Source organism: Paenibacillus sp. Soil724D2 (assembly GCF_001427935.1).
GTDB lineage: Bacteria > Bacillota > Bacilli > Paenibacillales > NBRC-103111 > Paenibacillus_E.
The window spans coordinates 1-57,671 of the sequence record NZ_LMRY01000045.1; the positions used below are offsets into that span (position 1 = coordinate 1).

50 protein-coding genes and 3 pseudogenes (1 of these 53 running past the window's edge) are annotated in these 57,671 nt (G+C 42.6%); 11 read left to right on the plus strand and 42 right to left on the minus strand.

The features are described from left to right. Positions 1-517: 517 nt before the first annotated feature. From ASG85_RS26990 to ASG85_RS27060, 16 genes and pseudogenes are all read right to left on the minus strand, one after another. On the minus strand, positions 518-2,296 hold the full coding sequence (locus ASG85_RS26990; RefSeq protein WP_060648291.1) for a sensor histidine kinase: 1,779 nt from the start codon (positions 2,294-2,296) through the stop codon (positions 518-520). Between the two features lie 13 nt (positions 2,297-2,309). Next, on the minus strand, positions 2,310-3,914 hold the full coding sequence (locus ASG85_RS26995; protein WP_060648292.1) for a response regulator: 1,605 nt from the start codon (positions 3,912-3,914) through the stop codon (positions 2,310-2,312). Between the two features lie 38 nt (positions 3,915-3,952). Then, positions 3,953-4,960: a substrate-binding domain-containing protein gene (locus tag ASG85_RS27000; RefSeq protein ID WP_060648293.1), complete on the minus strand. Its 1,008-nt coding sequence runs from the start codon at positions 4,958-4,960 to the stop codon at positions 3,953-3,955. Between the two features lie 18 nt (positions 4,961-4,978). Beyond that, the gene (locus ASG85_RS38230; RefSeq protein ID WP_156390174.1) at positions 4,979-5,119 is read right to left on the minus strand and encodes a hypothetical protein; all 141 of its coding nucleotides are present in this window, start codon (positions 5,117-5,119) and stop codon (positions 4,979-4,981) included. A gap of 116 nt (positions 5,120-5,235) precedes the next feature. Further along, on the minus strand, positions 5,236-6,741 hold the full coding sequence (locus ASG85_RS27005) for a glycoside hydrolase family 32 protein (RefSeq protein ID WP_414858796.1): 1,506 nt from the start codon (positions 6,739-6,741) through the stop codon (positions 5,236-5,238). 169 nt (positions 6,742-6,910) lie between these two features. Beyond that, positions 6,911-8,386: a glycoside hydrolase family 68 protein gene (locus ASG85_RS27010; RefSeq protein WP_060648294.1), complete on the minus strand. Its 1,476-nt coding sequence runs from the start codon at positions 8,384-8,386 to the stop codon at positions 6,911-6,913. A 214-nt stretch (positions 8,387-8,600) separates the two neighbouring features. After that, on the minus strand, positions 8,601-9,881 hold the full coding sequence (locus tag ASG85_RS27015) for an ABC transporter substrate-binding protein (protein ID WP_060648295.1): 1,281 nt from the start codon (positions 9,879-9,881) through the stop codon (positions 8,601-8,603). Further along, on the minus strand, positions 9,878-11,098 hold the full coding sequence (locus ASG85_RS27020) for a helix-turn-helix domain-containing protein (RefSeq protein WP_060648296.1): 1,221 nt from the start codon (positions 11,096-11,098) through the stop codon (positions 9,878-9,880). Before ASG85_RS27020 ends, ASG85_RS27015 begins: the two co-directional genes overlap by 4 nt. Positions 11,099-11,102: 4 nt before the next feature. Continuing rightward, a complete protein-coding gene (locus ASG85_RS27025) occupies positions 11,103-12,884 on the minus strand; it encodes a sensor histidine kinase (RefSeq protein WP_060648297.1) in 1,782 nt (593 codons plus the stop codon). 185 nt (positions 12,885-13,069) lie between these two features. Continuing rightward, positions 13,070-13,213: pseudogene (locus ASG85_RS37295) on the minus strand (RNA polymerase sigma-54 factor); the annotation flags it as partial. Positions 13,214-13,323: 110 nt separating this feature from the next. Further along, positions 13,324-14,262 carry a homocysteine S-methyltransferase gene (mmuM, locus tag ASG85_RS27030; RefSeq protein WP_060648298.1) on the minus strand — a complete coding sequence of 313 codons (939 nt, stop codon included), beginning with the start codon at positions 14,260-14,262 and terminating at the stop codon, positions 13,324-13,326. Between the two features lie 90 nt (positions 14,263-14,352). After that, a pseudogene (locus ASG85_RS37300) lies at positions 14,353-14,686 on the minus strand (malic enzyme-like NAD(P)-binding protein); the annotation flags it as partial. A 74-nt stretch (positions 14,687-14,760) separates the two neighbouring features. Continuing rightward, positions 14,761-16,176: an amino acid permease gene (locus ASG85_RS27045; RefSeq protein WP_057305678.1), complete on the minus strand. Its 1,416-nt coding sequence runs from the start codon at positions 16,174-16,176 to the stop codon at positions 14,761-14,763. A 60-nt stretch (positions 16,177-16,236) separates the two neighbouring features. Beyond that, the gene (locus ASG85_RS27050; RefSeq protein WP_082562414.1) at positions 16,237-17,682 is read right to left on the minus strand and encodes an aldehyde dehydrogenase family protein; all 1,446 of its coding nucleotides are present in this window, start codon (positions 17,680-17,682) and stop codon (positions 16,237-16,239) included. 39 nt (positions 17,683-17,721) lie between these two features. Continuing rightward, positions 17,722-18,771 (minus strand): homoserine dehydrogenase, encoded by a 1,050-nt coding sequence (locus tag ASG85_RS27055; protein ID WP_060648300.1) that lies wholly within the window; start codon positions 18,769-18,771, stop codon positions 17,722-17,724. Between the two features lie 16 nt (positions 18,772-18,787). Next, positions 18,788-20,008: a cystathionine gamma-synthase family protein gene (locus ASG85_RS27060; RefSeq protein WP_060648301.1), complete on the minus strand. Its 1,221-nt coding sequence runs from the start codon at positions 20,006-20,008 to the stop codon at positions 18,788-18,790. A 375-nt stretch (positions 20,009-20,383) separates the two neighbouring features. Here ASG85_RS27060 and ASG85_RS27065 point away from each other — a divergent pair, with 375 nt between their 5' ends. Continuing rightward, on the plus strand, positions 20,384-21,052 hold the full coding sequence (locus tag ASG85_RS27065; RefSeq protein WP_235550231.1) for a GntR family transcriptional regulator: 669 nt from the start codon (positions 20,384-20,386) through the stop codon (positions 21,050-21,052). A gap of 187 nt (positions 21,053-21,239) precedes the next feature. Here ASG85_RS27065 and ASG85_RS27070 read toward each other — a convergent pair whose 3' ends face one another. Both ASG85_RS27070 and ASG85_RS27075 read right to left on the minus strand, forming a co-directional pair. Beyond that, positions 21,240-22,925 carry a glycoside hydrolase family 2 protein gene (locus tag ASG85_RS27070; RefSeq protein WP_060648302.1) on the minus strand — a complete coding sequence of 562 codons (1,686 nt, stop codon included), beginning with the start codon at positions 22,923-22,925 and terminating at the stop codon, positions 21,240-21,242. Positions 22,926-23,136: 211 nt separating this feature from the next. Continuing rightward, positions 23,137-24,036, minus strand: a complete 900-nt coding sequence (locus tag ASG85_RS27075) for a LysR family transcriptional regulator (RefSeq protein WP_060648303.1) — start codon at positions 24,034-24,036, stop codon at positions 23,137-23,139. 171 nt (positions 24,037-24,207) lie between these two features. On the opposite strand from ASG85_RS27075, the gene ASG85_RS27080 reads away from it, so the two are divergent. Continuing rightward, on the plus strand, positions 24,208-25,134 hold the full coding sequence (locus ASG85_RS27080; protein WP_060648304.1) for a DMT family transporter: 927 nt from the start codon (positions 24,208-24,210) through the stop codon (positions 25,132-25,134). Positions 25,135-25,281: 147 nt separating this feature from the next. On the opposite strand, the gene kynB is transcribed toward ASG85_RS27080, so the two are convergent. From kynB to kynU, 4 genes are all read right to left on the minus strand, one after another. Next, on the minus strand, positions 25,282-25,932 hold the full coding sequence (gene kynB / locus ASG85_RS27085; RefSeq protein ID WP_156396847.1) for an arylformamidase: 651 nt from the start codon (positions 25,930-25,932) through the stop codon (positions 25,282-25,284). 215 nt (positions 25,933-26,147) lie between these two features. Beyond that, positions 26,148-26,996, minus strand: a complete 849-nt coding sequence (kynA, locus tag ASG85_RS27090; RefSeq protein ID WP_060648306.1) for a tryptophan 2,3-dioxygenase — start codon at positions 26,994-26,996, stop codon at positions 26,148-26,150. Between the two features lie 58 nt (positions 26,997-27,054). Further along, positions 27,055-28,434 (minus strand): amino acid permease, encoded by a 1,380-nt coding sequence (locus ASG85_RS27095; protein WP_060648307.1) that lies wholly within the window; start codon positions 28,432-28,434, stop codon positions 27,055-27,057. A 29-nt stretch (positions 28,435-28,463) separates the two neighbouring features. Then, the gene (gene kynU / locus ASG85_RS27100; RefSeq protein ID WP_414858797.1) at positions 28,464-29,705 is read right to left on the minus strand and encodes a kynureninase; all 1,242 of its coding nucleotides are present in this window, start codon (positions 29,703-29,705) and stop codon (positions 28,464-28,466) included. A gap of 211 nt (positions 29,706-29,916) precedes the next feature. Between kynU and ASG85_RS27105 the strand changes: the two genes are divergently transcribed. Continuing rightward, the gene (locus tag ASG85_RS27105) at positions 29,917-30,531 is read left to right on the plus strand and encodes a TetR/AcrR family transcriptional regulator (protein WP_060648309.1); all 615 of its coding nucleotides are present in this window, start codon (positions 29,917-29,919) and stop codon (positions 30,529-30,531) included. Between the two features lie 121 nt (positions 30,532-30,652). On the opposite strand, the gene ASG85_RS27110 is transcribed toward ASG85_RS27105, so the two are convergent. The 7 genes from ASG85_RS27110 to ASG85_RS27140 form a co-directional block, all read right to left on the minus strand. After that, positions 30,653-31,741: a low temperature requirement protein A gene (locus tag ASG85_RS27110; RefSeq protein ID WP_060648310.1), complete on the minus strand. Its 1,089-nt coding sequence runs from the start codon at positions 31,739-31,741 to the stop codon at positions 30,653-30,655. 117 nt (positions 31,742-31,858) lie between these two features. Then, positions 31,859-32,857 (minus strand): type I glyceraldehyde-3-phosphate dehydrogenase, encoded by a 999-nt coding sequence (locus ASG85_RS27115; protein WP_057305690.1) that lies wholly within the window; start codon positions 32,855-32,857, stop codon positions 31,859-31,861. A 49-nt stretch (positions 32,858-32,906) separates the two neighbouring features. Continuing rightward, positions 32,907-33,233 carry a hypothetical protein gene (locus tag ASG85_RS27120; protein ID WP_060648311.1) on the minus strand — a complete coding sequence of 109 codons (327 nt, stop codon included), beginning with the start codon at positions 33,231-33,233 and terminating at the stop codon, positions 32,907-32,909. 20 nt (positions 33,234-33,253) lie between these two features. After that, positions 33,254-33,952, minus strand: a complete 699-nt coding sequence (locus ASG85_RS27125; RefSeq protein WP_060648312.1) for a pirin family protein — start codon at positions 33,950-33,952, stop codon at positions 33,254-33,256. Positions 33,953-34,123: 171 nt separating this feature from the next. After that, the gene (locus ASG85_RS38775; RefSeq protein ID WP_057305693.1) at positions 34,124-34,399 is read right to left on the minus strand and encodes a GNAT family N-acetyltransferase; all 276 of its coding nucleotides are present in this window, start codon (positions 34,397-34,399) and stop codon (positions 34,124-34,126) included. Positions 34,400-34,413: 14 nt separating this feature from the next. Continuing rightward, positions 34,414-34,638, minus strand: a complete 225-nt coding sequence (locus ASG85_RS38780; RefSeq protein ID WP_057305694.1) for a (4Fe-4S)-binding protein — start codon at positions 34,636-34,638, stop codon at positions 34,414-34,416. Continuing rightward, positions 34,635-35,582 carry a ring-cleaving dioxygenase gene (locus ASG85_RS27140; protein WP_060648313.1) on the minus strand — a complete coding sequence of 316 codons (948 nt, stop codon included), beginning with the start codon at positions 35,580-35,582 and terminating at the stop codon, positions 34,635-34,637. The genes ASG85_RS38780 and ASG85_RS27140 overlap by 4 nt, the downstream gene beginning before the upstream one ends. A gap of 634 nt (positions 35,583-36,216) precedes the next feature. On the opposite strand from ASG85_RS27140, the gene ASG85_RS27145 reads away from it, so the two are divergent. Further along, on the plus strand, positions 36,217-36,807 hold the full coding sequence (locus tag ASG85_RS27145; RefSeq protein ID WP_235550246.1) for a hydrolase: 591 nt from the start codon (positions 36,217-36,219) through the stop codon (positions 36,805-36,807). Between the two features lie 135 nt (positions 36,808-36,942). Continuing rightward, positions 36,943-37,086, plus strand: a complete 144-nt coding sequence (locus ASG85_RS38235; protein WP_156390177.1) for a hypothetical protein — start codon at positions 36,943-36,945, stop codon at positions 37,084-37,086. A gap of 505 nt (positions 37,087-37,591) precedes the next feature. On the opposite strand, the gene ASG85_RS27150 is transcribed toward ASG85_RS38235, so the two are convergent. Then, positions 37,592-38,488, minus strand: a complete 897-nt coding sequence (locus ASG85_RS27150; RefSeq protein WP_060648314.1) for a LysR family transcriptional regulator — start codon at positions 38,486-38,488, stop codon at positions 37,592-37,594. A gap of 210 nt (positions 38,489-38,698) precedes the next feature. Here ASG85_RS27150 and ASG85_RS39430 point away from each other — a divergent pair. Continuing rightward, a pseudogene (locus tag ASG85_RS39430) lies at positions 38,699-38,860 on the plus strand (IS110 family transposase); the annotation flags it as partial. Between the two features lie 209 nt (positions 38,861-39,069). Here ASG85_RS39430 and ASG85_RS27155 read toward each other — a convergent pair. The 7 genes from ASG85_RS27155 to ASG85_RS27185 all read right to left on the minus strand — a co-directional run bounded on the left by ASG85_RS27155 (position 39,070) and on the right by ASG85_RS27185 (position 48,050). Further along, positions 39,070-40,635: a response regulator gene (locus ASG85_RS27155; protein WP_060648315.1), complete on the minus strand. Its 1,566-nt coding sequence runs from the start codon at positions 40,633-40,635 to the stop codon at positions 39,070-39,072. A gap of 6 nt (positions 40,636-40,641) precedes the next feature. Beyond that, entirely contained in the window at positions 40,642-42,537 is a 1,896-nt protein-coding gene (locus tag ASG85_RS27160) for a histidine kinase (RefSeq protein WP_235550232.1), read from the minus strand. A gap of 23 nt (positions 42,538-42,560) precedes the next feature. Continuing rightward, the gene (locus ASG85_RS27165; protein ID WP_060648316.1) at positions 42,561-44,240 is read right to left on the minus strand and encodes an extracellular solute-binding protein; all 1,680 of its coding nucleotides are present in this window, start codon (positions 44,238-44,240) and stop codon (positions 42,561-42,563) included. Positions 44,241-44,581: 341 nt separating this feature from the next. Continuing rightward, entirely contained in the window at positions 44,582-45,523 is a 942-nt protein-coding gene (locus tag ASG85_RS27170) for a LysR family transcriptional regulator (protein ID WP_235550233.1), read from the minus strand. A 316-nt stretch (positions 45,524-45,839) separates the two neighbouring features. After that, positions 45,840-46,457 (minus strand): flavin reductase family protein, encoded by a 618-nt coding sequence (locus ASG85_RS27175; protein ID WP_060648317.1) that lies wholly within the window; start codon positions 46,455-46,457, stop codon positions 45,840-45,842. 37 nt (positions 46,458-46,494) lie between these two features. Continuing rightward, positions 46,495-47,106 carry an alpha/beta hydrolase gene (locus tag ASG85_RS27180; protein WP_060648318.1) on the minus strand — a complete coding sequence of 204 codons (612 nt, stop codon included), beginning with the start codon at positions 47,104-47,106 and terminating at the stop codon, positions 46,495-46,497. After that, the gene (locus tag ASG85_RS27185; RefSeq protein ID WP_057305701.1) at positions 47,103-48,050 is read right to left on the minus strand and encodes a ring-cleaving dioxygenase; all 948 of its coding nucleotides are present in this window, start codon (positions 48,048-48,050) and stop codon (positions 47,103-47,105) included. Before ASG85_RS27185 ends, ASG85_RS27180 begins: the two co-directional genes overlap by 4 nt. Positions 48,051-48,344: 294 nt before the next feature. On the opposite strand from ASG85_RS27185, the gene ASG85_RS27190 reads away from it, so the two are divergent. The 3 genes from ASG85_RS27190 (at position 48,345) to katA (ending at position 51,648) form a co-directional block, all read left to right on the plus strand. Further along, positions 48,345-48,755 carry a hypothetical protein gene (locus ASG85_RS27190; protein ID WP_057305702.1) on the plus strand — a complete coding sequence of 137 codons (411 nt, stop codon included), beginning with the start codon at positions 48,345-48,347 and terminating at the stop codon, positions 48,753-48,755. Between the two features lie 133 nt (positions 48,756-48,888). Beyond that, positions 48,889-50,124: an MFS transporter gene (locus ASG85_RS27195; protein ID WP_057305703.1), complete on the plus strand. Its 1,236-nt coding sequence runs from the start codon at positions 48,889-48,891 to the stop codon at positions 50,122-50,124. Positions 50,125-50,190: 66 nt separating this feature from the next. After that, on the plus strand, positions 50,191-51,648 hold the full coding sequence (gene katA, locus ASG85_RS27200) for a catalase KatA (RefSeq protein WP_060648319.1): 1,458 nt from the start codon (positions 50,191-50,193) through the stop codon (positions 51,646-51,648). A gap of 232 nt (positions 51,649-51,880) precedes the next feature. Here the strand turns inward: katA and ASG85_RS27205 are convergent, their stop codons facing one another. The 4 genes from ASG85_RS27205 to ASG85_RS37310 form a co-directional block, all read right to left on the minus strand. After that, positions 51,881-52,318 (minus strand): Dps family protein, encoded by a 438-nt coding sequence (locus ASG85_RS27205; protein WP_057305705.1) that lies wholly within the window; start codon positions 52,316-52,318, stop codon positions 51,881-51,883. An 87-nt stretch (positions 52,319-52,405) separates the two neighbouring features. Beyond that, positions 52,406-52,600 carry a CDGSH iron-sulfur domain-containing protein gene (locus tag ASG85_RS27210; RefSeq protein ID WP_057305706.1) on the minus strand — a complete coding sequence of 65 codons (195 nt, stop codon included), beginning with the start codon at positions 52,598-52,600 and terminating at the stop codon, positions 52,406-52,408. A 40-nt stretch (positions 52,601-52,640) separates the two neighbouring features. After that, the gene (locus ASG85_RS27215) at positions 52,641-54,473 is read right to left on the minus strand and encodes an amidohydrolase (RefSeq protein WP_060648320.1); all 1,833 of its coding nucleotides are present in this window, start codon (positions 54,471-54,473) and stop codon (positions 52,641-52,643) included. A gap of 99 nt (positions 54,474-54,572) precedes the next feature. Further along, a complete protein-coding gene (locus ASG85_RS37310) occupies positions 54,573-54,746 on the minus strand; it encodes a DUF1427 family protein (RefSeq protein WP_082562415.1) in 174 nt (57 codons plus the stop codon). Between the two features lie 395 nt (positions 54,747-55,141). On the opposite strand from ASG85_RS37310, the gene ASG85_RS27220 reads away from it, so the two are divergent. Then, a complete protein-coding gene (locus tag ASG85_RS27220; RefSeq protein ID WP_057305708.1) occupies positions 55,142-55,780 on the plus strand; it encodes a hydrolase in 639 nt (212 codons plus the stop codon). A gap of 78 nt (positions 55,781-55,858) precedes the next feature. Beyond that, a complete protein-coding gene (locus ASG85_RS27225) occupies positions 55,859-56,695 on the plus strand; it encodes an alpha/beta fold hydrolase (protein ID WP_060648321.1) in 837 nt (278 codons plus the stop codon). A 62-nt stretch (positions 56,696-56,757) separates the two neighbouring features. On the opposite strand, the gene ASG85_RS27230 is transcribed toward ASG85_RS27225, so the two are convergent. Further along, positions 56,758-57,671, minus strand: the 3' portion of a protein-coding gene (locus tag ASG85_RS27230) for a hypothetical protein (protein ID WP_060648322.1). The gene runs 55 nt beyond the window's last position; 914 of the gene's 969 nt are visible here — the last part of the coding sequence; its start codon lies off the right edge, out of view; its stop codon occupies positions 56,758-56,760.

A 57,671-nucleotide genomic window follows, 5' to 3' on the forward strand; every position in this document is an offset into this window, starting at 1 on the left:
CTTGCGCACAATTTTTGTGCGCTAGCGCCCGACCACGACGGATCTTCAGACCTTGCGCACAATTTTTGTGCGCTAGCGTCCAGTGKCGACSGATCTGCAGACCTTGCGCACAATTTTTGTGCGCTAGCGCCCGATCKCGACSGATCTGCWGACCTTGCGCACAATTTTTGTGCGCTAGCGTCCGGTGGCGACSGATCTGCAGACCTTGCGCACAATTTTTGTGCGCTAGCRCCCGAYCRCGACGGATCTGCAGACCTTGCGCACAATTTTTGTGCGCTAGCGTCCGGTGTCGACCGATCTGCAGACCTTGCGCACAATTTTTGTGCGCTAGCGCCCGACCACGACGGATCTTCAGACCTTGCGCACAATTTTTGTGCGCTAGCGTCCAGTGTCGACCGATCTGCNGATCTGCAGACCTTGCGCACAATTTTTGTGCGCTAGCGTCCGGTGTCGACCGATCTGCAGACCTTGCGCACAATTTTTGTGCGCTAGCGCCCGATCGCGACGGATCTCACTTCTATTCTATGACTGGCAGCCAAATATTGACGGTAGTTCCTTTCCCTAATTCACTCTCGAAATGCAGCCCATACGGATCGCCAAAATGGAGCTTGATTCTTTGATCCACATTTTGCACGCCGATACCACTACCTTTCGCAGACGTACAATCTTTTTGGTATATGTTATGGATCTCCTCCGGAGACATTCCAATTCCATTATCGATGACCTGAAGAAGAATACGGTCCCCCTTACGTATACCAGTTATTTGAATATGACCTTTCCCCGCATTATTTCTTATTCCGTGATAAATGGCATTTTCTACCAGAGGCTGTAAAATAATCTTGATCAGCTTATAGGAAAGAATACTCTTATCCACATTGATTTCAAAATCCAATTTAGATTTGTACCGCATTTCCTGGATCGTCAAATAGTTTTTGATATGCTCAATTTCGTTAAAAATAGAAAGGAATTCTTGTCCTTTACTAATGCTTAAACGGAATAACTTTGCTAAGGAAGCTGTCATAAGGATAACCTCTTTCGACTTTCCAGTCTCAGCCATCCATATAATTGAATCCAACGTATTATAAAGAAAATGAGGATTAATCTGAGCTTGTAACACCTGCAACTCGCTCTTTCTTTTTAACTCCTGTTCCTTCATATTTTGCAGCATCAGTTCTTTGATCTCTGTCGTCATTCGATTAAATCGATTACTTAAATGCCCGATTTCATTGGAGCTTTGAATATCAACCTGAATGTCGAAATTCCCCTTCTCTACCTCTTTCATCGAACTTTCAAGATGTTTAATGGGCCTTGAAATACGCAAGGATAGAATGATTGAGAGCAGCACTGCGATAATAAGAAATGCAATACCTCCAAAAAAAGTATAAGTTTGCAACTCATTCTTATTGGAGACTAATTCGTCCACATAAGTGACCCCGATAATCTTCCATCCGGTGCTTTGTGATGTTTTAATCGTATACATCCGGCTATTTTTACCTTCTGAAGTGACAAAGCTGCTGCCAGGAGTACGCATAACTTGAGAGATCAATTCAATTTTCTGATTGTTATTAATCATTTGCTGCTCCGGGTGATAAACAATGTTTCCGTTTGCATCCAGAATGAAGACATAACCCCTATTTCCAAGTTTAATCTTGTTACAAATATCGTTGATGACACTATAGTTCAAGTCTACAAGCAGAACGCCAAGCTTTTCATCCCCGACATCACTACTCAGTTCACGACTTAAGGATATCACTGAATTATAGTCGTTAAGAATCATATTTTGTACATGTGTAGAAGAGATAACGACTTTCCCCTTCGCTTCAATTGCCTTCTTATACCAGCTTTGTTCCGTTGGATCCACTTGTGGATTTAGTTTAATCTTTTCATTGTAAGGGATAATCTGCCCATTTGTACCAAATATTAGAATCGATGAAATATCTTTTCTTGTATTCAACACGGTATTCAGTTGGAAGGATATTTTCTGTTTCAAATCTTCCTTGCCGATTGCACCAAGATATACCTGCTTCAAGAGGTACTCTTTGATATCATAATTGGAAAGAACCATTCGTGAAATGTTGTCCATATAATTGATGTAACTATCTATATTCGAGCTTACTTGTCCCATAAGCTGATACGTATAGTCGCGCGAATTTTTTTTAACGGCATCTGTGGAAAGATTATAAGACATCCATGCAATCACCATAATTGTGACCACGATTAAGCATGAGAAAGCGACAGCAATGGTTGACTGGATACTTTTGAAACGGAAAAAGTGTTTGATTCGATTCCTTACCATGTTTAGGCCCCTTTTACACCATTCTGCGATACATAGTCGGGGTCATACCCGTCGCTTTTTTGAAAATCAAATTGAAATAATGGGGGTCCACATAGCCTATTCGGTCCGCGATTTCGTAAGTCTTCAAATCCGTACATTTAAGCAATTCCTTCGCCTTTTCCACACGAATCCGGGTCAGATAACTTATAAAAGTTTCTCCGGTATGGTTTTTAAAAATAAGGCTAAAATAACTTGTGCTTAGAACCAGATACTTACAAACCATATCCATGGACATATTCGCATCCGCATAATTTTCTTTCACATATCCTTCCGCCTTCAAAGCTTGAATCTTGCAAGCATTGTTTCTTGTTTCAAGAATGGAACCCGTGGTATGCAAACAATAATTTTTCAGCCAATCTTCAACTTCATCCAGTGTTTTTAACCCGTAAATATCGGTCAATGGGCTTGAAGACATGCTCTGAAGTGTTTCACGAATCTCAAGTTCATCTAAAAGATCCAAAATCGAGACGATGATTTGCTGTATATGAATATAACAACGATCCATTGGCAGATAGGATTCCTTCAGATTTTCAATGATTTTCTCTACGATCACTTCGATTTCCTGCTGCGTGCCTGACTTTAAGCAAGTGACGAGCTTTCTTTCCCAATGCTTATCGTAAGGAATGCTCTCACTCGATCCCCCTTCAATGTCGCCGATATGTATGATCCGATTCTTTCCAAGAAAAAAACGATAATCAAGAGCAAGTGAAGCCCTTTTATGAGAATAATGAATTTTATTTAGTGATGAGCAAATATCTCCTACACCAATGGACACAGTAAACTTCAGATACTCTCTTACTGATAGGTTGATTTCTTCAAAAATTCCCACTGCCTCTTCACGCAGCGTTTCCACATTCTCGCCAGAAAGTATGACAATTGTTTTTTCATTATTGTTTTGGAACACAATTCCGTTCTTTTTTCTTGAAATAATTTCCCCGGCAATATTACACACGGCAAAATAAAGCAGTTCGCTCTCGCTTTCTGGATAAAATCTTTGAAGTTCCCCATGATCATCTACATCAATGACTGCGACCACATAATGGCTTCCGGGTAAATCAATATCCAAATAGACAAGCTTATCCTCAAGCTTGCTTTCTCGTAGATCTCCGGTAACCAACTGATTCAAGAAGCGCTCTCTTACGAGAGGCAAACTCTCTCTAAGCTGCTGCTTAAGCTTGCTTAAATCCTCCACCTTACGATTCTCATCATCAAGATCCGCCTTTACTTTGGAGAGGATCTGACGTAATTCATCAGCTGTATTCGGCTTTAGGATATAATCATGCACCTTCAACTTCACGGCTTGCTGAGCATATTCAAATTCATCGTAGCCCGTAAGAATAATGATTTTGGTCTGAGGATAATGTTCAAAGAGATAGCGTGACACTTCTAAACCATCCATCAAAGGCATGTTAATATCCGTTAAAACCACATCGGGTTGAAGCTGTTCGAGGGCCTGAAGCACCTCACGGCCATTTTCAAAGTCGCCAACCACCTCAAATCCCAACTCATTCCAGTTTAGACTATCTCGTATTCCTTCTCTTACGTTGTCTTCATCATCCGCAATGATAATCTTATACATACATTTCACCACTAGGCTTTCGAATTTTTCAAAAAATATTACCAACCTTTGTAGGTTTCAACATTATCTTGAGTAATCAAGTCAACTGGAATTTTAATTAACGATTCTACCTTTTCGCCTTTTAGAACTTTAAAGCCTTCATCCATTGCCAATTTAATCATTTCAAATGGATACTGTGCTGAGGTTGCAACAAAGCTTTTCTTTTCTTTAAGCGCATTAATGGCATCTGGCGCTCCATCTACACCAACAATAAACATTTCTTTGTCGCGACCTGCTTGTTCAACAGCAATTTTAGCACCAACTCCAGAAGGATCATTAGTTGCAAATACAACGTCAATCTTTCCTTTTCCTTTGACTTGCAAAATGGTTTCCATCAATGTAACCGATGTTTCACGGTTGCCATACCCATTTTGATTAGCAACTACCCTAATTCCTGGAGTAGCTTTAATTGCTTCTTCAAATCCAGCGATACGTTCTGTTACAGCAGATACAGGAGGACCATCAATGACAACAACATTTCCTTTTCCATTTAAGCGCTTAACAATATATTCCCCAGCTAATTTTCCAGCAAGAAAGTTATCTGAGGTTACAACCGTGTTCACGCCTCCATCTGCACCTACGTCAACTGCAATGACGGGGATTCCCGCCGCTCTAGCTTGACTAACAGCACCTGCTATACCTTTGGAATCTACAGCATTTAGAAGAATCACACTTACTTTTTTTGTAATAAAGTCCTCAATTTGAGCTGTCTGCTTAGCCAAATCACCTTCTGCACTTACTATGATTACATTAGCACCATGCAGCATAGCACCAGCAGTGGCGCCTTTGGACATCGCAACGAAGAATGGATTACTTAAATTTTGTAAAGTAAATCCTACCACTACTTCATTCTCTTTTTTTGCCGTTACTGCTTTTTCTGTTGCCAAAGGTACAACCGTTTCTTCAGATGTTTTTGAAGGTTCCGTTATTTTACTTGAAGAGCACGCGGTAAGTGCAACCAAAGCAAAGGCAATTAATATAAACGATAATACTTTAATACTTTTCATATTAGACTATCCCCTATTTTATGGCTGTAGAAATAAATAACAATCACAACGAGCAAACCAACCAAATAATGATATAATCTTGGATTTTCTGCTGCGCAAGCTGCGTGCAACCGAGTTCGGGCGATAATCAAGCTCTTTCATCGCTCTAATGCTGGTCATTCGCTTTTCCCCATTAGTTTTTGGATTTTGAAATACGTAAACGTTTACGTAATCGATTAATTACATTGTAAGCGCGACCAACCACTAGTGTCAATACCTCCCACGCGGTGCTTTTTTTATTGCCCAAATCCAGAGGATTTGAAATGCTTGATTACAACATTTTTAAAGATCGCGGTGCCGCCTTCTGAAAAAAGGGTCATTCCTTGATCGTTTAATTCCGGGAAAATTTCATTGGAAAAAACGATGGTTCCATCATCCATGAAGACTTCAATACTTGTTTTATCGACAAGAATCTTTAAGTGAACGTGCTTCTTGCTCACATCAAAGGGTGCCCTGCTTTCAACATATTTTCCACTCTTGTCGGGCTGACCTGTAAAAGCTCTATTGACATAAGAGTACCTGCCTTCTGCAAAAACACCTACATCTACATGGCGGTTTTTGTCTGTTGATTCTCGAAGCCTTAATCCTACACTCTTGATCTCTGACCAGGATATATCTGTCTCTAGCTGGTAAGCATCGCCTGTTATATGAAGAGTTTTAGAGCCATTAACCTCTATTTGTTTCAACGAATCCGTTGTATATGTCAATTGATTCAATGCTTCAATGGGTTGTGAAACCAAACGATACATACCGCCATCATGTTTTAAGTTAATTTGACGAACAATCGAATCCATTCCGTTAAAGCCCTCTTGCTGTGTTGGCGTATTATGCGGATAATCCCAATTATTCATCCATGCCAAAGCATACCGATGATTATATTTATCGCTGTTTTTTCCTTCTTCAAACGTGACGGCACCATACCAATCAAAGCCGTAATCTAACCACTGAGGGTCACTTTGATCAGGGAAAAACTCCTTTCCATTAAAATGTCCAGTCCAATAGGCGTAAGTGTTTGGTTTACCTGTCGATTTACCATTTGCACTGACACCAAGAACCCATTTCATTGTTCCGTCATCCGCTCTCACCAGATAAAGATCAGGGCACTCTACAATTCCGATATTTTCAGTTAAAAAGCCGCTAGTATAGTGCCAATCTTTTAAATTCTGCGACTCATAGAAACCAATTTTCGTTCCTTCTGCCAAAGCCATTACCCATTTATTCATCTGATGATCCCAGATGATTTTGGGATCTCTAAAATCTTTTGTGCCCGGATTCGGCATAATGGGGTCTTCACTATAAGAAGTAAATGTTTTTCCTTTGTCCATACTGTACCACAGATATTGTTCCTGCTTCCCGCCTTCTGCAGACGGCTGTGTGACTATCGCCACAAGAGCACCTTTTCCAAAGCCTGCTGAATTGGTGTCATCCACGACGACTGATCCCGACCATGGATCACCATTTTTATTCGTATATTTAGGAATGGCCACCCCTTCATCTTTCCAGTGTACCAAATCCGTTGATGTCGCATGCCGCCATTCGGTTCCATTTCCGTTCGGATAATCATGATTATAGAGATAATAGTAATGGTACTTTCCATCCAAATATATCGGCCGCTGAGGGTCGTTTTTCCATTTGTCGGGCGTAGTGAAATGATAGCTAGCTCGATACGTTGGCGTAACGGAATCGATGGCATCGTTCTTCTTATTGTTATCTGAATAATGGACCACTAATCCTATCGTCATCAAAATAATGAAACCTATCATAACTACACCTATTCGTTTTGCTGTTTTCTTAAGATTTGTTGTATAGTTCAAACTGACACTTCCTCGCTGAACTGCTGTTTATTGCTTTTTGTAAAAAAGAAAATACCGATTTTCATCGGCATTTTCTTATGCTTTATTGAAGATGCTTTTATTTTTCTTTCTTCGTGTCAATCGTTAATTGCCCTTGTGCAAGAATACTATTACCCACAACCGAAGTTTTTGAACCATTAATGTTCAGCAAGAAACTCGGCGCAAAGGTAGATTTGTGGTCTGCAAATAAACCTCTGTTTGTCATGTAGCTTGTGATGACCACATTTTTACCGTCAGCTTGCGGTACTGCAAAGTGAGAATAAGTCCAGGTAAGATCTTTAGGATCAAGATTCATATTTAATACAAGTCCGCTGTCATTTAACGGTTTGTATGTTCCTGTTAAGGAATCGGACACATAGCCTAACATGTAGACATCATTCCCGCCGATTCCATCCATCGTCATTTTGGAACCCCTGGAATCCGTGAACAAATACCATTTGCCATTCATTTTAAAAACGTTAGCACGTTCGATTTCATCTGTTACTGTGTTCGATGCAATTAACGGTTTCATGACTTTTTTCAACGTATAATCGTCGTTCAATTCAATAATACCCAATGCGCCATTCGCTAACTCAGCAGCACGTTTTTTAGGACCTTGCAGCAATTTATTTTTTTCATCCTGGAAGAATGGCGTGTTTCCGCCGTAGAAAGCTTTGTTGAAGAGCGATGCCTCTCCTTGATAACCAACTTCCGTTCCTGTGTTACCTTCGAAAACAAGGTATTTATGACCATTGTCTTCCACATAGTGAGGGTCCCTTAATGTATGATTATCCGAATAGTTCTCCGCTTCGATTCCTTGCATAACATTTTGATAGATTTTGCCGTCTCCGCCATCAAAAATCGATTTGAGATCCTCTACGCCATCAATTTTCAGCGTACTTTGATCTGGATGTGATACATTGACTTGGGCTGTTGTTAAGGTTTGTTTACCATAAAACCCGTGATTGGGGTCCCAACCTTGACGATCCGTATAGAATAAACGGACTTTTCCATCCGATGTTAAGGTTGCGGAGCCTGACCATTCTTCTGCTTGATATTTGAGAAAAGGATCGTTTGGAACGAATTTATCGCTATCCTTAAATACTCTTCCAGCATTTTTCCAGCTATCAATGGAAGTATCGCCTACTTTTTGATAGAACATGTAGACAAATGTGTCCCATCCTCTTTTAGGGTCTCCTGCTAAAGCAAAAACGATATTGTAGCCATTATAATTTGCTACTGTTCCATCAGCGTTTTGCAGCGGCCAGCTATCCCAAACATCGATATCGATCAAGTTGCCCTGCTCATCATAACCTTTTGCCGAAGAAAGATTTTTTATTGTTGATGGATCGAATTTAGGCGCTTGAAACTGTGCACTCTTTTGTTGTTCAGGAATTTTCAGCATGTCAGAGCGTGTAATATGGGAAAAACCGTAATTTTCTTTGTAATCCGTATTGTCTTTTTCTTTCGCAAATGCTTGAGCACCACCTCCTACCAGCATTGCTGTAGTCAAGCTTACTGTTGTTGCTCGTTTAACCAATTTTTTGATGTTCATAACCTTACAACTCCTGTTCTATTGTATGTTTTTTTCTCTCCACAATTTATAGTTTAAGGCAAAGGGAAAGGTAAGAACATGTCGTACATTGATAGATTTACAGGCTTATATTGATTCAACTAGACGAGCTTATCAAGCACAAAATAACCCTTACCGCCTTGATACTAAGCATCAGAGGCGAAAGGGTTATGTATCTAATATGTGTGCCAACCAATTATTTCTGCTCAGCCTTTTTCCAGGATCTTTGGAATTCCTGCAGTAATTGATCGCGGTTAAGCTGTTTGCCTACATAAGCTTGCATGGCATAGCCGAACTCTTCTCTTGCCCTCGAGGGAAATTTAAACCAGTTCCAGGACAATGTTTTCTTCTCCTTTGTGTAACGAATAATATCGGCCGCGAGCGGTCCTGAACGGTCCGTCTCTATATTTTTAAACGCAGAAATAAAATGGAATTGGTCCTTCATAAACGTTTTGCCTTGTTCCGACGAAACCATCCAGTTCAAGAATTTCTTGGCTTCTTTCTTTTTCTCCGGCGAAGATTCTTTATTTACAACCCAATTATTGGATACACCCACCGCCAAGGCATCGTTTCTGGCATCATCATTTATAGGAATGGGTAAGAAACCGATATTCATATTCGGGGTTATTTGATCAATCTTAGATTGAGCCCAATTCCCTTGTTTAAGGATCGCCGCTTGACCGGTTGCAAACAAAGAGACTTCGGTATTATAGTCGGTCGTCAGAAAATCGTTATTTCCGTATTGAACGGTCAAATCCAGCATTCGAGTCAGATCTTCGAACTTTTTATTCCCTTCGATAGTTTGCGTCCCGTCGTTCAAAGCTTGAATAAAAGCGTCCGGGTCGTCCTGCTGGGCAAAAGCAATATTCATCATGAGAATGAAAAACCAACTATCTGAATATCCGACTGCAAAGGGGGTAATACCAGCGGAATGCAGCTTTTCCGCCGCACCCTTTAATTCGGTAAGCGTTTTTGGCAGGGTCTCGATACCGGCCTTTGCGAATAAATCCTTATTATAGATAAAGCCGTAGCCTTCCAAATTTATAGGCATCCCATAAATTTTCCCGTCCATCTTCATCGGCTTAAGCGCCTCATCAACCACATTTTTCACCCATGGCTGATCGGATAAATCCTCCAAATACCTTTTCCAGACTACCGCTTCTTCATAACCGCCGTTAGGAAAGATATCGGGACCTTTATTTGCTGCAAATCTTGCTTTTAATTCGGCAAGGTAGTTTGCCCCTCCGCCAAAGGTTAAAATATTCATCTTAACATTCGGATTTTCTTTCTCGTACTCCTTTACCATCTGCTCGAACTCCGTGGAAATTTCTACTTTGGGATTCAGTACCTCTAAAGTGATTTTCTGATCAGCACTTATTGTATCTATTTCCTTCACCGAACGATTGTCCGCCCCGCAAGCCGAAAGCGATAAGGTAAGCAATCCGGCTAACATGCATTGAAAAACCTTGATTATCATAATACCCCCTCGTTACATTTACAACTTTCATGAAGCAATTCCAATTCCCTTATTTCTCGGTCTCCCTCCTTATTCCGATATTCATGAGGCGTCATGCCAACAATTCGTTTAAATAACTTCGAAAAGTAAGTTTCATCCTGGTACCCGAGCTTTAATGCAATCGAGTACATTTTCTCGTCCGTTTGGCTTAACCACTGTTTAGCTTGTTTTATTCTTAATTGAATAACGTAGTTGGAGAGGGTCATCCCGTTTTCTTGCTTGAATCGTCGCGAGATATGTTCGCGGCTCAGGAAGAATCGGTTTGAAAGTTTGTCCAAACTTAACTCTTGCATATAATGTTCATTTACAAAAGCGACAATGTCATGCATGCGCCTTGCATCATCCAAATCCGTCAAACGGTGTATGGCTCTGAAATTTTGCTCAGCCATTGCCCTTTGCGCAGATTGAAAAGATTGCGGGAGCTCTTTAAGCGATGTCAGTGGGAGGCCGCTAACCAGACGAACGGGAATATCGATATGCTGGGTAATCCATTCCTCTACCGGGAAGAATTGGCCTTGAACAGAAAGTATCACACAGACATTAGGGTCGTTCTGAAGAGCATAGGCATTCCCCCATTCCCGAGTAACCAGCTCATCCGTCAAATGCTGGAGGTAGGGATCCGAATGATGGGTTTGGTAAAAATAAATCAAAGTAAGATCGTAGACTTCCGCTTGCGGAAGAGACAAGGCAATTTCGCCCGGATCAAAATGTTCCCCGTTACATGCCGAGGTAACCCCCTTATTTAAGCGAAGCTTCTTAGCCTCTTCATAGACGCCCGGCTCTACATTGCTGCGTTCTTCCTCTTCTTTTTTCCACGATTCTACCGCTCTCGCAAGTGTTTCATTTAGCATTTCATTTTCGATTGGCTTCAACAAATAATCGAAGCTGCCGTGCTTAATCGCTTTACGCATGAAAGAATAGTCGTCAAACCCTGTAATCAAAATCACTTTTCCCGGATAGGAATTGGCATCCAACCACTCGATCAACTCTATCCCGTTCTTTTTGGGCATTTTCACGTCTGTCATGATGATTTCCGGACTTTCTAAATCAATTAACGCTTTTGCCTCTTCACCATTTCTGGCTTCCAAAATATCGGTAATCCCATGTTTCTGCCACTGTCCCATAAAACGAATAATTTTCCTTACATTAGATTCATCATCCACGATTAGAGCTTTCATTACGTCAATCCTCCTTGAGGTAGAGTGGAATCACCAGCTTCACTGAAAATCCTTGTCCCTGCATAGAATCAAGTAGGATCCCCGCTGTCGGATCATAATTAAGAACCAAGCGGTCATGAATATTTTTCAAGCCGATATGCTGGGGCGAGTAGTTTTCTTCGTATACCGGCGCGTAGATTTTATTTTTTAATGCCGTAAGCTCATCATCCGTCATACTCGGGCCGTTATTTTCCACAACCAGCTTCAAATATTCTTCTCGTACTTCACCGTAAATACGCAAGTGAGCATGCTCGAACCCCTCTTCATAACAATGTTTAAAGAAGTTTTCAACGAGCGGCTGCAAAATCATACTCGGAACTGAAATACCAAGAATGTCCTTGGGTATGTCGATGGAATAGCTAAAATCGGTTTGAAAACGCTCCTCTTGAAGGTTCAAATACGCTCTTACATAATCTACTTCACTCCGAACAGTAGCCTTTTGATCCACACGAATAGTGTATCGCATCATTTTGGATAAGGAGACTACCAATTGGTATACTTTCGGAGATTCGGTGAATAGGGCAACCGCACCAATGGATTGAAGGGAGTTGTATAAAAAGTGAGGATTAATCTGTGACTTTAGCGCTCTGTGCTGATTCTTTCTGTTCTCAATCTCCAGCTTGTACTCACGGTCGATGTGACGATTGATCCGGTTCATCATTTCCTTGATATGCCTCTCCAGATTACCGATTTCATCTTCCCTCTTATCGTCAAACGGAGCATTCATGTTCCCGCCTTCAATGCTCAGTACTTTCCGGCTAAGCAGCTTGATCGGACGAGTAATCTTGTAGGATATGATGGCTGTCATGATTAAGCCCAGAACTCCCACGATGACACCGACGATGATGTTCGTGTACGCGGTTTTCCTCACGTCATTAAATAAGAATTTGCTTGAGGTTATCTTAACAAAGTGCCATTGATTTAACGGTTCCGACAACGTTTTGGAAAAGATAATATCGCCATTCGAAAACTGTGCGCCTGCTGCCGACTGATTGATTTTCTTTTGTAATTCTGCCGGAACAGCCTTCCCTATCATGGCTGCATCACTAGCATAGACGACATAACCGTCCGAATCGGAAAGCAAGACAGATTCTTTATTTTTTTGAATGAAATGATTAGAGATGCGAGCAAATTTGTCCAAATCGATGTCTATCGTGATAATACCGAGAAATTCTTTCGAAAGGGCATCCAAGATTTTGTGATGAATCGTCAATACCATCGTTTTGTCCGATGGGGGCATAATGGCTGTATGGTTATAATTTTCAATCGGATGTGGCGGTTCGATTAGAAAGTTCGAATCAGAGTTTATTAGCTTCTGAATAGAGGCTTGTTTCAATAAATCCGGCTGCCGCTTACGGGAACTTATCATCGCATTATAAACCGTAAACGAGTTTTTTCCTTCCTCGATGTATAACCGAACCTGCCTAATTTCGTTTCTCATCAGATAAAAGGTAGTCATGCCTTTATAGATTTCAAGCTGGTTGAAATAAAGGGAACTATCGAAGCCTTTTTCGAAAATCATGAACAAGTCAGGATTTCGGTATAAAATATACGGAAGATTAACGATGTCATCAAAGTATTGCTCCAGGTCTTCGGACGCCTGCCCAATTTGCTCGCGGCTGTTCTCAAGCTCATGCCGTTCCACATTTTCTTTCGTTTGCCGATAAATCAACAGCATGGACAGAAAATACGGAAGGATAATAAAAACCAGCAGCATGATTAATAAACGGCTTTGAATGCTTTTCACAAAAAATACTCCTTTTATTAAAAATCACCTTGCTATTATTGTAACCTCTTAACAATGTGATTTGTTTCGCCAATATCTGTAAAAGGGATCCTACAACTGTTATAAGATTCGGTCTTTGATGAAAGAATCAGTCCGTAGAAATCTTTCAAGCTATACTGAACCTCTGAAAGACAGACATTTCATTGTTACGAGCGAAGCCTCGACGAAAGTATTTTCATCTCCTCCCGATACTTCATAACCGTACGCCGCGAAATTTGAATACCTTCCTTATTCAGCAAATCCGTCAGTTGTTGGTCTGATAAAGGCTGCGTCTTCACCTCTTGATGCACATACGCCTACTCCGCAATCAATAAAAAGAAAGAAAAACCTGCACATGCCGAGAACAGCAGAGCGCAGGTTTTCAACTTTTTCAAAGCTAATTCTTCGGAATGTGAGACCTCTATCCTTCTCTAACCCAAGCAACTATGGATTTGATATCGTCAGGGTTTGTTCGACAGCAACCGCCTATTAGCCGGGCACCAAGTTCATGCCAGCCCCGGGCGCTGCAGCCAAAAGTATCCTCTGAGGCAGCTCCCTTCCAACCTCGTGTACCTGCATCATATTGCTCGCCTGAATTTGGATAAACGATAATTGGCTTCGCTGTTTGTCTATGGATTTCACCGATCAGTGATGATACATACGAGGGAGGCGTGCAATTAACACCGACAGCCGCCACTTGATCGTGATGGTCCAGCCACGCAGCACAATCGGCTATTCGATCCCCATTGCTTATTTGCAGTTCGTTCTTTGCACTGAAACACACCCATGCGTAAACCCCAGGGAATTCTTCTAGCAATCTGACAAGTGCTCTTGCTTCCATTAAACAAGGTATGGTTTCGCATGCAAGGATATCTGCACCGGCATCTACCAGCGCCTTCATACGAGGTCGATGAAAATCAATGAGCTCGTTTTCAGTCAGCTTGTAGTCTCCACGGTATTCTGACCCGTCTGCTAGATAAGCACCGTAGGGACCAACTGAGGCGGCTACGATCGGCCTTGGTCTTTTGGTTTTATCCACCATGTTATCCCAAAACTGATCCCTTGCTTTTACCGCAATTTGAACAGATTTCTGTATAAGGCCAATGGCATCAGTTTCGCTTAAACCTCGTCTGACAAACCCCTCAACGGTTGCCTGGTAGCTTGCCGTAATCGCACAATCCGCACCTGCAGCAAAATAGTCTGTATGAACCTGACCAATCAGATCGGGGTTTTCCAGCAGCATTTTTGCAGACCATAGGGGGTCGTTAATATCACAGCCACGGCGTTCCAACTCTGTTGATAAGGCACCGTCCAAAATCATCGCAGGAAAATCTTTAAGAATGTTTTCTATAAGATTCATTAATAATCAGCAAGATGTGTCCGACTTTTCTTTATCATCTTGCCTTCCTCCTTAAAAAATTGCTTGATAATGTTGTTCCGGCGCTTCATGGATCCCAGCTGCGCCGATCCCGCATATAACCACTTTGCAGTTCTCTAATCGTTTATTCACTAGCTTCAACGCATTCATGAGCCCGGCAATCAAGACGACAGCCGTACCGTGCTGATCGTCATGGAACACGGGGATATCCAATTCATCCATTAATCTGCGTTCGATCTCGAAACAGCGCGGCGACGAAATGTCCTCTAGATTGATGCCTCCGACCTATATTCCCTAACCCGAGCACGGCAGAACCATCTGACAATACGTTAACCGTGTTTCGTTTAATCGTAAGCGTATGGGCTTTCCAAGGGTCTTCATGAATCGCCATACATACGCGCGCTATCCGATGCAGCTGCAACCATGTATTTCTCTCCTTTGACTGTCCTCTTTAAATGCGAGTGTTCTTCAATCCGTTGTCTATTCAATAGGCTGAATCCGTTGCTCTATCACCTTGCTCTTGCTCCTATTTTTCAGATAATAATACAAGTAACATAAAGCGACAAATGGAATGCCATAATAAAGAGCTGCTCGTTGACTAGGGTCAAAATACAGCCCGATACAAGAGATCAAACACAGGATGAAGGCTGCAATCGGCACGATCGGATATAGCGGCGTCTTGAATTTCAATTCTCCGAGTTGCCCGCCCTCTTTCAGATATTGTCTTCTAAACATGAACTGCGACGCTGCGATAGCCATCCAAACAGCTACTACGGCAAATCCGGAAATCGCAATGAGAATTAAATAAACGGTATCGGCCGCAATCACACTGGAGAAAAGAGACACGCAAGCAACCAACATACTTAGGATTAGCGCATTTAGCGGTACCCCTCTAGCTGTCACTTTCCCCAATGCCGGACTGATCATTTTTTCTTGGGAGAGTGCCCATAACATTCGAGTGGAAGCATACAGACCAGAATTTCCTACGGATAATAACGCGGTAAGAATAACAAAATTCATAATATCGGCAGCGTAAGGAATACCTATTTTGTCAAAAACAAGAACAAAAGGACTTTCAATGACTCCCGCTTCTCTCCAAGGGATAAGACCAGCCAGAACGAATATCGCCCCGATGTAAAACAGCATGGTCCGCCATATCACGTTTTTAACGGATTTGGGAATGTCTCGAACTGGGTTCTCGCTTTCCCCTGCGGTCACACCGATTAATTCCGTGCCGGAGAAGGCGAAGTTTACCGAAATCATTACGAACAACACGGGAAGAAACCCGTTAGGAAACAGACCGTCTTGGTTGAAAATATTGGATAACATGGGTACTGATTCGGTTCCTTGCATGTGAATAAAGCCGAACATGGCAGCCCCACCCAAAATAATGAACAAGATAATAATAATAACTTTCACACCAGCAAACCAAAATTCAGATTCCGCAAAAAAACGGGCAGAAAGGGCATTTAATAGAAAAAGCAAAACGGCAAAAACTGCACTCCATATCCAAACAGAAACATCCGGAAACCAACGCTGCATCAAAAGTCCTGCCGCCGTAAATTCAGATCCAACTGTTACAACCCAAGTTAGCCAATAAAGCCATCCAACGGTAAATCCGGTCGCCGGTCCGATATATTTCGTTGCATACGACTGAAACGAACCTGTCACAGGCATTGCTACGCTCAACTCACCTAAACAAAGCATGACAAGATACATAATCAGTCCACCAATTAAATAGGCTAACATAGCACCTCCGGGACCCGCCTGGTTTAATGTATAACCAGTACTTAGAAAAACCCCAGTACCAATGACCCCTCCCAGTGATATCATAAATAAATGTCTGCTCTTCATCGAGCGTTTCAATTCAGATCGTTGGTTGTCGGCATTACTCATTCTGATCTCTCCTTAAGAGAAGGAATTTTGGCGGAAATAACCGGGAGACCGGATTCCCATTTAATTGGATAGCTTTACACATACCACTTTCGGTTCGGTCATTTCATGAACGGTAAATTTAACGCCCTCCCTTCCCAATCCCGATCCTTTCACACCGCCAAAAGGCATAGCATCAATGCGATAGTCGGAACTATCATTGATCATGACGCCTCCTACATCCAATTGACGAACCGCGATAAAAGCCTTCTCCAAATCCTTTGTAAATATACCTGCCTGCAAGCCGAAATCCACACTGTTTGCCTGCTGAATAGCGCTTTCAAGATCAGACACAGGGTAAATAGTGACAACGGGCCCGAAGACTTCTTCTTTTGCTAATTTGCAATCTGTCGGAACGCTCTCCATGGCGGTAGGATAGTAGAAGGCACCTTCGCGAATGCCGCCGCACAGTAATTTACCGCCTTTTTCCAAAGCTTCATTGACCCAGCTTTCGATCCTTTTGGCTTCCTTTTCATTAATAAGCGGTCCCATGTCCGTGTGCTCTGAAAGCTTATCTCCGATGCGATATTGTTTGGTTTGCGACACGAATTCCGAGACGAATTGCTCATAGACGCCTTCCTGTACGTAAATCCGTTGTACACCAAGACAGTTTTGACCTGCTGCCCAGAATGCTCCGGATACAGTAGAGGCGACAGCATTGGGTAAATCTGCGTCATTCAATACAATGGCAGGAGAGTTGGAGCCAAGTTCCATGCTCATTTTTTTCAGCCCTGCTTTTTGCATAATGGATTTGCCTGTTTCAAGTCCGCCCGTAAAGGAAATCATCCGTACATCCGGATGTGTCACCAATACATCGCCGATTTCTCGGCTTTCTCCCGTAATCACGGACAATATTTTGGGAGGAAGCCCCGCATTAACAAGTGCTTCTGCCAGCATAAATGCGCTTAAGGGAGTCGCAAGGGAAGGTTTGACTATAATGGCATTGCCCGCTGCAATGGCTGGCCCCACCTTATGTGCAACCAAATTCAGCGGATCATTAAAAGGGGTGATTGCCCCGATTACGCCAATAGGGAATCGATAATAATATCCGATACGGTTTTCGCTTCCAGGCATTTGGTCGAACGGAATGGTTTCTCCATGGATTCGTCTTGCTTCCTCGGCACTGATGCGTAGCGTTTCCATACAGCGCCTGACTTCTTTTCTCGCTTCGCGAATCGTCTTGCTGCCTTCCCGGGCGATCGTAACTGCATACTCTTCCGTATGCTCTTCAATCCAAGCCGCCGCCCGATTTAAAATAGCGATTCGTTCATAAACAGGCATGGCCGCTGCAATACGAAAACCCTCTTTTGCCTGTTCAATCGCATAATGCATATCTTCCGCGGATGCAGAAGGAACCGTTGCGATCAGACTATTATCCTGCGGATCGAACACATCGATGGTTTTTTCCCGAAATACCCATTCACCGGCCAAAAGCATTTGTTTTCTCTTTGTCAATGTTTCCATAAGCATCCCAGTCACCTCTAATGGTTTATTTGTAAAACGTTCCTCTTAAAGCTGGCTACGGCTTATATTGATCAAATCAATTAAGATAGAAAAACCTGTTTCCTTTCGCCCCGCTCCCGCTCCAATAAGTGTAATCGGACCGGCTAAATCGCAATTGTACGTAATGGCATTGATCGCTCCTCCAACAGCTGCCAAGGGATCCGTTAATGGCAGAGCCTCGGGACTTACTTTCGCAATCACCCTATCGCCATCTCGCTTGCAGGTTGCAATAAGTTTCCAGCGTTTTCCTTCCTCCCTGGCCCTTTGAATGTCATCTGGCGTCAGATGGCTTATTCCTTCACAAGTCACGTCTTCTCTCTTAAGCGGAGCATTCATTACGATATTAGCGAGAATCGTAATTTTGTACTGGGCGTCATAACCTTCTACATCGTTAGTCGGGTCTGCCTCCGCATAGCCTAATGCTTGGGCCGCAGCAAGTGCTTCCCGATAGCTCATACCTTCTTCCATCTTCGTCAGCATATAGTTGGTCGTCCCGTTCAATATTCCCTTGATTTCGTAGATCGTATTGCCTGCGAGTGAAACAATCGGCATACGTAAGGCAGGCGTTCCACTCATGACTGTTCCTTCATATCCCCAACGGACGCCATTCTTTTGAGCCAATGCGGCTAACTCCTGATAGGCCAAGGCTACCGGTCCTTTATTGCTCATCACCACATTTTTTCCACTCTCGAATGCGGCCTTACAGTGATCAATCGCCGGTTGACCCGTTTTGACATCCGTGAAGGTTAATTCTACAACGGTATCCGCATTGGTTTCCTGTATCGTCTGAAAACTATCCAGTCCCCGAATCAGGCCAGGTTCATCGGGATATCCATCGAGCTTTCCTGTTTCTTTAACAACACGAAGAACTTGTGAAAGATTCAATCCGTTCGGATGATAAAGGGAACCCTTCATGAGATCCGAAACAGCTACGACTTTTGCGTTTAAGCCAATCTCCTGCGATAAGGTATGCCCTTTGTCCAGAAGAATTTCCGCCAAACCCTGGCCGACTACGCCAAAGCCAAGCAATGCGATCTTATGCTCATTATGCTCCATAGTTCACCTCGTTGAATTAGTTGATTTTCTCACATACAGGAAGCTTTGATTGTAAATAGGCCAAGGCTTGCCGCAAGTCCTCAATCAAATCTTCCGTGTCTTCAATCCCTACCGAGATCCGAAGAAGACCTTCCGAAATCCCCAGCGACTTCCTTTCTTCCAACGTGCACTCCACATGGCTGGTCGTTCTGGCGGGTCCATATATGGTTTCAACAGCACCCAGATTTCCCGCTCTATTGGCATATTTAAGCTTGGGAAGCAAAATCTTGATGGCCTCCATTTCATCTTTTAAGACAACACTCAGAATACCGCCAAATCCTCTCATTTGCTCTTTAGCAATCTCATGTCCTGTATGCGTTTCCAAACCAGGGTAATAAACGGCCTCTACAAGACTTTGTGTCTGCATAAATTTAGCGATCTCCATAGCGCTTCTCGCTTGCTGCTGAACCCTAAGCTTCAAAGTTTTCATTCCTCTTAGAATGAGATAAGCCGACCATGGATCCATCGTAGCCCCATTAATCTCGCGATAATGGTACACTTGATCCATCAGTATCTTTGCCCCGCAGACCACTCCCCCCAGCACATCCGCATGCCCACTTAAAAACTTCGTAGCGCTGTGAATAACGATATCTGCCCCCAGCTTCAGCGGATTTTGATTAATTGGCGTTGCGAACGTGTTATCTACCAACACCAAGGCACCTGCTGCTTTTGCCGCCTTAGCCAATCGTTTGATATCCGTAATCTTCAGCGTAGGATTTGTGGGTGTTTCCAAATACAAGACCTTGCAGCCTTTAGCTATTTCACGTTCAATTTCAGCATGATCGCCAGTTGTACATAATGTAACATCTACATGAATGTTAGGTAGGAATTCAGTGAAGATTTTATTCGTCCCGCCGTAAGTGTCTTTAACCGATACAACCCTGTCCCCAGGTCTTAAGAATGTATAAAGTGAACTGCTGATTGCTGCCATCCCCGATGAAAAACCAACAGCTGCTTCTGCACTTTCGAGAATCCTAACCTTCTCTTCCAATGCCCTAACAGTAGGATTCGTCATCCTGTTATAGATGTAGCCCGGTCGATTGCCCAAAGCAGTTTCATACCATTCATCCACGTCGTCATAATCGTAAGCAACACTCATCACCACAGGTACTTGGGTTGCCCCGAAAGCCCTGAATTCTTTTTCCCCTGCCCAGACTACTTTTGTGCCGATCTCTACATGATCGATTTCTTGGTTCATGTTCTCTCACCTTTCGTTTGACTTCCATGCCGCAAAAAAATGAAAGTACGAAATCAAACTTTTTTGATTATATTGTATATTTAATATTGTATACATAATACTTCGTATTTTAACTACTCAAATTACTACTTTACACCTCTCTTTCAAAAGCATGCATAAACAACTTAACTTTATCGGTTTTAATTTTCACAAAATGTATTTTGTATATTGTATACAATTTATACTACCATTGCAGAATTGTTTTTTCAATATGAATTTTAGCCCTTTCAACCTATTTGCTCACATGAGGATGACATAGATGGGATTACTTGTATAAAAAGATGTTCAATGATAAAATCAAAATACCTATTATATAATATATTGTATTTTCTGATCGTGATTCAGGAGGTAAGTACTATTAATAAAAATAAATATCAGTCGTTAAAAGACCACGTCTATACTTACATCGCCGAGCGCATTCAAAATGGAACTCTTCTACCCAATCAAAAGTTAAGCGAGCTCTCCATCTGCGAAAAACTTGAAGTTAGCAGGACTCCAGTACGAGAAGCACTCATACAGTTGGCCTCCGAAAACTATTTAGAATACTTGCCACGTCGAGGATTTGTTGTAAAAGAACTGGATACCAAGAAGAAACTTGACGTTTTTCAAATCATTGGCACATTGGACGCATTGGCAGCCACATTATCCATCGATCATATCTCCGATGAGGAGATATCAAGAATGGAAGAGATCGCCGATAAAATCGAAACATCAATTAAAGAAGAAAGCTACACTGATTATCAATTCTACCAGACCGAATTTCATAACGTATACCTTCATAAATGCAACAACAGCACTTTAATTGACATGCTTAAAACACTGCAAAACAGTTTTGTTAGACAAACGTATTTAAGCGACGACAAACCAAAACTGTTCTCGGTACTGGGGCAAATGAATAGGGAACATAGACAAATGATCCAATTATTCAAAGAAAAAAATAAAGCAGTTATGGAAGATTTCGTGAAAAATGTTCATTGGCAAATTAGTTACACGGATATGATCTAGATAAATGCTTTTGAATAAAATAAGCCTACTCAGCTGTCAAAGACAATGCTGAATAGGCTTATTTGGCATACAGCTCAGGATAATGTTCTGCTTGCGGCCGCACATTACACCTTTTCGCACCAGACTTTCTAATGTAAATAAGGCATTCAGTTAGTCTCTATTAAGAGTCACTGAATGCCGTTTCATTTTATTCCCGGAAATACTTCTTCACTATTTCAAACGCCAACTTCGGCCGGCGGTATCTGTCCACGATGCCTTTACTGTTTTGTGTCCCTGCTCGAGATAAGAGCCATCCTGTATCCTCTACCACTTTACAATCGCAAAATTGCCATATGAACATACCGGATATATAAGGTTTAGACGTATATGCCGCCAAATTTTGCTCAATGATCTCAGCCTGTCTTTCCTCCGTACCGCGTACTTTGTTGGGATCACGCAGCCCGTAGTATCCATCACCGCCGAATTCACTCATAATCATGGGTTTGCCGAGTCCACCGAGCTCATCCGCCCATTTCCTGGCTTTGTCGCTAAGTTCACCCGGATCCTCATTCGTATACCATCCTGGATAGAGGTTAAATGAGACGATATCTGCCAGATCGAAGCATAGTTCTTGCTCGCGATGATGGGTAGCATAGGTTAACGGGCGGGATCGATCCATTCCTCTGATTTGTTCCAGCTGTTGACGGTATAACTCTTTCCCTTCTATCGTGTTACTGGCACATTCATTCAGAATTCCCCACATAATAATACTTGGATGATTAAAATGATTTTCAACCATTTCTTGATTGCATACCATACATTGCTCCTGACATTGGGGATCCAGCATATGATCGAGTTGAAATCCTCTGGCATGATTTTCTTCCCATACGAAGACTCCGCGCTCGTCACACAAATCCAGAAAGCGTTCGTCATTCGGATAATGACTTGTCCGTACGGCATTGGATCCCGCTTCCAGCATGAGCTCCATATCCTGTACCATGAGCTGGTACGGGAAAGCAGCGCCAACCATAGGATGATCCTCATGACGATTGAACCCTTTTAGAATAATATCCTCCCCGTTTACTTGAATTTTACCGTTGAAGGTCGTGACTTCGCGGAAACCGATCCGTTCAATTAAATCATCAGAAGGCTTCTTATTCCCATCTCTAAATAGTTGTACATTGACCAAATACATATTTGGTGTCTTGTTGGACCAAATCTTTACGTTCGGAAATGCGCTTGAGACACGGAAAACGGATGTTTCACCCGATGCGATTATTTGTTTCTTCCATTGCAGCGCGAATTCCCCGAGCGTACCTTTGAGCTCAACCTCAGTAGGATTGCGACTGGCATTCGTCACATATACACTGGCTTCCCCATGCCACTGCCCATCTTTCCATGAGGGTGTGAATTGAATACGGTTAATGTAGACATCAGAAATACACTCGATTCCAACTGGCCGGATGATACCGCCATACGTATAATAATCATTCGCAAAATGAAGTTTGGATTCTTTCGTAAAAGAATTATCAACGACGACCACGATTTCATGGCTGCCAGGAGCAGCATCCGTGATAACTTTGGTTGTGAAAGGAGTATAAGCGTTATAATGAAACCCAACCTCCTCTCCGTCAAAATAGATAACTGCTGTGTGACTCACACCCTTGAAAAGCAACCTGACCGATGTTGTTTCGTGTAAGGTGATTATCTTCCGATAGACACCTTTCCCCCGGTAGGTCAACAATTCAGGATGCATCTCCCAACAACCCGGAACAGGTAGCCGGTAATGATAGTCCCTTGGAATACCTTCGTTTTGTTCAATCGGTTGAAAATCCCAATCGCCTTCCAATTCTTGCACCTGACGGATTTGATTTGTCGGGAAAAGTCGTAACATATTAGCGCAGCTCCTTCTATTTGATTATTTGATATAGTCAACTATAGAATAAATGCTTTAGCGGTAGTCCCTGAACTCTTGAGGTGTACAACCGAATGCCTTTTGAAAATGTAAGCGAAATAAGCAGCCCTCTGGTACCTGAGCATTTCCTATGCGGACATCGAGAACAAAATCAGAAATGGTCTTACAATAGCCTAGAGGAGAGAAAAGCTTAAATTTCAATCAAGGGCTCATGTTCAGCTTGAAAAGGGAACACTTTCTGAGCTGCCTCGATAAACAATTTTACCGCAATGGTGCAGTCCTCTACGGGTCCGGTGGCTATGTGAATATCCCGGTAGGCCTGGGGAGACAGACGCTTTAGCGTGAGGCCTTGAGGACGGTCCAAAAGGGACAGCTCAGACATTACCGCCAAACCCTCGCCTGCAAGAACCATTTGAAGCGCGGTTCTGTAGTTGTAGAGAATGTACTTCACCTTTGGTGTCTCCCCCGCACTTTCAAACCAACTCAGGACAGGCGGTTCATAACCCGCTTTACAGATTAGCATCGGTTCCTCCCGCAAATCTTCAGGGCGGATTATATTCTTCCCATTTAGCCGGTGATCGCCTCTCATGACCGCATAAATACCTTCCCGGTAAAGAGGGAAAGAATCGGTGGTTTTATCCGAGGGGATGAGCAATCCAACATCGATTTGCCGGTTATCTAGCCATTCCTGCACATCCGCAATGGTACCTTCCACGATGCTAAACTCCAGCTTTGGATAATGCTGTTTGATTTGGCTAATCAGTTTCGGAACAAAATAAGACGCCGCTACCGGGAAGGCGCCGATGCGGACGCAGCCGGTTTCCAGTCCTTTTTCCTTGGCGATTTCCTGGTCGACTTTGTCATATCCTTGAAGAATCTCCCGGAAAATCCGAACAGTTCGCTCTCCGACTGGCGTGAGCGCAACGCCGTGACGCCGATCTCGGATAATTAATGTTACCCCGAGCTCACGTTCCAGGGAAGTGACCGCACGGCTGACGGCCGGCTGCGTCATATTCATTTTTTCCCCGGCAGTCGTAAAGTTTCGGGTTTCCGAAATAGCGACGATCAACTGTAACAGAGATTTGTTCATATCAATTTTGTTATCTCCTTCATGACTTATATTCATTTCATTTATGATAAACCTTATTGTATCATGATAATAGAACAAGAGAAAGAACATGTTGTTGAGAGACTTACCAGGCCTTAAACACGCTGCTGCAGTGAGCTGTGACCTGGAATACAATGGGATAGGAGTCTGATTATGAAAACAAGAGCCTGGATTTTTCTAGTATTGGCGAATCTGTTTTGGGCTGGTAATCTGATATTCGGCAAATCGGTTACGTCCGATTTCCATCCAATCTGGGCCTCTTTCTTGCGTTGGGCGATTGCGGCCGTGGTGCTGATTCCGATTGCGCAGCTGGTGGAGAAACCGAACTGGCTGAAGATTTGGAAAAACAACTGGGGCATTCTGTTATTCTTCTCGCTGGTAGGCGTCGTGTCTTACACGCTTCTTACCTACACGGCACTCCAGCACACCTCATCTACAAACGGCAGTCTGATCAACAGTTTGACTCCGGCGGTCATGATCGTGTTATCCTTGCTGTTCCTGAAGGACAAAATTACCGTTTGGCAGGGAGTGGGGCTGGTGTTATCTTTCCTAGGTGTACTCACGGTATTGACGAAAGGGCATCTGCTTGGTGTATTTAGCACACATTATAACCAAGGAGACGGCATCCTGCTGGTAGCGGTATTTCTATGGGCCATCTATTCGATAATCAGCAAAAGAGTGCAGCATCTTCCTCCGATTACATTTGTTGCATTTACAGCTTCTATTGGCGTCGTTTGCATGCTCCCGCTGCTGTTTATTCAGCCTTTACATAAAGAGCACATCACCGCTTTCGGCATTACAGGTATCATCTATTTGGGTTTGTTCCCTTCCATCGGGTCATTCCTCTTCTGGAACCAGGGCATTAAAGAGCTTGGACCGAGCAAAGCCAGCATCACAATGAATTTGATGCCGATTTTCACCGCTATCATATCTGTGATGGTTGGTCAGGAATTGCTGGTCTCCCAAATCGTAGGTGGCGTTATCGTCATTGTGGGCATGCTGTTGTCGGCTAACCTGATGGATCGGGCGAGAGGAGCAAAAACCAAAACGATAACCAAACGGCGCACAGGCATGGCTTAAGGAATTTCACTTTCTTCCCGATAACGTAACACGGCTACCGATCCATGCCGGTAGCCGTGTTATAGTTTTTTATTCAACTATCGTTTCTCGTTCGCATAACTAGTTTCGCAGCATAATCAAACCAGAAAATTTGCAGATATCAGTTTTCTATTTACGCCGATTCAATTCATTTGAAGGGAGTTTCTTCAACACGGCACGTACCGGACTTCCATCGGCTTCAACTAATGGTAATGGGAGGGCTATCAATTCATAATCCCCTGGTAAAACATTATCTAAGACAAGCCCTTCCAAGATGTGAATGCCATGACTGGCAAGTTCATGATGGGCTAATAGTTCTTTACTATCTAATGGATCTACGGACGGCAAATCAAGACCAATTAGACGAACACCGAGTTCTGCAAGATGAGCCGCTAATTCTGGTAGGAGGTGAGGAATTGTTTGTGGGAACACGCACCGATCCTTCCATGCATCTGTACGAATTAACAGACGGGTAATCCCGTTTAGATCTATACCGGATATTTCACCCACTCCGATAGATGTATAGTTTGGCAAATAAACGACACGGGCAGGTCCAATATATAAATCAAGATCCAGTTCAATTACTCTTTCTCCCTCATTATCAAAATGAAAAGGTGCATCTATATGAGTACCAGTATGTACACTCATGTTAATTTGACCTACATTGACAGATCCACTCTCTTCTTTACTCCAATTCACTTTGTATGAGAAGGGTGTGTCTCCTGGCCAGACTGCAACCTTTTTGTCTAGCGGCTGTGAAATATCAATCCATGTCCCCAAGCATATTACCTCCATTTCTTCCGATTTCTTCTTATAGAGGTTGTTTAAAAAGTCCACTTTGATAACGAAGTCATTCTAGAAGTAAAATCGGCATCGAATCTTGAACGAATCCGGGAAGTCCGGTACTCACGTAGCAAATCTCTACGCTCCGTTCCTCCTTCTCCGGAAATCGTCCAACCTTCTCGGTTCTGAAAGCGGACTTTTTAAACACGAACTCATAGCTTCGCTCTTAAACTCCATAGCTCCGGGAAGAAGTGTTGATCCAGAGCTCTTTTTAAATAAGTAACACCTGATGAGCCGCCTGTTCCTTGTTTATGACCAATAATTCTTTCCACGGTAGTCATATGATTAAAACGCCATAATTGCTGTTGACTTCCAATGTCCACTAGTTTCTCTGCCAGCTCATATAAATCCCAATATTGCTCGACATTGCGGTAAACGGTCAGCCACGCCTCTTCTACACTGGCATTTGGTTGATAGTTTTGCGACCAATCCCTGTTAAGTGCTTCTTGATCAATAGGTAATCCACGCAATGCAAGCGCATTGATAGCCGCGTCATAAATACTTGGCTCATGAAGAGATTGCTGCATTTGCTCGTATAGATCGCTCTGATGTTGAAATACGGATAACGTATGGACATTCTTGTTGCCTAGCGCAAATTCAATCAAACGATTCTGATGAGACTGGAACCCGGAAGATTGGCCCAGTTTATCTCTAAATTCCATGTATTCGGCCGGCGTCAACGTAGAGAGGACACTCCATGACTGTATCAATTGGTGCTGAATTCTCGAAACGCGGGACAACATTTTAAATGATGGTTCCAAATCGTTATTGCGTATACTCTGGGTTGCCGCTTTCACCTCATGTAAAATGAGCTTCATCCATAACTCACTTGCCTGGTGGATAATGATAAAAAGCATTTCATCATGGTGATCCGAACATCTATGTTGACTAGATAAAATCTTATCCAGATGGAGATAATCTCCGTAAGACATCGCTTTGCTAAAATCTGTTTGAATTTCTTTTTCGAGCCCCATACTTTTGTTTTGTTCATTATTATTCATTCTGTAACGCCCCTCTCTTCGTAAGAGAAATCCAACAGTTTGCTGCACGGCATGATGATTACTTGTTCCTTTTTTTCCAAACGAAATAAGCAGCAGACAGAAACAGTAACCATGGAATCCCAAATTGAAGCATAATTTTAAAACCTGTAAACCATGTAGAAATCATTAAACTAAGTAGAAGAACCGCTCCCAGAATCGTTAAATAGGGAAAACCAAGCATTCTCACCGGCAAATGGCGACCACCCATTTTCTCCCACTTTCTTCTGAAAAATAAATGAGAAATGAACACCATAAGCCAAGTGAATATAGCTCCGAACATGGAAATTCCCATCATCAATGCATAGGATGAATCTGGGAGTATTGCATTAATTGCTGCGGCAATAAAAATCCCAAGTGTAGAAACAGCAAGAGCGCTGACTGGAACCCCTTTATTATTAATTTTCCCCAAAAAGGCAGGGGCATGATTACCGCGTGATAATGAGAACATCATACGTGTTGAAGCATACAGTTGACTGTTCATTGCCGATAAAGCAGCCGTTAAAATGATAAAATTCATGATTCCAGATGCTCCTGGAACATTCAAGATTTCCATTACTTTTACGAATGGACTTTTATCGATCCCCGCTGATTTCCAAGGAACAATCATTAGCATGATACCAATTGTCAAAACATAGAAGGTAGACAAACGGAACACGGTTGATTTCAATGCTTTAGGTACGGCTACATCGGGGTCTTTTGACTCTCCAGCTGTAACCGCTATCATTTCTGTTCCCAAAAAGCTGAATAAAGAAATAAAGATAGCTACCCACATGCCCCACCAGCCAAAGGGTAAAAAACCTCCATCATTCACTAAGTTTCCGGGTCCGATATTTGACTGTCCGGATGTTCCAAATAGGATATAAGATCCAAGAAGAATAAAGCCGACAATTGCACTTATTTTTATCATAGAGAACCAATACTCAACAGTACCAAATATATGAACACTCTTGGCATTTATATATATTAGCAAAGTGGCAAACAATAAAATCCATACGAGTTCCGGCACAGTCGGAAACCAGTATTTCATATAAACAGCTATTGCACTTACTTCTACCCCAATAGCAAGAACATTGGCAATCCAATATGAATAACGAACAAGAAATCCTGCCATGGGATTGATGTATTTTTCAGAAATCGTTCCAAAAGATCCCGAAGTAGGATGAGCGACCGTCATTTCCGCTAAACATCCCATTAACAACAATACGATAAATGCGCCTATTCCATAACTCAACAATACACTTGGACCTGCTGTTTTGATGGCTAGCCCGCTGCCTAGGAACAATCCCGTCCCGATGGCACAACCCATGGCAATCATCATAAGCTGGTTTGTTTTTAAATCACGCTTTAGCCCACTCTCTATTTCATCTCCATTATTCGATTGCGTATCTTTATCTGTCATATTTCATCCCCCTTTTTCGTCAAAGGCATTTATGCAACAACTTCACGTTCATTATGAAATAGTTTGTATTGTTCTTCTGCCATGATTTTTTTGAGAATTTGTATGACTTCCCAAACTTCTGCGTAAGAAGTATACAGCGCAACCGGAGCAAGACGAATGATGTTTGGCGCTCGGAAATCCGGTATCACGCCATTTTTTTTCAAAGCCTTACAAATGCGCGCAGCTTCTCCGTGCTCAAGGCTCACATGACCTCCGCGACGTACGTCTTCTCTGGGACTTCCAATGGCGAACCCATAATCTGCTAACTCATGTTCAATTAAGTTCATTAAATATTGATTGATTTGAAGAGACTTTTGGCGAATATTCGCAATACCGGCTTCTGCAATAATTTCTAAAGATCCTAGTAAAGGTGCAAGACTTAATACGTGGGGCGTTCCAATTTGGTAGGCTCCCGCTGATTCAGCTGGTGTTAATGTATGTTCCATGTCGAATTGTTTATCTTTTCTGGACCCGAACCATCCAGCCAATCCAGGGTTAGTTCCAAAATGTTTACGATTTACGAATAAACCGCCAACACAGCCAGGTCCGCCGTTTAAATGTTTGTAATTGCACCAATACGCGAAGTCAACATCCCATTCGCTAAACGAATGCGGGATCGCCCCGATCGAATGACATCCGTCAAATCCGATTAAAATGCCTCTTCTATGAGCTTCTGCCGTTAATCGCTTCATATCCAAGATTTGACCGCTGCGATACAGAACGGTAGGCAAGATGATCAGAGCAATATCATCGGTCATAGCCTCGATCATATCCTCTTCTTCTAAAAATCGGCCATCCCGGCTTTTCACACGGATGAGATGGGTATCTGGATCGTATCCATGGGTGCGAAGTTGGCTTTGAAGAGCATAAATATCAGATGGAAACGTTAGTTCATCTGCCAAAATTTTGGTACGTGTCCCTTGAGGCTTATAAAAAGTAGCAACAAGTTGATGTAAATTTATAGTCGTGGAACCGGTTACAATAACTTCATTAGGAAAAGCTCCTACTAACGGTGCACTCATCTCGCCTAATTTCTCCGATAAGGTAAACCATGGATGATTCCCTTGTGTCCATCCATCGATGCCATGTTCTTTCCAATCGGCTAAAGACTCCAAAAGTGTTCGTTCAGCTCTTCTCGAAAGCAGCCCCAATGAATTCCCATCCATATAGATGGAATCAGGCTGTAAATAAAATTCTTCCCGAAAACGCGAAAGGTTATCCTCTATGTCCAATTGTTTTGCGAAATCTAATGTAGGTTGAAAGAAATTTGAAAGCACCGTATCATCCCCTTCTTTATTTAAAATCACTTTTCTAGGGACATCATATCAATGAATATGACATGGTGTCAATATTATTATCCAGACGATTCAATCTAAACAAATCTTTCCTTTTCAGAGAAATCCTTATATCCTAGAAGATAATTATTAAAAGGGGGGAATTGGAATGAGCAATGATAAAATAGGGGATAAACGACATTTACGCTCAGCAGTGACACGACAAAAGTTATTGGAAGCTGCAAGGGAAGTTTTTCTAGACGATGGTTTTCAAAAAGCGACGATTTCTCAAATGATCAAAAAAGCAAACATTGGGTACGGAACAGCCTATGTTCATTTTGAAGGAAAAGAGGATCTTCTTTGCGTATTAATGGAGAATGTCATGGCTCAGTTTTATGAAATTGCCGAGATCTCCTTCTTCCCGAAATCGAAAGACGAAGCAGAGCAAATCATAAAAAAACAAACCCATGATTTTTTAAAAATGGCAGAGGCAGAACGTAATATGATGCAAATCTTCGAGCAGGCTATTGGGGTATCCTCTGTTATTTCGGATAAGTGGAAGGCAATTCGTGAAAAGTTTATTCATCGAATATCTACGGATATTGCCTATTCACAGCAAAATGGGCTAGCCAGAGCTGAATTAAACTATGAAATTGTTGCACGAGGTTGGTTTTTCACGAATGAAATGTATCTTTGGGAAATTGTTCGAAACGAACATCATCGTTCTGTAGAAGAGATTGCTAATACAATCACATCTCTTTACACGACAGGTCTTTATCTATGACTATATTTTTATAGGTGAAACTCAGAGAAGGCAGATGAATGGTTACATTCGACCTGCCTTCTCCTCATCATATGCTTGGCTTCGATTCCGCGCTTGTGTGTTCTTCAGTTTTAAAAGATTGTTAAGTCGTTAATTTGGCGTACACGATAAAAAATACCATCATTTCTCCGATGATTGCATAATTAGGTACATGAAAAGCCAAGTCCAACGCCATAAAACATCCAATTATTCCTAATAAAATCCCCAAATGATAGTGCTTCAAGGGTAGGTGTTTATGTCTATATCGATAGAAAACAAGATATGTAGAGAAAAAATAAAGCAGTACGGATCCAAAAATAAAACCCAACATGAAAAAATAATTGAGTTGTTCCTTAAATAACAATTGGATCGAAGCAGCTATCGAACTCATGGATAAATAAATGAATAGATGGCCATAAATAATCGTTTGACCGGCAGTTTGTATTTCTTTGCTCACTTTCCGTTCAATATGATCAAAATATTGCCACCACAAAGCAATAACTAATATACATGTAAATGAGGCAAACAAAATGGATGGCAATGTCCAATCACTTGACTGCAAAACAGCAAGTATACTGATCACTGATTCACCAAGAAGAATAAGTGTAAACAATGCAAAGCGTTCCAATAAGTGATGGGTATGTATGGGGGTTTTTATTAGGTACCGTCGGCCGATTAACGGCAGCAAAATATCTACAGCAATTCCCGCATATAGAATCGCGTATCGGATCCATGAATCAAAGAATAGCGAACAGGAAGATATCAATATTCCGATCCAAAAGCGAGTCCCCAAGTATTTAGCGGTCTTTTGTTGATGTGTGCCTGTTGCTTTGTGTACCGTAAGATATTGAATAGCTGTCAGTGCTCTCGAACCAATATAGCCTACAAAGAAGGGAATATAGAAGTGATCAAAATTAACTGATAGGCTTGCAGTCATAATTAAAACAAAAAATAGTTGTAGGAACATGAATATCCTATGAGTAACGATATCTTGACCAAAACGATTATTAAAGAGTGTTTGTCCCACCCACGCCCACCAGATTGGAATGAAAATTAAAACAAATTTGGTTAAGTATTCAATGGAAATGCTCCCATGATCGACATGCAGCAAGACGTGGTTCGCTTTTGATACGGCTGCTACAAAAAGCAGATCGTAAAAAAGCTCCAACCAGGTTACTTTTTTCTCAACCATAACTTCAAAACCCCCTTTATTTGACTTCATATTCACTAATAAATGAGGTAAAGGACTATCGGTAATGTTCGATAGCCCTAAATATATAAAAAATTAAATTTCAATATATTTGCAATTTTACTTATTTACTAGATAAGCCGCTACTTCAGCTAATCGTGAAGCGTAACCCCATTCGTTATCGTACCATGTTGCAATGGACAGCAGTTCGCCCTGTACTTGAGTCAATGGAAGGTCAATGATAGAGGAATGGGAATCGCCTACGATACGAGAAGAGGCCCATTCGCCTTCTAAAATATCCAAGACTCCCTTCAACTGACCATCTGTAGCGGCACTACGGAAAATATCATTTACCTGCTGCACCGTACATGGTTTTTCCGTAACAAGGTTTAATTCAGCAATACTTCCGGTACGAGTTGGAATTCGGTATGCCTTACCTGTAATCTGTAAATCGTTCCATATGAATTTAAGGGCTTTTGCGGCTCCAGATGAAGAAGGAATGATATTTTCCGCAGCGGCCCACGAATCCCGTCGATCCTTCATAGGCTGATCCGTTAGCGATTGCGTGTTTGTATAGGAATGGACGGTCGAGAATAGACCATACTTGATCCCGAAGTTTTCTCTTACGATTTTGACGACAGGAGCTAATGCATTCGTCGTACAACTAGCCATACTAATGATTTTGTGCTTCTCCGGATCGAAACTATCCAGATTTATTCCTTTAAGCAATACAGCATCACAATCTTCAAGGCTCTTGCTAGGTCCGCTAACCAGTACTCGATTTGCACCACGATCCAAATGAATTTGAGCAATAGCGCGGGTAACGGCTCGGCCTGTACAGTCGATTACCAGATCCACATCCAAGGCCTTCCAATCCGGAACTTCTTTAGACGAATTGATAAACTGAATTTCCCGTCCGCCGATAACCATTAGACCATCCCGTCCGGAGACAGCTTCGGGCCAGCGTTTATAGTTAGTATCCACTTCGAAAAGAGCGGCAAGTGTCGCTTCATCTTTAATATCTGAAATGGAAACCGGAACGAAAAGTTGATCCTGCAAAGCGACTCTTAATAATTGCCTTCCAATACGCCCAAATCCGAATATTCCTATTTTGCCCATAGTTAACCTCCATAGAATGATGAATAAAGTTTTCTTAGCCATCGATGATTTAAATGCCAAATTCATCCGGGATATATTCGATCCGAGACTCGGCGAAAATAGTAATCTGCTTGAGCTGATCGTCGTACGTGACAGGACCTTCTTTCACATAAAACCAAATTTTTTTCGCAGGTTGATCATCATATTCCCGAAATAGAAACACATTCAATTCCTGTTTCCAACGGAGAATCTCGTGAATATCCACGTCCTGTGTAATGATTAAAGTAATTCTCCACCCCTGACCCATACGTGTCACCGAATATTCCATGGGTTGTTGTTCGGTATGAATAAATGTTCTACCTCCAACCGAATGCCTAACCACAAGTACCTCTTTCATACAAACCCTCCTATTCGTTCTTATGGAAGGTCAATCAGCATTAGAAATGCATCTTCCTCCGCCATGATGCCGAGCTGAGCCAAAGATTCGATTCGAGCCGTATCTCCTTCACCTAACCGAGTATCATTTACAGTGAGTCGTCCCTCAATGACGAAAATAAATATCCGGCGTCCCTCTTCCTGCCGAAAGGTAATCTTTTTATCTCTATCCAACCTGCATAAATAGAGAGTTAGGTCTTGATGGATTTTAACAATCTGCTCTGATCCCTGCGGATCAACGATCGGGAGCAAGGCATTCTTTAACTTCTCTGAATTGTACCTGCGAGTTTCATAGGAAGGATCTAATCCCCGTTCCTTTGGCATGAACCACAATTGAAGAATTCTCATCGGCTCATCCTGCGAAGCGTTGTATTCAGCATGAACAACTCCGGATCCCGCGCTCATTCGCTGCACTTCCCCAGCTTTCGTTACTTCCGTGTTGCCCAAATTGTCCTCATGACGGACGGATCCTGAAAGTACGATTGTTACGATCTCCATATCACTATGCGGGTGGGCACCAAATCCTTTGCTAGGATCTACGTCATCGTCATTGCATACTCGCAAAACCCCAAATTCGGTGTTATTGGGATCATAGTAATTGCCGAACGAGAAGCTTAAACGGCTGCGCAGCCATCCATGATCTACGCTAAACCGGGAGTCTGCCGGGAATACCTGGATCATTTTAGAACTCTCCTTATCAGTTATTTAAATTGATTAAGACTAACAAACTCACGAACAGGTTTGCGATAACCTTGAGGCCGCTGTTTGGACGTATCTCCCTTACCTATTGCAACCAATAAGATAGGCACAATCGTCAAATGAACTCACTCCTCTCGCGAAAAAGCATCAAAATTATTTTAATAATACGTCATCATAATCTTGATGTTGGTCAAACTGACTTTTGGTGAAAGGACATAGTGGCATAATCTTTAACCTTTCCTTCCGAGCAAACTCGACTACGCGCCTAACTAATTCTTGTCCTACCCCTTGTCCTCGCAGATGATCGGAAACAAACGTGTGATCTACGATTATAATTCCATTCCCAGATGGAACATAATGTATTTCTGCATCCCTCTTATCCTGATCTCCTACATAAAAACTGTTCGTATCTTTATTAATTTCAATCATTATTGTTACCCCATTCATGCTTGATGATCTTTTCTTATATATTGCAAAGCACCGCTTGGGCATTTATCGATAAGATCTGCGATTTTGTCAGCCGTTTCTCCATCTGCTTGAATCCATGGTTTCTTTTTAACGTTGAACACTCCTGGTAACCCTCTCACGCAATTTGCCGAATGACCGCATTTTCCAGAGTGAAATAAAACATCAATATCTTTCCCTTTATATATTTTGAATTCTTTCATTTATCTGACTCCATCACACGTACTTGAATAGGTGATAAACCTTTTTCGATTTCTGCACGTTCAGCTTCAAACCATTCCGGAAGCATCAGTTTTTCACCTAATACATCTGATTGCTCATCAACTGCAAAACCTGGCGGATCCGTGGCGATTTCAAACAGGATGCCCCCTTCTTCACGAAAATAAATCGCATTGAAATATTGTCGGTCGATAATGTCAGTGGGATGGAAGCCATGTTGCTCTACATGAGTTCTCCATGAATCATGATCTTCATCATCCTTTGCGCGCCATGCAATATGATGAACAGTACCAGCTCCACTTCTGCCCCACTCCATCGCCGCAACGTTTACATCAATAATATTGCCAATAGTCCCCGTCGATTTATAGCGCATAAAGTCTCCTTCTTGTTCCACCTTTTGAAGACCCAAGACCTGCTCTAGTACATTCATCGTTTTTTCGGGAGCAGTACTATACAGGACAGCACCGCCAAAACCTTTGATAGCTTTATCTATTGAAACACCGCCGAAAGACCACTGACTCAAATCTCCTTCCTCGCGCTCTACAATCTCTAGCTGCAAACCATCCTGATCTGAAAATGTTAAGTAATTCTCATCAAACCTCGTCTTCATAGAATAAAGAACATTAAAGTTTTCTAAGCGCTCTTTCCAAAAATCGAGTGCACCTATAGGAACGACATATGTGGTTACACCGACCTGACCTCCACCAATACGCCCTTTTTGACCTAATTCAAATGGAAAAAATGTAATTATAGTACCTGGACTACCTGCTCCATTACCGAAATACAAATGGTAAACTTCCGGAGCGTCAAAGTTGATCGTTTTTTTCACAAGTCTCAGACCTAGTACCCCTGCATAAAAGTCCACATTTTTTTGAGCATTCTTTACAAAAGCCGTTATATGGTGAATTCCCTCTGTTTGTTTTTCCATTTTGCAAACACTCCTCGCATGATCTTTAACTGTTTATGTCTATCATATTGAAATTATTATTCATGAACAATTCCATTATTTCTATATCATGTATAGACATTAGCTATATCTTCAAGGGCGAAGCTATTCGGGAGTATTTAAGTTATGTAGAGGAACGATACTATAATTTTAATCTATAGAACGTATAGAAAAAAGAGAATTGATTGATATATTACGTTTCAATACTATAGAAACATGCAACGGACTTCATAACTAGTTGTTTCAGATGCTGTCGTAACTAATAAAATGAAAGGCGGGATTCTCGTATTCAATGCACCCAATTGTAGCAGATGCTGCGGGTGGAACCTCTGAGGCACGAAGGGGCAGCATGTTTACAAAATGTAAACAAGTCGATAAGGTGTCTAATATTTCAAAAAAAAAGGAGCTAACAACCATGAAAAAATTACTTACAAGCCGCACAGTAACAACGCTAGCACTTTTAACTGCTGTCGTATCGACAAGCGCATTCGGATCTATGATTGTTGCAAAGGCAGAAACGCCTGCTGCGACTGCCGCTAGCAAAGACAAACCTGCCATTCAGGCAAAGGCGGTTCCGTCTCCAAGATTGCTGACACCAACGAACCATACGCTGCTAATGATCGACCACCAGCCGCAAATGGCATTTGGTACATCGTCGATTAACATCCAGGATTTGCGTAATAATGTAACTGGACTTGCTAAAGCAGCTAAGGCTTTCAATGTTCCGACCGTTTTGACAACGGTAGCTTCAAAGTCGTTCAGCGGACCGATTTTCCCGGAAATCCAAGCGGTATTCCCTGATCAGCAGCCAATCGACCGTACAACGATGGATGCCTGGGAGGATCAACGTGTTGTAGATAAAGTGAACAGCTATGGTAATAAAAAGCTAGTCATTTCTGGTCTATGGACAGAGGTTTGCGACTTATCAGCTGCGCTTTCCGCGGTCGATCAAGGATATGAAGTATACATCGTTACCGATACTTCAGGCGGTGTATCAAAAGAGGCTCACGACATGGCCATTCAGCGCATGATTCAAGCTGGTGTGACACCAATTACTTGGGAACAGTACCTGCTTGAATTGCAACGTGATTGGGCACGTTCCGAAACGTACAAAGCGACAACAGATATTGCTAAAGAACACGGCGGCGCATATGGATTAGGTATTATTTACTCACAAGAAATGTTTGGCGGTAAAGAGGGACATTAATCGATAAGCAAGCAAAATTCACGAAGTAAAATATTACTTCGTGAATTTTTTCATCAATCAAATTGAATCGTTCCTATAAGTATTAAATTCAAGATACTAGAAGATATGAAGCCATAGGAAGGAAGTGGATGAAAAGTGATACCAATTCTGGTAAACGAATGGCTGGACGAATACAATGACTATATGCTGCTCTATAAAATGTTCGGTGATCAAATATATTTTGATGAAGCAAAAGAAATATTGGAGAGCATGAAAAAGTATGTTTGTGCTAGTGCTTGAAAGCATCTCGTTAAAGAACTTTACAGAAGTTTGATATTACCAGTTGCCATAGGATGCCATGGCTCATGGTGGTCAACTCTCCTACATTCCGCTGCCTTAGAAACCGAGTTTCTGCCTTCGCTTTCTCGAGTTCTGAGGAGAACTCAGGTCCTTTACCACAGCTGTATGTTTACCAACAGGCTGCTTTAACCAATGTAGTTCCCCTTCACGATACCATTTCTTCCAAACCTTAAGCTGTGTTGAACTCCGTTGAATTCCGTATCCCCCCTACCTCCATCACTTCACTTACAGGACACCCGCCAACTTCATTTCAATGGCCTTCATCTTCACTTCCATTGGATAGCTACTCTAGTTGCCAACGCAAAAGCACCTCCAAGTTGTCCTCCACATCTTACGACATGGATGCATTCTCTTGAAAGGTGTTTTGATTTGTCTCACTTTATGGGTCAGTCCCTATCGCAAAATATGGGCTGGAGGGCAAATCGAATGAGCGTTTTCATAATTCCTATTTGTGATGGCCATAGTCTGCCCACTTTTTCGATTGTTCTAGAAAAAAGTTGATACATGTTTGAACCGAAGGATTGTTGTAATGATGTTTTTTAAAAATAAGCTTGATCTCACGAACAGGCGTTGGATCTACAAGACGAATCATTTTCAATTTCTGACCAAAAAAGCTTTCAATTAAAGAAGCAGGTAAAATAGCTACCCCCATCTTATGCAGTACCATAAAAAGAAGAATTTCCGCAGAAGTTGACTCAAACTTTGATTGCAAAGATTTGGTGATCTTATCGCTGAATGTATGAAGTTGCTCGATTACACTTATATCCCTAACAAATAAGGCAGATTCTAAATCTTCTAGCTCCTGAAAAGAAATAACGGTTCGATCTGCCCATGGATGATCCTCATAAACGACCAATGCTTGTTCTTCTTTATATAGGTGCATCATATGAATTTCTTTGTTTGGTTCATGATTGTCGGTAATTCCAATATCGATACTACTATTCAATAATTGCTGTGATGTATTCTCTTGACTGGAAAATTTTAATGTGATATCAGGAAACTGTTCATGGAATTTCAAAAACCGGGGTTTTAAACAAAAAAAGTCCATAGACGAGATGCCTATCAAAAGTTTATTTGTTCGAGCATTGCGTAACTCGTAAGTTTCTTTCTTCGATTCTTCAATGAGCCTCATCACGAAAAGAGCTTTTTGGTAAAGTATTTCCCCGGCAGCTGTAATCTTTACCCCTCTACCAACTCTCTCAAACAAAGGGGTTCCAACTTCTCCCTCTAAAAATCGGATCTGTTGACTTAAAGTAGGTTGAGAAATCATTAAAACTTCTGCAGCCTTAGTATAACTTCCTTCTTTGCAAATTTGAATGAAATATTCTAATTGCCTGAACATGAAAATCTCACTCCTGTTTTCACAATAAAGTTGTAACACACTTAAGCATTTGCTGGTTTGTTTTTATCATTCGGTTTCTTTAACATGGCGATTGCCCAGACACCGATTGCTGGACTTTGTAAACATTATATCAAGGAACCTGTCATGTAATATATCCGCTAGATTTCAGGTAAAGGTTGCTAGATTTTAGGGTTGGTGCGTTGGGAACACTATGTGTGTTGTGAGTTGTACTACAAAGAGGAATTTAAAGACCATAAACAACGAGGGGTTCAACTGCTGAATCTTAGGCATCTAACGCGTCAATTTGACTCGCTTAAGCAAATGTATGTACAGGTGAAACTTCAGTTCCAAGCCGTATTAGATCAAGTTTATATAGGTATGAATGAATTTTATCGCTAAACTACGCTCTTCACTATTCACCACTATTCTCCTCGAATCAGAACTTTCCTGCCCGTTTGTTGAGAAAAGGCAGCTGACCGTTCTGGCCAGCTGCCTTAAGCTTCGCTTGAGTTATCGTTTTCTGTCGTTACCGATTTTAGGTGTAGTCGCATGATTTGAGGGTTCTGAAGTTCAGTGCAATTTTAACCCATTTTGATTTCAAACAGCCTTCGCTGGCTTCGGTATTCCAACGCTGTGATGCCTTCGGTATCCTTGAATATTCTCGTAAAATGCTTCACATTTTCGAATCCAACCTGATCACTGATTTCGTACACCTTCAAATCGGAGTGCACCAGCAGCTCCTTCGCCTTGTCCAGCCTTAACCGGCGAACATAGTTCGAGAAACTCTCACCGTAGTATTCTTGGAAGGCTTGGCTGAAATACGAGTAATTGAGTGAGAAGTGGTTGGACACGACCGCCATGTTCAAATCGTCGGCATAATGCGTCTGCAAGTAGGCGAGAACTTTTTGCATCGTATTTGGCTCCGTAGGCGCTTGCTCTCTCCGATCTTGGATGAACCGATCCAATCTATCGAGAAGCTGCTCAACAACTGCATAATAATGTTCAAATCGATCGAAATTCCCGATATGGCCAACAGAGGCGTACTGACTTAATAGGCCAAGCACTCTATTTCCGTATATTCGGAACACCTTGTCGAACAGCTCTTCATTGAGCAGCTGGCTAATCCGCTCCAGGTAGCCGATTTCACAGCAGCTAATGATACGAGCATCTAGAATTTGATCGAGAAGCTGTTTCATTTCGTCCCCGCGTCCCATTCCCATCAGATTCGATAAACGTTGAATCAACTCAACAGGAACGACATGCCGCTCATTGCGCTCACTTACGCTGGTGTAGTCCAGCACATCGAGTTCTGGAAGCACAATACTGTATTTCAAGGTTTGCTTCGCTTGACTGTATGCCCACCTAATGTGCTCTATCCCTTGAACAGATTCGCTAATCGCGATTCGCAGCTGCGTCTCGTATATACTCAACTTCCACCGTTCCGCCAACTGGTAGAAGATAACCGGATCGCGTGCGATCATAATCGTTCCGCCTTTTCCATCACGCGTGAGCATCCAATCCATATGCCCTTGTAACAGCTCAGCGATTTGATTCCTGAAAGAAGCAGCATCCGTACTGCTAGGCTGTGATCCTTCACCGCGTCGCGTGAGCAAGCCCAGCGTATATCCTGCATCCAACCAGCTAAAGCCGGCCTGCTCCAGCTTGTTTTGTGTTATCGCATCACACACATCCTTCTGGGTCAAATGCTGGGTAACTAGCTCGGCAGCAACAAGGCTGGCATCTACGCCTGCCTTGTCTGCTCGCTCTTCTCTCATCCTTATCTCCCTAATTAATCGCTCCAGGACGGCAAACAAGTCCTCCCGTATCACAGGCTTCACGAGATAATCCTTCACAGCATAGCGAATCGCTTTCTGCGCATATACGAACTGATTATAGCCAGACAGCAGTACAATCTCGGGCCTTTCGGGATGCTCTTGCAGTTGCTCGAGCAGTTCAATCCCATCCATAATTGGCATTCGGATATCTGTGAACATAATATCCGCAGGCTCCTGGCTAAGCAGCTCCAGCGCCTCTTGACCATTCTCGGCAAATCGGTAGTTGAACAGATTAGGAAACTGCCTCTCAATCACCGATTGCAAGCCTCTCTGAATGATCTTCTCGTCGTCGACGATTAGCAAGCTAATCATAGATCTCTAATCCCCTTCCATGACCCGATATGGCAAAGTCATGATTATGCGTGTATAGCTTCCTTCCTGACTCTCGATCTGAATCCCATATTCCGTCCCATAGCTCATCACTAAGCGTTGGTCCACATTACGCAGACCAATTCCATTGCTGTCCTGGTTATTTTTGCGAACGACTAATTGCCGAACATCCTGGTATGCGGACTCCTCCATTCGTAGCATTCGATTCAATAAGCCCAGCTTCTCTTCCGGTATGCCGCAGCCGCTGTCAGTGATCTCTATGACACAAGCTTGATCACGCCAGACGGCAGAGATCGTAATGACAAGATTTCCGTCGCTGGAATGCATCCGGCTCATCCCATGCTTGATTGCATTCTCGACTGAGGGCTGCAGTGACATTTTGAGCGATTCCTGCTTGAGGCATTCCGGTGCAATCGACAATCGGAGATCAAGTCTTCCATCATAACGGATGTTCATGACGGATACATAATGCTGGACCTGCTTAATTTCATCACTTAGCATCACGTGATCCTGCTTCCATTCCATTGAATACCGCATCATACCGCCTAGCGAGGTCATTATGTCCGATATAAGGTACTGCCCTTCAATCTCCGCCAGCATCTTGACGTTCTCCAGCGTATTGTAGAGGAAGTGGGAATCGATCTGGTTCTTCAGCGCCCGGAGCTCGGCTTCTTTGCCTGCCGCCTGCCTAGCTGCTTGCTCTTGAATGAGCTCGTTAATCTTCAGAATGAGCCTATGGTAATGCAGGCCCAGCTCTCCTACCTCATCGGTACCAGTTATCGGCGGCAGCTCGACGTTGAAGTTACCGCTTCTTACCTGTTGCATCGATTCTCTTAACGCCTTAAGCCTGCGCAAAATTATCGCCTGCATCGAGTAAGATAGCAGTACGAGAAAGGCCACTAGTAACGAAATGAGTACAATATAACGAACTCTCGAATGGTTAATGCCTTCCATCGTGTCCGCAAGACTAACCATATTGACCAGATGTACGTCGATCGATGGAATGTAGCTCTGAAATGCTAAGTAGGACTGCCCATTAACCTTAAACTGTACCGTCTCGAAATTTGTATTCCTCGTCAGCTTCACGTTGTTCATCAATTGCTCCGAACTGTGCTGTTCGAACACAGGTGAAGCCTTCAAGCTGAATACCTGTCCGCTCCTTGCTACTATGATCAGCTGGGAGTTCTTGTCCTGCACGCTACTGAACGTTCGAGAGAAGAAATCCGACAACTTCATCGATATTTCTAGAATCCCGTTATGTTTATTATCGGCATATTTAAATTCCTGCAAGTACGTCATGAAGGGCTCATTCTGCGATGGTTCGGATGGCATTCCGGTGAGGGCAACGTTCTCCTGTATCTCCCACCATGGCAAACCGCTCTGCTTTATCACCTCATCATGCCAAGGCTTGTCCTGAATACGTGATTCCTTTAGAATGACTGGCCAAATCTCATTCACATAAGGGTTGTCCGTGAACAATCGGACATTCGCAATTCGTGGATTGTTGAACAAGAAATATTGAAAGTTGTTGACAACATCAAGCTTAATACGAATAACACGCGCTGTATCCTGAATTTGTTTAATTTGCAGATAATTGTTCATTTCCCGGTTGGATAACGCAAGCTGATCGGTCCATCCCATCAGCTCCACGTTATTCTCAATGTTTATCTTCTCAACCGCCAGCACATTCTCGTTTTTCTTCGTCAATTCTTCCATTGCCTTGGTAGACTCTTCATTGAGCGTATACCAGGAGAATAGAACAACCGGTATGAAGATAACGAACACAAATGACAGAATCAGTTTGACTTGAAGCGAAAGGTTAAACGTAAATGCACGTATCCCCAATAACCTACGGATTGCCGCGAATCCCATCTCCTGTTTCACATCCTGCTGCTTCCTCTATCGAACTATTGATTAAGCGACGACTTCAGCTTCTGTACATTTCGTTCATAGGCTGCTTGGCGGCTAGCTACGAGAGCTTCATACTCTGGATCCTCGGTAATGCTTTTCATAAATTCGGTGAACAGTTGATCGAATTCAGCATCCGACTTGGACATCAGCAGCTTTGGCAGGGTCTCGGCCCAGAGCCGCACGTTTTGGTCTTCCGCAATACCTTCCTTCGTCGTCGGGTCCGGATCCAAATTATCGAACTCGGCCATGCTGATCGTCTTGCCCCTCGTCCAATCGGCAATTTGTTTGGCAGGCTCAGCATCCATTCCCGTCATCCATGCTAGATTCATGTTCGTATCCATTAACATCCAGTACATATAAGAACCGCCATATTTGCTATCGAACGCTTTACGGTCGGTGTTGAGCAGATGCATGACCTCCGGCAGGAACTGATCTTTGCCGTCTATCGTATCGTAGGTAATGCCCTTCTCTCCTAAGTACAGATCCTTGTTTCCCTCTTCGCTGAGCAAATAGCTAAGGAAGGCAATTGCCCGTTTCTTATCCTTGACATTCTTCGAGATGAGCGTCACCGTCCAACCGGAGACGCCATTTCCTGCAAGTGTTGGCGCATCATTCGCATCATTCGCCGGACCATCAATCGCGATATACACCTTATTCGGGTCCTTCTGATACAACGCTTGATTAATCTCTGTAAAATCAGACCACTGATACAGCATGGCAAAATAGCGCCCTTGCGATATTTTTTCATCCTTCTCCAATCGTTTTTCATCAATATAGACATCTGTCGGCATCAGCCCGTCCTCATTCGCTTGGCGGAACACCTTCAACCATTTCAGATAGGTTGGATCGCTTCGGCGGTCGTACAGTTTTCCGTTTTTCTGCTGCGGAATGGCTAGAAAATTCTGAAGATACGTATCCAGCGAAAAGTTGCCGGTTTCCGTAAATTCATGCAGGCCGATCGGAATGAGCGGCTGGCCATCCACTTCCGGAAACTTCTCCTTCGCAGCCTTCAGCGCGCCTAGAAACCCTTCCGGCGTGCTCATATCCGGCTTCCCAAGTGCTTCATACATGTCTTTCCGAACAACAAAGGTCTGATTAGACGTAATAAGCTTACCATATTTTCGATAATCCGCAGGGGATGATGATGCATTCGGGTAGCCATACACATTGCCGTCAGCCTGTGTATACCAGCTAAGCTTCGCGGGGTCTGCGACTTTAATAAAATAAGGATCATACTGATCCGCTAGCTTATTCAATGGAAGCACCATATCTCCCTTAATCATCTTCAACACGGCATCCTCGTACCAGCCTAGCGTGATGAAGTCAGGGAGCGTCTTTGCTGCCATCATCGTGTTGAGCTTCTCGCTGGCGTCGCCAGCAGGCGTGATAAAGTTCAAGCTGACGCCCGTCTTCTTCGTTATATAATCGGAAACGACGTTTCCTCCCCACTTGCTGGTGAACCAATCGAAATTGATATACCAGTCAAACGTAATCGGTGTCGTGTCCAGCTTCCAGGCAGGCTCATCCGGAGAAGGCTTCGTTGGAGAAGCATCTGCTTTCATAAGATTGGCGTTGGAGTTCGTATGATCCTCAGCAGTATTCCCATAACAAGCTGTTAACGTCAAACACGTCATCATAGCTAGCAAAAGTATTACTGAATTACGCATTTTACCCATTCATAATGCTCCTTCGTCTGTGTAGGTTGGCGAACTTAATGTCCTATATATAGGAAAGTGGTGATCTTGCCATACGCAAACAGGCTTTCAGCCGTGCAGAACCCTCCTGATAGTATAAAGGTTACTGCAAGAAAAATAAAGAGCTTACATTTTAAGTAGGGTTACGATATTTCAGGTTTCTTAAGCCGCCAACGCTAAGCGAGCACGACAAGGAAATATTCCTTCGTCTTGCTCGCGTTCGTTAGCTATGATGTTCTAGTTATGATTTATTACGCGATAGATCATCGCAGCTGCTATAGGGCAAAATAAGAATGTCTAATTCTTGTCCTACTTCTTCATTATTACAGCACTGCTTGGACATATGAATTCATCTCTTGAATGAATTTGCCTACAGCGGACCTCATAGTAACGGAATTAAGATATACAAGAGATATATCCCAACATGGAACTTTGCCTTCTAATTTTACAATACGCAAAGAATCGTCCCTTAGACTTTCGAGCAAAGATGTTGGTATAAGAGCTGCTCCAAGTCCATGACGAACCCCATGAATCAATACTGAAATGGAGGACGTTTCTATTATCGACTTCAAGGTAAACCCATAAGAGGAACAATACATTTCAATTAATGAATTGTTTTGTTCTCGAAACATGATCGAATTCATTTGCTTCAAGGATCGAAAAGGAATCGAAGATTTATCGGCCAAAGGATGTTCTGAATGAATCAATAGCGCCATTTCTTGTCTATACAAATGAGTCGAAATAACCGAAGCATTAGAAATCGGATTTGCAGTGATTCCAATGTCTACCCTTTGCTCCAAAACTTTATTCTCGGCATCCTCTGCAGCGATAATCTTCAATAAAATATTCGGGTACTTTTCGCGAAATCTCATGAGATAAGGAGCAAGATATCCAAGCTCAGCAGGACAACATCCAATAGAAATTGTTTCTCTAGATATATTGTTTCGGCCGTATATTTCATTTCGTGCCTCTTCAAGAAGATTCATAATAGCGTTGCCCTTATTCAAGAGAATTTTCCCCGCTTCCGTTACTTCAACTCCTCTACTTACCCGATCGAACAATGGAATATTATACTCATCTTCCAAAACCCGAATTTGCTGACTTAGTGTAGGCTGAGTCACACCTAATTCTTCTTTAGCTTTGGTGAAACTTCCCGATTTGCATATTTGAATAAAATATTCAAGCTGGCGAAGCTCTATATAGATCACCCCGATCATTCCAGAATAGGAAAGTACTGATGTATGAAACCGCCCCCAAGTGCCCATCCCTGTTCTCAAGGTACACTTGCGTATTTTGCATCCAAAATTCCCGTATCGGGTGATTGCTGGACTTTGTAAACATTATATCAAGGAACCTGTCATGTAATATATCCGCTAGATTTCAGGTGAAGGTTGCTAGATTTTAGGGTTGGTGCGTTGGGAACACTATGTGTGTAGTCTGAAAATATGAAGAGCCCGCTTCTCGATAGGAAGCAGGCTCTTCTTTTACTAGGTTTTTTATAAAATCGGATTACTTCTGAAACATCGCTCGCGCAAACGCTGCTTCGAACAATGCTGTTACTTCAAAACGACGCTATTGGGCCTACTGAGGCTGAGGCCGCTTTATTGAAAATCGTTCTCCGAGCTTCGAATAGAAATCTCCTGCGAGCCGACTTACTGGCTGAAGTTTATTAGGATCAATCCGGCCTTCCTGATATAAAGATTCATGAATATGGAAGTGAACGATGCGCCCGATCAATAGATCGCAACCTGGCATTGCTGTATTCCCTCCAAGAGGTATCGCCTGCTCGAGGACACACTCCATTCTAATCTTGGCTTCAGCTACACCTGGAACATCAATTGCTGTACTAGGAACAGGAGTTAATCGGGCCCATTCGACTTCACTTTCGTGTGACGGCAGGTTGACCGCCGTTTGATTGACGGCCTCAATATTGGACTCATCTGAGATGTGAACGACAAACGCTCCCTTTTCTATCGCATTTCTTGAGGTGTCTTTCTGTTTGCCCTGTTGCCGTTGTACGGAAATCGAGAGCATGGGAGGATTCGATGTAACGATATTAAAATAGCTGAAAGGGGCAGCATTCAGTATACCGTCTGTCGATAGAGTCGTCACAAACGCAATCGGCCGAGGAAGAATGCTCCCGCTTAGCAGCTTATAATTGTCCCGTTCCGTTTGATTGTTGGGATTGATCGATATCAATGTTACCCTTCTTCCACATATAAAGTATGAGAACAGGTTAGGAATAGAAATGCTTTTTGAACCATTGAGCTGCCGCTTTGGCTTCTTGGTGCGTTAGCTGATGACCCGCATGTTCCCAGTGTATTTCAACGGAAGAGCCTGCACCTTCCAAAAGCGACTGCAGTTCTCTGGTTTCTTGTTGAGAAGAGATCGGATCATTCGTTCCGGCACCAATAAATATAGGGATTTGAGCTAATTCGGGAAGTATTATACCCCGACGAGGAACCATAGGATGGAATAGAATCGCACCTCTTAATGCATTCTTACAATGAAACAAGAGGCTCCCTGCAATGTTCGCACCGTTAGAATACCCTACGGCCACGACATTCTGGCGGTCGAATTCATATTGGTTCGCTACTTGATCAATGAATCCGTTCAACTCTTCCGTTCGAAACAAAAGGTCCTCCTCGTCAAACACACCCTCAGCCAATCTCCTGAAAAATCGAGCCATGCCATTCTCCTGAACGTTGCCTCTGATACTTAGAGCATTGGAGTCCGGGGCGATCCTTTGAGCAATCGGCAATAAATCGTATTCCGTCCCGCCCGTGCCATGTAATAAAAGAAGCGTCGGCAGCTTCGGACTTGAGCCTTTTCGAAAAATATATTTCATGGCTTGAACGACTCCAATTCACGCACTTGAATGGGAGGCAAGTTCTTTTCAATTTCACCACGATTACTTTCGAACCATTCTGGCAGCATTAAGGCCTCACCTAAGTGATCTTGAGGTTCATCCTTAGCAAAACCTGGCGGGTCTGTCGCGATTTCAAACAAGATGCCACCTTCTTCCCTAAAATAAATGGCATGGAAATACTGCCGATCAATGATCGGTGTAGGGTGGAAGCCGCTATTCTCAACATGGCTTCTCCATGCTTCGTGGTCTTCATAATCCTTTGCGCGCCATGCAATATGATGAACCGTACCAGCTCCACTTATGCCCCACTCCATTGCCGCAATGTTTACGTCAATAACATTACCAACACTCCCTGTCGATCTATAGCGAATAAAATCCCCTTCTTGGTTCACCTTTTGAAGACCCAAGACTTGCTCTAGGACATTCATCGTTTTTAAGGGTGCGGTACTATACAGGACAGCGCCGCCAAAACCTTTGATAGCTTTATCAATTGAAACACCACCGAACGACCACTGACTCAAATCCCCTTCCTCGCGCTCCACAATTTCTAGCTGTAAGCCATCTGGATCTGAAAATGTTAAGTAATTCTCATCAAACCTCGTCTTCAAAGAATAAGGAACATGAAAGCTTTCAAGGCGCTCTTTCCAAAAATCGAGTGCACCTAAAGGAATGACATATGTTGTTACACCTACCTGCCCTCCGCCAATACGCCCTTTATGACCTTCATAGGGAAAGAATGTAATTATAGTGCCTGGACTACCTGCTTCATTACCGAAATATAAATGGTAAACTTCCGGAGCGTCAAAGTTGATCGTTTTTTTTACAAGTCGCAGACCTAGTACCCCTGCATAAAAGTCCACATTTTTTTGGGCATTCTTTACAAAAGCCGTTATATGGTGGATCCCATCTGTATGTTTTTCCATTTTGTAAACACTCCTCGCATGATCTTTTAATTGTTTATGTTTTATCATATTGAAATTATTATTCATGAACAATTCCATTATTTCTATATCATGTATAGTCATTAGCTATATCTTCAAGGGCGAAGCTAATATAAGCAATATCTATATGAGATATAGTCAGATTCATATTGATAGTTGCCTATCAGTGCTTATAAGATAAAGTTGAATAAACTTCCAATTGAAAGAAGTTTAAGTTTTAGGATAATTCCCGGCCGGATGAATTGTTCTTTATCACATTAACAAGGGGGAAATTCTATGGGAGTACGTTTTTTAAAAATGGCAGTCGTTTATATTTTGATTGGTATTTGCATCGGTATTTACATGGGTACAACACTTAACTTTGCATTAACAAGCGTACACGCTCATGCAAATCTTTTCGGGTGGGCAACATTGGCTCTTTGCGGATTTACCTATCTTCGATTTCCCAAAGCAGCAGAATCGCCTCTAGCGAAGTGGCACTTCTGGTTGCAAGGTATCGGCCTGCCCATCATGCTTATTACCCTCACTTTAATGGCTCATGGCTACGCTCCAGATTGGATTACCACGTTAAAGCGTATCGGTGAAGCAGTAGCTGGAACCGGTATCTTGATATTTGCGGTCAATGTTTTTACTAACGTAAAAGCAATGGACATTCATAATAACCATACGCATGATGTTTCCATGTAATACTCAGATATGTTCTTAAGCGGTGGTATGCCTGCTGGAATCCTCAAAGGGGATGATGCTCAAAAAGTAGCCGTTTGGTTAGCTGAACATAAATAATCCGATTAAAAAATCTGAAGAACAAGGGGGTAGGATCTTGGTTAATGAACCGTTGTCCAACTCGTCAAATTTCTCATTCATTACCGTCGTCCTTTTCTGGTGTAGTTTAGTTGTAGTATCTTGTGTGTATTTAACGATCCCGTTAATAACGGTTTTTGCAGACGTATTCAAGGTGTCGTCTTCTCAAGCTGCTTGGGCTGGCAGTGCCTTTTCGTTTGCTTTTGCAGGTGGAGGTCTGTTCTTTGGCGTTTTATCCGATCGTTTTGGGCGAAAAAAAATGATGTTGTCAGGGTTACTATTGCTAACTGTAATAACTCCTCTAATCGGAAGTGTCAGCAGCTTTTCTTGGCTTGTTGCCCTCAGAGCCATCCAGGGTTTAGCAGCATCCATGTTCCCTCCGTCTGTCTTGGCCTACGCCATGGAAATGTTTCCGATAAAAAGAAGAATAACCATTATTGGGTTCATCAGTACGGCATTTTTAATGGCAAGTATCGTTGGACAAATATATAGCAGCTATATTGTTTTATTCTTTAATTGGTCTTATATTTTCTATATTCTTTTTGCGGTGTATTTAATATCCTTTATCTTGATTACCTTTTTTGTTCCAAACGATAAAACACAACAACCAGATGGCAGCTTTCTTTCTGCCTTTTTGCGAATAGGCTATATATTTAAAAGGAAGAGTTTACCTCTTTGCTACATCATTTCTGCTACGCTCTTTATTTCGCTTGTTGGTTTTTTCACGACACTTGGAAGTTATTTAAACAGTTCGCTCTTCGGATTAAGTCACCAAGATATTCTATGGGTCCGTGCGGTTGGTATTATCGGAATGCTTGTAGCACCGTTTGATGGAAAATTGGTTGCGAAAATGGGAGTCAAAAACGTTTTATGGTGTGGATTGATCTTTGGTGGAATCGGCTTGGGATTGTTAGGCCTCTGGCCTAACCTCATTTTTTTAGTTTCGATGAGCGTCGTGTTTATTATTGGAATTTCTATGGCTCTTCCCGCATTGATCTCACTAATTGGTCAAATTGCTGGGGAGATCCGGGCGATCGCGGTTTCGTTCCACATGTTTATGGTGTTCATAGGTGCATCACTTGGGCCGATTCTTTCGATTTATCTAATCAATCACGGAGGCTATTTACTCTCTTTTGAGGTATTAGCTGGATTGTTAGGTTTGAGCTTGATTGTCCCCTTGTTTATTCGTTTAGAAGAACCACGCAGTTACTCAGCATCATCCCAAAACGAGACCTACGCGAAATCAGCGAAATGATTCGGGATCGCATCCGGTTCACCAAGGCTCATCGTTGTACTCATTTATTACTTTGGAGGTTTGTACATGGAAGCTCAAAATGGCCATTTAACAACAAGTTGGGGCGCTCCTGTTGGAGATAACCAGAACTCCTTGACTGCCGGCTCACGCGGTCCAACCCTTATTCAAGACGTCCACCTTCTGGAAAAGCTTGCCCATTTCAACCGGGAACGCGTCCCCGAACGTGTTGTGCATGCCAAAGGTGCCGGCGCACACGGATATTTTGAAGTAACCAACGATGTTTCCACCTATACAAAGGCCCGCTTTTTGTCTGAGGTTGGCAAACGTACACCGATTTTTATACGCTTCTCCACGGTAGCAGGTGAACTGGGATCGGCAGATACCGTACGTGACCCACGTGGCTTTGCTGTAAAGTTTTATACGGAAGAAGGAAACTATGATTTGGTGGGCAATAACACGCCAGTCTTCTTCATTCGGGATGCCATTAAATTTCCAGATTTCATTCATACCCAGAAACGCCACCCTCAAACTCATCTAAAAAACCCCAATGCTGTTTGGGATTTCTGGTCCTTGTCTCCCGAATCCTTGCATCAAGTCACTATCTTGATGTCCGATCGTGGTATTCCTGCGACTCTCCGTCATATGCATGGCTTCGGAAGCCATGCGTTTAAGTGGGTCAATGCAGACGGACAAGGCATTTGGGTCAAATATCACTTTAAAACGGAACAAGGCGTGAAGAACCTGAATGTCGAGCTGGCCGCCAAGCTGGCCGGTGAAAACCCAGATTATCATATCGAAGATTTATTTAACGCCATTGACAAAGGTGACTTCCCCGCATGGAAGTTGTATGTACAAATGATGCCGATGGAAGATGCCAAGACCTATCGTTTTGATCCTTTCGATGTAACGAAAGTGTGGTCGCAGAAAGATTACCCTCTTATCGAGGTTGGACGCATGGTCCTCAACCGAAACCCGGACAATTATTTTGCCGAAGTAGAGCAAGCAACCTTCTCACCCGGAGCGTTCGTATCCGGTATTGAGGCTTCTCCGGATAAAATGCTTCAAGGCCGTTTATTCGCCTATGCCGATGCTCATCGCTATCGGGTCGGCACGAACCATCATACACTGCCTATCAATAAACCTATCGTAGAAGTGAATAACAACCAGCGAGACGGACAGATGCGTTCCGATCGTAATGGGGGAAGCTCGATATACTATGAACCAAACAGTTATGGCGGAGCTGCCGAATCGGAAACATACAAGACAGCCCCGTTTGAGATAACCGGTTCAGCCGATAGCGTCCCATATGACCAGGATGATCATTACACGCAAGCCGGCGACCTGTATCGATTGCTTAGTGTAGAAGAACGCGGGCGATTAGTATATAACATAGTAAATGCTATGAAGCCGGTGGAGAAAGATGAAATCAAACTCCGCCAAATCTCTCACTTCTTTCAAGCAGATCCCGAATGGGGGCAAGCGATCGCCAAGGGGCTTGGTTTGAGAGTTCCACAACTGACTTAATACAATCCGTCAAAAAAAGAGCAGTTCACACAGCAAATGATAGCTGGAGAACTGCTCTTTTTTTTGCTGAAGGAATTCTCAATTACACTAGCCAGCTCATCACCTCAATGACAATAGTTCAAACTTATACTTTCTCACATTATAAAAAGAAGACCTTCAAGAAAGGTAGCTTTTTAAGGCTGCTCTCTTTTCAGGTCTTCCAGTAATCCATTATTCTTTGGAAAAATAATAATTATCCTAAGTACGATTTCAACATCCATACATGCTTTTCCAGGGAGCTATGAATGGCCAAAAGCATATCCCCAGTTGTCTCATCGCCTTCACGGTCTGCAATACTCATACCCTCTTTAAGCTCACCCACAATGATCCCAAAATCAGCAACAAGCGTGCGGACCATCTCATTTGCATTTTCATTGCCTGCTGCATCTTTTAATGTAGTTTTTTCGATAATTTCATGAAGTGTAGCTACCGGACTACCGCCTAATGCCAGCAGACGCTCGGCAAGATTGTCCACATGAAGTGCAGCTTCCGTATAAAGTTCTTCGAACTTCAAATGCAAAGTGAAGAACTGCGCCCCTTTAACATACCAGTGATAGTTATGAAGTTTGGTGAACAACAGACTCCAGTTAGCGATCTGGGTGTTAAGCACTTCCGTTAGTTTTTCTGTCATCAAAAAGCTCCTTTCGAATTTAGCAGCATTTCCAACTATAAGCCTAGGCTATACGAAATATAGACAGATCGATATTGATCTTTTAATCTAAGCTCGAGGAGCGCTTTCAAACTTACCTTTATGAGTCAAATCGCAGAACGGTTTTTGACTGGATAAACCACACCGGCAAAGAATAAAACTTTCCTTGGTCTCAAAACGGTTGCCCACCGCATCCACCATTTCTACTTTGCCTGTAATACGCAATGGCCCATTATCGTTTACTTTGATCGTAACTTCAGACATGATGATCTCGCCCCTATTGGATTATTTTGGTGAAACAAACTTAGAAAACGAAGCAATCCAGGTCACAAAAGCCACTGCCATGGTGATGGTTGCATCCATGATGATGGTGCGCCTTTTGTGGTGCCTTAACTCCCGCTCCGCCTCCTCCGTAATTTGATCCATTGTAGTAGCCTCCAAAGATATTATGCGGAGACCAGTCTGGACTTGCTTGGGGTGCTGGCGGCGACAAAGACTGAAATTCGTTCGTACCATAGACAATCTTGCCTCCTACAACAGTGAAGACAGCTTCAATTTTTTTAATAGCTTCTTCGGAGACAAGAAAGAAGTTGTCAGAAAGAATTGAAAAATCGGCATATTGACCTTCTTTAATTTGCCCTTTCACATCTTCCTCTTTTGAGAACCATGCATTTCCTGCCGTATACATGCGAAGCGCTTCATGCCTCTCTACACGATTGGAAGCAGGGTACAAGACTAGCCCACCAAGTGTCTTGCCCGTTACTAACCAGTATAAGGCAACCCAAGGATTATAACTGGCTACTCTGGTTGCATCTGTCCCTACCCCAACACGTAATCCGGCTTTAATCATCTTGGTGATCGGAGGCGCATTTTCTGCTGCTTCGGCCCCGTATCGATCGACGAAATATTCACCTTGAAAAGCCATTCGGCTTTGAACAGCGATCGAACCGCCTAATGCGACGACGCGCTCCAAATCCTTCTCCTGAATCGTTTCCGCATGGTCCAGAATCCAGCGCAAGTCTTTGAACGGAACCTCTTTATTCACGCGCTCAAATACATCGAGAAAACGTGTAATGGATTCTCCATATGTAGCATGAAGACGAAATGGCCAACGTTGTTGAACAAGGTGCTGGGTAACTCCAAAGAGATCATCTTCAAGTACAGCTGGAAGTTCGGGACGAGGTTCAACAAAATCTTCAAAGTCTGCTGCGCTATAAACAAGCATTTCACCTGCTCCGTTATGACGATAGTAGGAGCTACCTGTATACGGCTGCGTTGTAGCGGTCCATGCTTTAAAATCACTTAGTTCATTCTTGGGATGCTGGGTGAATAAATTATACGCCGTGCGAACCGTAATTTCTCCACGTTTATCAAGCTCATCAAATACCTGATAATCGTCAGGGTAGTTTTGAAAGCCCCCACCAGCGTCAATAACACTTGTGACTCCGAATCGATTCAATTCCCTCATAAACAATCGGGTTGAATTGATTTGATCCTCGTATGAAAGCTTCGGTCCTTTCGCTAATGTCGCATACAAAATAGTAGCATTAGGTCTAGCGATGAGCATTCCTGTCGGATTTCCCTGGCTATCCCGTTGGATTTCTCCACCTGGCGGATTGGGCGTATCTTTCGTATATCCGATGACTCGCAAGGCTGCTTTATTCAAAAAAGCCTGACGGTAAAGATTGAGAATAAATACCGGTGTATGCGGAGCAATTCGATTAATTTCATCCAAAGTTGGCATTCGGCGTTCCGCGAATTGGAATTCTGTCCAACCGCCAACAACACGAACCCAGTGAGGTGCTGGCGTACGATCCACCTGCTTTTTCAGCATCCGCAAGGCATCCGCAACGGATGGCACGCCATCCCATCGAAGCTCGAGATTATAATTGAGACCGCCTCGAATGAGATGAATATGAGAATCGTTCAAACCTGGTATCAACATTCGCTGATTTGCGTCCACAACCTGCGTGGTAGGCCCAACATATTTCATGACTTCGGCATCGTCCCCCACCGCCAGAAATTGGCCGCCTTTAACTGCAACTGCTGTGGCTGATGGATTAGCGTCGTCCATCGTCACGATACGGGCATTATGAATGACTAGATTTGCTTCAACAATCGTTGGTTTCTCAGACATGATTTTGTTCTCCTTTGTTATTTATTAGGAACTAAGTTTACTTCAACAATCGTCGGCTTCTCAGACATGATTTTGTTCTCCTTTGTCATTTAAGAGGTGTTATTTGCGGCTTAACCAAAGTTGTATCCAAGGCATCAAACGTTGTCCTAAAAACATTCCTAAGAGACCAAGTAATCCCAAAAAAGGCGGCGCCGGAGAAGGGATCTTCAGCGATTGAAAAACAACGCCAATGATGATACCTGTAGCTAAAGCGAGAAGCATTGAACCCCACATACTAACTTTCCTCCTTCAATCCAGTCATTAATGATGTTCTTTGTTCGTAGATAGGAAAGTATAAGTTTTATACTTTTGCTTCGCATCTACCTTGACAAACGCGCTCGTCCTAGAAGGACGACGGAGTCGTTTATCCTTGAATCATTTACCTTCTATTTAAGTTTATAAGTCAGGATTCTTTCTATCAATAAGGCTTTCTCTATACCAGTCATAGGAATCACTTATACATTATTTTTATTTTTTCTTTATAATCTATAGTTTTTGCCTATGGGCTTTATAGAAAAATGAAGATTGTTCATCCGTTTACATTTCAATAGACTTGTTATATGCAGCAGGTTCAGGTTCTCATATTTGTGGATCTGTTGTAATCATAAATAGAAAGTAGGGATTTTTACATGTTTAATGACAAGTCCGATTTACTAACTGCTGAGAACTCCGCTATTATTCTAGTAGACCATCAGCCTCAAATGCTTTTTGGTGTACAAAGCGCCGATCGCCAAACGATTATTAACAATACGGTTGGACTGGCTAAAACAGCTAAAGTTTTCAATGCGCCAATTATTCTTACAACGGTTGCTGCTGAATCGTTTTCTGGCCCTATTCATCCGCACATTCAAGCTGTATTTCCTGATCAAAAGCCGATTGACCGAACAACAATGAACTCTTGGGAAGACGAAAACTTCGTGGAAGCAGTGAAGAAAACAGGTCGCAAGAAGCTGATTATGGCAGCACTGTGGACAGAAGTTTGTCTTGCTTTCCCTGCAATTTCAGCCATTAATGATGGATATGAAGTATACATCGTAACGGATGCTTCAGGCGGGACGACGACGGAAGCGCATAACATGTCCGTTCAACGCATGATTCAAGCAGGAGCCATTCCCGTGACTTGGCTATCTGTACTTCTTGAGTATCAGCGCGATTGGGCGCGTCAAGAAACGTATGATGCCGTTCTGGAGATTGCTGTGCAACACAGTGGCGCCTACGGTGCAGGTGTTGTTTATGCTCAAACAATGTTTGGGGGCCACGGAGGGTAACCTATTCATCCAAAAAGGATAGTCAATTAATTTTGACTGTCTCAGCTTAACCAAACCAATTCGAGAGGAATTATGAAAATGGCTAAATTAACAGTAGGAACAGAAAACGGGCAACCCATTGAATTATATTTTGAGGATCTTGGCGCAGGCAAACCTGTCGTATTAATCCATGGCTGGCCGCTGAGCGGGCGCTCGTGGGAGAGTCAAGTTCCAGCACTTATCGATGCAGGTTACCGCGTGATTACATATGACCGCCGTGGGTTCGGACAATCCTCCCAACCATGGACTGGTTATGACTATGATACATTTGCAGCAGATCTCCATAAGCTAATCGAAAATCTGGATCTTAAGGACGTGACGCTGGTCGGATTTTCGATGGGTGGCGGAGAGGTTGCTCGTTACGTTGGTACATATGGAACAAGTCGTGTCAAAAAAGCTGTGTTGGCTGCTGCAGTTCCACCATTCTTCTACAAATCCGATGAGCATCCGGAAGGTGGCCTGGATGAAGGCACCATTCAGGGCTTCCAAGACGGTTTGAAAAAAGACCGCATCGCCTTCCTTGACGGATTCACTCACAATTTCTTTAAAGCAGGGGATAGAACCGACCTGGTCAGCGAGTCCTTCCGCGTTTACAACCTTGATATTGCTACTTACGCTTCGCCAAAGGGGACGCTGGATTGCGTTGCTGCCTTCGGCCGGACGGATTTCCGTGGCGATTTGGCGAAATTTGATATTCCATTGCTTGTTATCCACGGCGATTCCGATGTAATTGTGTCTCTTGAAGTAAGCGGTCAACTTTCCTACGAAGCTGTTCCAGGCAGTCAACTCGTTGTAATTGAAGGTGGACCGCATGGCCTGAACGCGACTCACCCAGAACAATTCAATACCGCTTTGATTAACTTCCTTAAAAACTAAATGAATGAAAAGACACCGGGCATCACAAGAGTGTAGACTCTTGTGATGCCCGGCGTCTGGTTTTATGGATTTATTATAATCTTACTTGCTTTTAATAAAAATTCTTTCATATAGTTAATTGATATTCCACTATGGAACCTTCTAATTTCAAATAATGTCCATTCTTCAATATGTTTTATTTTTGCTAAATAAGTTCGGTTTCCTTTGTGTTGTTCATTTAAAAAAAGATTATACGCATCAATTTTCTCTTGAGCATCACCTTCCATTATTTGTTTAATACTTTTTTCATAGAAGATACTTGTCGTATCCGCCCATGATATTAGTTCGCTTCGGGGCGTTGTTGAACACCGGATTTCCTCTTTACCTTTATAATAAAAAGTATTGTCATTTATATCATATTCAGACGAAAAGAGAAGATCTAATAAGCTCCAAAAGTATTCTGCCTCATGTTTAATGTCCCATCTTGAACTATATTTAGGATGTAGTGTAACATGAGTAGAAATAAACCCCGCATAAAGTAAATTTAAATCATTAATTTTCTTAAAGGAACTGGGAATTTGATTTGCACTTCCTACAAAAGTAACAGCTTCATCCGTAAGTATAATTTGTTTAATATCAGTTATTTTTTCTTTTTTAAAGTTAATGAATGTATCTGTCGAAGAACTAAATTTATCTGTTAATAAAATCTCTCCTTTTAGATTTGTGTTTTTTTCTTTAAAGTCTATTAACAAATGACTTACAACTTCCTCAAAAACTTGAAAACCATCTATTATTTCATCAAAACTATCCAATGTGTAAGGAGGAGATACGACTTCTATTAAGGCATTGGAGTATTCAGGGTGAATCTCCCAGCCTTTGCTAAACAAATAACCCACTTTTTTCACTAGATTTTCATGAATATCCGACATAGACTTTATTTTATTTGTAATCTGTTGTGATGCTAATAAGTAACTTACGAAGTCACGTTCTTTATAAA

Bases quoted from the DNA above. Each gene is read 5' to 3' on its own strand.
- ASG85_RS27210 (WP_057305706.1), bottom strand. From the start codon at position 52,600: ATGTCTGAAGTTACGATCAAAGTAAACGATAATGGGCCATTGCGTATT.
- ASG85_RS37310 (WP_082562415.1), bottom strand. From the start codon at position 54,746: ATGTGGGGTTCAATGCTTCTCGCTTTAGCTACAGGTATCATCATTGGC.
- kynA (WP_060648306.1), bottom strand. From the start codon at position 26,996: ATGAATAATAATGAACAAAACAAAAGTATGGGGCTCGAAAAAGAAATT.
- ASG85_RS27170 (WP_235550233.1), bottom strand. From the start codon at position 45,523: ATGGGCACTTGGGGGCGGTTTCATACATCAGTACTTTCCTATTCTGGA.
- ASG85_RS27140 (WP_060648313.1), bottom strand. From the start codon at position 35,582: ATGGAAAAACAAACAGAGGGAATTCACCATATAACGGCTTTTGTAAAG.
- ASG85_RS27215 (WP_060648320.1), bottom strand. From the start codon at position 54,473: ATGTCTGAGAAACCAACGATTGTTGAAGCAAATCTAGTCATTCATAAT.
- ASG85_RS27120 (WP_060648311.1), bottom strand. From the start codon at position 33,233: ATGAAAGAGGTACTTGTGGTTAGGCATTCGGTTGGAGGTAGAACATTT.
- ASG85_RS38775 (WP_057305693.1), bottom strand. From the start codon at position 34,399: ATGATTGAAATTAATAAAGATACGAACAGTTTTTATGTAGGAGATCAG.
- ASG85_RS27005 (WP_414858796.1), bottom strand. From the start codon at position 6,741: ATGACGATAGGATTAGTGGTCCATTATTCAGATAACAATAAGAAGAAC.
- ASG85_RS27110 (WP_060648310.1), bottom strand. From the start codon at position 31,741: ATGGTTGAGAAAAAAGTAACCTGGTTGGAGCTTTTTTACGATCTGCTT.
- ASG85_RS27165 (WP_060648316.1), bottom strand. From the start codon at position 44,240: ATGGGTAAAATGCGTAATTCAGTAATACTTTTGCTAGCTATGATGACG.
- ASG85_RS27115 (WP_057305690.1), bottom strand. From the start codon at position 32,857: ATGGGCAAAATAGGAATATTCGGATTTGGGCGTATTGGAAGGCAATTA.
- ASG85_RS27105 (WP_060648309.1), top strand. From the start codon at position 29,917: ATGAGCAATGATAAAATAGGGGATAAACGACATTTACGCTCAGCAGTG.
- ASG85_RS27060 (WP_060648301.1), bottom strand. From the start codon at position 20,008: ATGAACCAAGAAATCGATCATGTAGAGATCGGCACAAAAGTAGTCTGG.
- ASG85_RS27220 (WP_057305708.1), top strand. From the start codon at position 55,142: ATGTTTAATGACAAGTCCGATTTACTAACTGCTGAGAACTCCGCTATT.
- ASG85_RS27075 (WP_060648303.1), bottom strand. From the start codon at position 24,036: ATGAACAAATCTCTGTTACAGTTGATCGTCGCTATTTCGGAAACCCGA.
- ASG85_RS27150 (WP_060648314.1), bottom strand. From the start codon at position 38,488: ATGTTCAGGCAATTAGAATATTTCATTCAAATTTGCAAAGAAGGAAGT.
- ASG85_RS38230 (WP_156390174.1), bottom strand. From the start codon at position 5,119: ATGACCAGCATTAGAGCGATGAAAGAGCTTGATTATCGCCCGAACTCG.
- ASG85_RS27055 (WP_060648300.1), bottom strand. From the start codon at position 18,771: ATGGAGCATAATGAGCATAAGATCGCATTGCTTGGCTTTGGCGTAGTC.
- mmuM (WP_060648298.1), bottom strand. From the start codon at position 14,262: ATGAATCTTATAGAAAACATTCTTAAAGATTTTCCTGCGATGATTTTG.
- ASG85_RS27125 (WP_060648312.1), bottom strand. From the start codon at position 33,952: ATGATCCAGGTATTCCCGGCAGACTCCCGGTTTAGCGTAGATCATGGA.
- ASG85_RS27145 (WP_235550246.1), top strand. From the start codon at position 36,217: ATGATCGACCACCAGCCGCAAATGGCATTTGGTACATCGTCGATTAAC.
- ASG85_RS27205 (WP_057305705.1), bottom strand. From the start codon at position 52,318: ATGACAGAAAAACTAACGGAAGTGCTTAACACCCAGATCGCTAACTGG.
- ASG85_RS27155 (WP_060648315.1), bottom strand. From the start codon at position 40,635: ATGATTAGCTTGCTAATCGTCGACGACGAGAAGATCATTCAGAGAGGC.
- ASG85_RS27045 (WP_057305678.1), bottom strand. From the start codon at position 16,176: ATGAGTAATGCCGACAACCAACGATCTGAATTGAAACGCTCGATGAAG.
- ASG85_RS27000 (WP_060648293.1), bottom strand. From the start codon at position 4,960: ATGAAAAGTATTAAAGTATTATCGTTTATATTAATTGCCTTTGCTTTG.
- ASG85_RS27080 (WP_060648304.1), top strand. From the start codon at position 24,208: ATGAAAACAAGAGCCTGGATTTTTCTAGTATTGGCGAATCTGTTTTGG.
- ASG85_RS27020 (WP_060648296.1), bottom strand. From the start codon at position 11,098: ATGAAAGCTCTAATCGTGGATGATGAATCTAATGTAAGGAAAATTATT.
- ASG85_RS27190 (WP_057305702.1), top strand. From the start codon at position 48,345: ATGGGAGTACGTTTTTTAAAAATGGCAGTCGTTTATATTTTGATTGGT.
- ASG85_RS38780 (WP_057305694.1), bottom strand. From the start codon at position 34,638: ATGAAAGAATTCAAAATATATAAAGGGAAAGATATTGATGTTTTATTT.
- ASG85_RS27185 (WP_057305701.1), bottom strand. From the start codon at position 48,050: ATGGAAAAACATACAGATGGGATCCACCATATAACGGCTTTTGTAAAG.
- ASG85_RS26995 (WP_060648292.1), bottom strand. From the start codon at position 3,914: ATGTATAAGATTATCATTGCGGATGATGAAGACAACGTAAGAGAAGGA.
- ASG85_RS27010 (WP_060648294.1), bottom strand. From the start codon at position 8,386: ATGAACATCAAAAAATTGGTTAAACGAGCAACAACAGTAAGCTTGACT.
- ASG85_RS27180 (WP_060648318.1), bottom strand. From the start codon at position 47,106: ATGAAATATATTTTTCGAAAAGGCTCAAGTCCGAAGCTGCCGACGCTT.
- katA (WP_060648319.1), top strand. From the start codon at position 50,191: ATGGAAGCTCAAAATGGCCATTTAACAACAAGTTGGGGCGCTCCTGTT.
- ASG85_RS27225 (WP_060648321.1), top strand. From the start codon at position 55,859: ATGGCTAAATTAACAGTAGGAACAGAAAACGGGCAACCCATTGAATTA.
- ASG85_RS27015 (WP_060648295.1), bottom strand. From the start codon at position 9,881: ATGATAATCAAGGTTTTTCAATGCATGTTAGCCGGATTGCTTACCTTA.
- ASG85_RS26990 (WP_060648291.1), bottom strand. From the start codon at position 2,296: ATGGTAAGGAATCGAATCAAACACTTTTTCCGTTTCAAAAGTATCCAG.
- ASG85_RS27095 (WP_060648307.1), bottom strand. From the start codon at position 28,434: ATGACAGATAAAGATACGCAATCGAATAATGGAGATGAAATAGAGAGT.
- ASG85_RS27050 (WP_082562414.1), bottom strand. From the start codon at position 17,682: ATGCTTATGGAAACATTGACAAAGAGAAAACAAATGCTTTTGGCCGGT.
- ASG85_RS27070 (WP_060648302.1), bottom strand. From the start codon at position 22,925: ATGTTACGACTTTTCCCGACAAATCAAATCCGTCAGGTGCAAGAATTG.